The sequence below is a fragment of the Murinocardiopsis flavida genome (assembly GCF_003014485.1).
Taxonomy (GTDB): domain Bacteria; phylum Actinomycetota; class Actinomycetes; order Streptosporangiales; family Streptosporangiaceae; genus Murinocardiopsis; species Murinocardiopsis flavida.
Map to the genome: position 1 here is coordinate 339,735 of NZ_PYGA01000001.1, position 57,160 is coordinate 396,894.

Consider the following 57,160-nt stretch of genomic DNA (forward strand, 5'->3'; position numbering starts at 1 on the left):
CTTCGAGGAGCGCGTCGTCGTTGTCGGCCAGGACGTCGGCCGCTGTGCCGGGGAACCCGGGATCGGCGGCGACGCGCGCGCCGGCGGTCCCCGCGTCCGTCGGCCGGTTCACGGGCACGATGTGCGCGGTGAGCCGGCGACGGATCTCGGCGAGCAGGGCGGTGTCGCGGGCCCCCGCCCGGTCGATCTTGTTCGCGAACAGCACGGTCGGCAGCCGCATGGCGCGCAGTGTGCGCATGAGCACGCGGGTCTGCGGCTGGACGCCCTCGACCGCCGACAGGACCAGGACGGCGCCGTCGAGGACGCCGAGGGCCCGCTCGACCTCGGCGATGAAGTCGGAGTGTCCGGGGGTGTCGACCAGGTTGACGCGCAGGCCGCCGACCGTGAAGGAGGCGACGGCGGAGCGGACGGTGATGCCGCGCTCCCGTTCGATCGCTCCGGTGTCGGTCCGGGTGGTCCCGGCGTCGACGCTGCCGAGCCGCTCGATGGCACCGGCGTCATAGAGAATGCGCTCGGTGAGGCTGGTCTTACCGGCGTCGACGTGGGCGAGAATCCCGATGTTCAGGGTGGGCATGGGTGCGGACTTCCTCGGTTGCACGCGTGTGGCTGGGTCGCATGGCGTATCCGAGGCTGTGCCGCATTAAGGTCTCCGTGGTCGGCGGTCTCCTGACGCGCCGCATCCTGCCATGGCCGGTCAGCAGTGTCGACGCCTTTTCCACGGCGCCGCCCTGGTCCTCTACCACGCCGCCCTGTCCGCGGCCCCTCGCCGCCTTTGGTGCCGCTGTTCCCCACCGCGCACCTGGATCGATACCGCCGAGGCCCGGAGCCCGCCCGCCGTTGTTGCTGCTTCTGACCCCAGACCACCTGCATGCCGCCCGGCGACAAGGCCGCCCAGCAGACCTGCGGACCAAGAAGAAACTCCGCCTTCTCCACCCGGAGACCGTGCGGGTCACCGCCCACCCTGCCCGCCCGGCGCCGTTGGCGCTGCTTCTGACCGCAGACCACCCGAACGCGGCCCGGCGACAAGGCCGCCCCGCAGACGGACCGCCCCCAAGAAACCGACAGCCCACCGCGGCGGAGGAACCCGTTTCATCAGGTCAGCGAGAGAACCGGGAGGAGACGGACTCCGCGGCGGGAGCGGGAGCGCAAACAGGAACGGGAGCGCAACCGGGAACGGGATCACGAGAGGGACCAGGAACAGGAACGAGAACAAGCGCAGGAGCGGGCCCGGATCCCCCGCCGCGGGGCCGGTAAACAGTGTTGACTAGCCTGGCCCGGTGATCGTGCGCAATCGGTGGTTCATCCTCGGGCTCGCCATGGTGGCGCAGATCGCGAGCCTGGCCTCGCTGTTCGGCGTGCCGTTCCTGCTGGCGGAACTGCGCTCGGGCTATGCGCTGAGCACCGCACAGGCCGGGACCCTCAGCGGGCTGCCGAACCTGGGGCTGCTGTGCACACTCCTCGGCTGGGGCCTGGTCATCGACCGCTACGGCGAGCGGTTCACGATGGTCGTCAGCCTGGTGCTCACGGCCTGCTCGCTGGCGCTGCTGGGCGTGGTCGGCGGCGCAGTGGGCGCCGGAGCCGTCCTGGTCCTGGTCGGCGCGGTCGCGGGGCCGGTCAACGCGGCCAGCGGACGGCTGGTGCTCGGCCTGTTCCACGCGCGCGAGCGCGGGCTGGCCATGGGTGTGCGGCAGACCGGGCAACCGCTCGGCATGGCGCTCGCCGCCGCCGTCCTGCCCACCGCAGGCCAGCAATGGGGCTTCGCGGGCGCGATGCTACTGCCCGCGGCCCTGGCCCTGGCGGTGGCCCCGCTGGTGGCGCTGTTCGCCACCGCACCGGAGCGCGCGGGCGGCGGCGCCGCGCCGCGTGCGGCCGGGTCGCCCTACCGGCACGGGGCCATCTGGCGGATCCACGGCGTGAGCATGCTGCTGGGGGTCCCGCAGGTCGCGATGCTGACCTACGCGCTGGTGTACCTGGTCGACGCGCACGGGTGGTCGGCCCCGCTGGCGGGGGCGGTCATCGCGCTCGGCCAGCTGCCCGGCGCGCTGGCGCGGCTGCTCGCCGGGGTGTGGTCGGACCGGCGGGGCGACCGTTTGGGGCCCGTGCGGATCATCGCCGCGGTGTCGGGGACGAGCCTGCTGCTGCTCGCCGCCGCGACCCTGGTGCTGCCGCCGCTCGCGGTCGTCCTGCTGCTGGCGTGCCTGGTGCTGTCGCTCAGCCACAACGGGCTGACGTTCACCGCGGCGGCCGAGACGGCGGGGATGGCGTGGGCCGGTCGTGCCATGGCGGCGCAGAACTCCTTGCAGGCCGTGAGTTCGCTGTTCGCCCCCGTGCTCATGGGGGCGGTGCTGACCTGGCAGGGGTACCCGGCGGTCTTCGCGGTGTCGGCGCTGTTCTGCGCGGCGGCCGTGGCCCTGGTGCCGCCGCGCCGTGGCGCTACTTGAGCGAGATGCGGATGGGTTCGTCGCCCTCGCCGGAGTCGCCGGAGTCGCCGGACGACTGCGCCGCGGGTGCAGCGGGCGCCGCGGATGTCGCAGGCCGCGCCGGCGGCCCGGCGTCCTCGGCGACATTGACCATGCTGTGCGCCGCGTAGACCATGTACTCCCAGATCTGGCGGTCGAACTCGGCGGGCAGGGCGACGTCGTCCATCGCGGCGCGCATGTGCGCGAGCCAGTGGTCGCGTTCGCGCGCGCCCACCCGGAACGGGGCGTGGCGCATGCGCAGCCGGGGGTGCCCGCGCTGGTCGCTGTAGGTGCGGGGGCCGCCCCAGTACTGGATCAGGAACAGCCGGAACCGCTCCTCGGCGGGACCGAGGTCCTCCTCGGGGTAGAGGGGGCGCAGCACGGGGTCGTGGGCGACGCCCTCGTAGAAGCGGGCGACGAGGCGGACGAAGGTGTCCTCGCCGCCGACAGCCTCGTAGACGGTCATGGGCTGATGGTCTTCGCGCGGGGTACTCATCATCGGTCTCCACTTTATGCGGTGGCCGCACGAGCGGGCCGGGCCGCACCCGGCACCGGCGCGTGCCCCGGCCGACGGCCGGGGCACGGACGGCCGGTGTCAGTCGCGGGTGAGCTTGCGGTGGGTCACCGCGTGCGGGCGCGCCGCCTCGGCGCCCAGGCGCTCGATCTTGTTCTTCTCGTAGGACTCGAAGTTGCCCTCGAACCAGTACCAGTCGGAGCCGCCCTCCCACGCCAGGATGTGGGTCGCGACGCGGTCGAGGAACCAGCGGTCGTGGGAGGTGATGACGGCGCAGCCCGGGAAGTCGAGCAGCGCGTTCTCCAGCGAGCCGAGGGTGTCGACGTCGAGGTCGTTGGTCGGTTCGTCGAGGAGCAGCAGGTTGCCGCCCTGCTTGAGGGTGAGCGCGAGGTTGACCCGGTTGCGCTCGCCGCCCGACAGCACCCCCGCCGACTTCTGCTGGTCGGAACCCTTGAAGCCGAAGGCCGCGACGTAGGCGCGGCTGGGGATCTCGACGTTGCCGACGCGGATGAAGCTCTCTCCGTCGGAGACGGCCTCCCAGACGTTCTTGTCGTCGGCGATGCGGGCGCGGTACTGGTCGACGTAGGAGGTCCGGACGGTGTCGCCGACGCGGATCGTGCCGGAGTCGGGCTGCTCCTCACCCATGATCATCTTGAACAGGGTGGTCTTGCCGACGCCGTTGGGGCCGATGACGCCGACGATGCCGTTTGGCGGCAGCGAGAACGAGAGGTCCTCGATGAGGACGCGGTCGTCGAAGCCCTTGGTGAGGCCCTTGACCTCGACAACGGTGGTGCCCAGCCGCGGCCCCGGGGGGATCTGGATCTCCTCGAAGTCGAGCTTGCGGGTGTTGGCGGCCTCGGCCGCCATCTCCTCGTAGCGCTGCAACCGGGCCTTGCTCTTGGTCTGGCGCGCCTTGGCGTTGGAGCGCACCCACTCCAGTTCGTCGGCCAGCCGCTTCTGCTTCTTGACGTCCTTCTGCCCTTCGACCTTGAGGCGGGTGGCCTTGGTCTCCAGGTAGGTCGTGTAGTTGCCCTCGTAGGGGTAGAGGCGGCCGCGGTCGAGTTCGAGGATCCACGTGGCGACGTTCTCGAGGAAGTACCGGTCGTGTGTGATCGCGATGATCGTGCCCGGGTAGTTCTCCAGGTGGGACTCCAACCACTGCACGCTCTCGGCGTCGAGGTGGTTGGTGGGCTCGTCGAGCAGCAGGAGGTCGGGCTGCTCCAGCAGCAGTTTGCACAGCGCCACGCGGCGCTTCTCGCCGCCGGAGAGCCGGTCGACATCGGAGTCGGGCGGCGGGCACCGCAGGGCGTCCATGGCCTGCGCGAGCTGGCTGTCGAGGTCCCAGGCGTTGCGGTGGTCGAGCTGCTCCTGGAGCTTGCCCATCTCTTCGAGGAGGGCGTCGGAGTAGTCGGTCGCCATCTTCTCGGCGATCTCGTTGAACCGGTCGAGCAGCCGCTTGGTCTCGGCCACGCCGTCCTCGACGTTTTGCAGCACGGTCTTGTCGGGGTCGAGCCGCGGTTCCTGTGCCAGCAGGCCGACGGTGAAGCCGGGCATCAGGCGGGCCTCGCCATTGGACGGCTGCTCCACGCCTGCCATGAGTTTGAGCAGCGTGGACTTGCCGGCGCCGTTGGGTCCGACGACGCCGATCTTGGCTCCGGGCAGGAAGGACCCGGACACGTCGTCGAGAACGACCTTGTCGCCGTGCGCCTTGCGCACGCTTCGCATGGTGTAGATGTACTCCGGCATGCTCCCCAGCCTAGGCCGTTGGCGGCGGTGCCCCGGACGTCGCCTCTGGCCCTGCCCGGCCGCCGGGGCCGCGCACCGGGGAGATCTCTTCGAGCCACTCGGGGCTGAAGTGCCGCCAGGTGTCGGGCCGGACGCCAAGGTGCAGCGCGCGGCGGATGAGCGCCGCCATGGAGTAGCCGCGGTGGGCGCGCTCGGCCCGCAGCGCCGCCGCGGCCGCCAGGGCGGTGTCGCCCTGCTGCCACGCCGCGAACGCGAGCAGCGCGGCCGGCGCAGCGGCGTAGGCCGGGCGCACGCGGCGCAGGACGTGGCTCCACAGGGCGATGTGCGCCTCGGCGTGCTCGGCGCTGATGTGCGCCCATGCCTCGTCGCGGACGCGCGTGGCGACCAGCACCACGCCGAGCCAGGCGAGGAGGTCGGGGTCCTCGGGCGGGCCGCTCGCGGGCAGCGCGGCCACGACCTGGCGGACCAGCCGGACGCCCTCGGCGCGCAGTTCCGGGCCGAAGCCGGACCCGTCCTCGGCGCGCGGCCCGCCCCACATGCGCGCGCACCGGGCCTCGGCCCGGTGGGTGGCCCCGGCCATGCGCTCGCGGAGCGCGCCGGTGACGGGGTCGAGGCGGACCTGGGTTGCGCGGGCGTGGGACCCGCGCGGGACGAGCCCGGCGGCGACGGCGGTCGCCGGGATGAGCGAGGACGCGGTGTCGAACACGACGCCGTCGGCCGGGCAGCAGCTCGGGTAGGGGCACAGGTAGGACCAGTAGCGGCCGTTCTCGACCCGCAGGGCCTCGCACAGCTCGACCGGCGCCTTCGAGAGGCCGGCGACCAGGGCGTCGACCAGCGGGGTGACCGCGCCCGGCGGGCCGTAGCCCACCGCGAGGGCGCGGTCGCAGCCGTGCTCGCGCAGGGTCCGCGCGAACCCGGCCGCGACATCAGCGGGAGGCGCCGTGCCGGGCGCGGGCCCGCCGTCGAGCGGGTGGCGTACCGCGAAGCGCACCCGCCGGGCGGCGCCGCTCAGCCCGAGCAGGGCCATGGAGTGGTCGGGCGGGCCGGGCAGCAGGTAGGGGACGACGGCGATGAGGTCGGTCGGCGAACCGAGGGAGAGGGTGGGGTGGCCGGGGGCTGCGGAGTACTCGGGGTTGACCATGTGATCACCGTGCGTCAGCGCGGCTGCGGCGGGCAACAGGAATCCGCGGGCTGTGGAGAACCGGCGCGCCCCTGCCCAGGCCCTGCTCAAACCCTGCCCAGGCCCTGCCCAGGCCCCGGTCAGAGGTCCGTAGCGGGGTCGGAGGCGTTGTCGGCCGCGACGCCACCGGCCGGGCCGCCGTCGGCGGGCAGCGTGCCGCGCGGCTGCTCCGGGACGCGCGCCGCGTCGGCGGAGGGCACCGGCAGGCAGACGCGGTTGCGGCCGGAGTCCTTGGCCCGGTAGAGGGCGAGGTCGGCCGCCGCCAGCAGCTCGATCAGGTCGTCGCCGTGCGACCCCAGCATGGCGATGCCGATGGAGACCGTGATGGTCGCGGTGGTGTCGCCGACGGGCAGCGCCATGCGTCCCACGCGCGACCGCAGTCGCTCCGCGATCCGGCACGCCTCGGCGAGGTCGGCGCCCGGCAGCAGCACCACGAACTCCTCGCCGCCGAACCGGCCGACCAGGTCGGTCTGGCGCAACTGGTGGGTGAGTGTCCCGGCGACGCCGAGCAGCACCTGGTCGCCGAACAGGTGGCCGTGGGTGTCGTTGACGCGTTTGAAGTGGTCGATGTCGATGATGAGGACGGCGGCCGGCCGGTTGGCCTGCACGCCGAGGGAGAGGCCTTCGGCGGCCTCGCGCTCCCAGGTGACGGCGTTCAGCAGCCCCGTCTTGGGGTCGGTGCGCGCGGCGGTCTGGAGCTGCTGGTACATCAGGCTCCGCTGGAGCAGCAGCACCGGCGGCAGCACGACGGCGAGCAGGACCACGGACAGGCCGCAGAGCACGGCCGCCATGAGCCCAACGCACACCTCGACGCCGTCGAGGAGCGCGGTCTCGCGGTCCCAGAGCATCCGCCGCCACGGGATCTCCGGGCTGCTCAACCGCACCGCTATGGCGAGGACGAAGGTGGTGACGACGGTGAACAGGACGCCGGCCCCCGCGGCGACGAAGATCCCCGGGGTCTGGACCAGTGCCTGCTCGGCCTCGTGCCCCGCGCTGCCGCCGCGCAGCCACGGGCCCGACAGGGTGGCGTGGTACAGGGACGAGGAGACGCAGCCCGAGAGCGCCACCACCCCGGCGTTGCACACGCGGCGGAACACGATGGTCCGGCGGATGCGGTATTGCAGCAGTGTGAAGACCGGGATGGGGATGAGCAGCGCGTAGATCGGCGGCAGCAGCAGCACGGTGGGGATCCACCAGGCGCCGAGGAGGTCGCGGGGGATCCCGCGGGGCATTCCCAGGCGGCGCATCGCCTCGACGCACACGGCCGCGCAGCCCACCAGGGCCGCGAACACCACGGCGTCGTCGAGCCGCAACTCGGTGGTCCACAGCCCGGTGCACAGGAGTGCGAGATCGCTGGTGAGCAGGACCGCGGCGAACAGGAGCAGGGAGCGCGGCTGGCCGAACACGGGCCACGCGTTCACCCGTTCGCCCCAATGCCGACGACGATCGGGAGCGGATCGCCGGGTCACGGGGCCATCCCTTCGCTACCCGCACCGGTACGCGGTGCTGCGCGGCTGTGTGGGCCCAATGGGAGTCTCCGCATCGAGATTACATTAAGTAATACTCTAGTCTCCCACTGTGCACACTCGGATTAAAACCGCTAGATTTGGCCACGACCGGACCGGACTCCACCGGGATCGGTCGCAGGGGGTCGATGGCGGGCTCCCGCAGGCGCCGCCAGGCGGAGGGAGTCGGGCGCGCACTGTCGTACCGCCGCGCACAGCGGATCACCCATAGGGGGCCGACCCGCCGTCGGCCGACTGACACTTCAAGGATCCGGATAGGGACTGACAGGTGGGAGGGGCCATGGTCTCTGGCGTTCAGTGGATCTGAGCAGATGTCGCCAACCATGGGCCGGGCGGGGAGATCCCCGCCCGGTCTGCTGCCGTGGAGGGGCCGCCGCACCGCGCCGCCGGGGCGGGATCAGCCCGGTTCGGACGCTCCCCGAGCGGCGCTCAACGACCCGCAGAAGTCGCGGTGGTTCCGCAGCTCCTCGTCGATCGGCGCCACCACCCACTCGGCGGCGATCGACCTGACCCGCCGCCCGGCCTCGTTCTCGACCTCTTCGCGCCGCCGCGCCGCAGCGACCGTCACCAGGTTGCGGCACCCCACCCCGATGAGCCAGCCCACCAGCAGCGCCGCGGCGACCACCGCCGCGGCGTACCCGATGAAGGCGGGGCGGTCGAGCGGCGGCACACCGGTCAGCCCGCCGCCCAGGACGCTCACCAGCACCGTGGCGAACCACACCGCGCTCAGCCCGGCGAGCGCCACGAGCGCGAACTGCACGGCGCGGACGGCCTGCCACCACGACGGCGTGGAATCGGCGGGCGGGACGGCGCCGGCGACCGCGCGGCCCAGCTCCGCCGGCAGGTCGGCCGCGTTGCTGCGCGCCGCTGCGCGCAGGCGGCGCGGCCACGGGTCGGCCAGCCCAGCGCCGACGTCCTCGGCCGCGGTGCCCACAGCGGATTCGACCTCGGGCTCCTGGACGCCGACCGGCCCCTCAGCCCCGCCCCGCATGTCGTCGCGGAGGAAGTCCAGCTGGACGGCGCGCAGCGGGTCGCCGCGCAGGCGGTCGGCCAGGCGCGCCACGGGCCAGCCCACCAGCGTGGCCCCGCGGTGCTCGAACGCGGTCTCGGTGGCGTCGGCGACGGCGGCGACACCGGCGGCGTCGGCCAGCCCGGCGCCGAGCGCGGTGCGCACCGGGTCGGGCACCGCGCTCGGCGCCGCCCCGGCCTTGCCGTACTCGGCGTAGTCGCCGGTGACCTGGTCGAGGTCGGCCACGATCCGGTCGATCGCCGCGCGGCGATCGCTGACGGTGTCGCGCAGGAGCCTGCGCAGGTCGCCGATTCCGTGGTCGGTGACCGCCGACGCGGTCAGGATGCGCGGGTGCACACCCGATTCGCTCTCCAGGAGCCGCCGCAGGTCGGTGAGCAGCTCCTCGAGCTCGTCGGGGTCGACCCGGTCGACCTGGTTCAGCACGGCGACCATCACCGCGCCGTGGCCCGCCATCTCGGCGAGGTAGCGGTGGTGGACGGCGGCGTCGGCGTACTTCTGCGGGTCGAGCACCCACACCAGGAGGTCGACGGAGCCGATGAGGCGGTCGGCCTCGACCGTGTGGTTCGACCGAACGGAGTCGTGGTCGGGCAGGTCGAGCAGGATCAGCCCGCCGAGTTCGGAGTCGTCGCTGTCGAGCTCGCTCACCCGCGAATGGCGGGAGCGGGGCGGCACCCCGAGCCAGTCGAGCAGCCCCTGGGCGCCGTTGTCGCCCCACATGCAGGCGTGCGCCGACCCCGTGGTGGGCCGGGTGACGCCGACCCGGGAGAGCTCCAAGCCGCACAGCGCGTTGAACAGGGACGACTTACCGCTGCCCGTGCCACCGGCGAGGGCCACAACGGTGTGCTCGCTGGACAGCCGCAGCCGCGCGCCGGCGTGGTCGAGGACGCGACGCGCCCGCACCACCAGCTCGGGCGCGAAGTCGGGCCCGCCGATCTCGACCACGCGGGCCAGCGCGTCGAGCCGCGCGATGAGCTCCGCGCGGGTGACCGCCGGTGCGGCCTCCCAGTCGTCGTGGGTGGTGGGCCGGTAGTCGTCATCGTCGGTGGGGGCGAACCCCGTGGTGTCCCAGTCGGCGAGGTCGGCGGGGTCGGTGACCGGCTCGGCCGCCCCGGGGTCGGCGGCCGCCGCCGGGCCCTGCTGATCGGGTTGCTCCGCCGCCTCGGGCGGGGCGACCTGCGGGACGGGCCCGGTACGGCGGCCGGCGATGGCGGTGGCCTCGTCGACCGCTTCGACCAGGCTGCCCACCCAGCCGGCCAGGCCCTCAGGGTCGTCGGGATCGCCCCGGCGGGTGCCCGGTGCGACCCGGCGCCGCGGCGCGGCGGCGTGGCGCCCCGTGCCCGGCGCGGGGCGGCGCGGCAGGGGGTCGGACTCCGGGTCGGCCCCGGGGCTCGCAGGGCTCGCGGGGCCGTCGTCGGCTGTGTCGTCGTGCGCGCGCTCCCCCGCCGCCGCGGCGGAGCGGGGCGCCGCCGCGCTCTCGTCCGCGGGTTCGGGGGCGTGCTCGCCGCCCACCGGGAGCCAGCCCGCTGCGGTCGCCCGCGCGGCGTCGCCGCCGGCGGGCGCGGCGGGGCGGCGCCAGCCCTCGTACCCGGGTTCGCCAAGGGCGGGCAGCGCGTCGCCGCCGCGGCCGGGGTCGTCCTCTGCCGCCTCTGCCGCGGCCTCGACCGGACCGTTCTCGTCGGCCCACCCGTTGCGCCGCGCCCACAGGTGGGCGTCGGGATCGGCCGTGTCGGGATCGGGCTCGTCGACCGCACGGCGCAGCTCGGGGAACGACACGGTGGCGCCGCGGTCGCCGGAGTCCGCGCGCTCGGCCGCCCGGCGGCCGCCCGAGGCGGCCCGCGCCCCGGCGGCGGCGCCGTTGTGCGGCGTCGCCTCGGTCTCCTCGTGGGAGTCGGCGGAGTTCCGGTGAGTCGTCATCGCGCAATCTCAAGGTTGTACGTGGCCTGGTAGAGCTGGACCGCATCGTCCTCGTCGGGCAGCCCCGCGGCGGCCAGCGCGTCGGTGAAGCGCCGCTTCTCCTCGTCCATGAGCGTGGTGACGCAGGTCCGCAGGTCCTGGCGCGCCATGGCTCCGATGTTACGCAGCGACTCCGACCCGAACAGCCCTTTCAGCAATCGCTGCGGCGGCGCGCTGGTCCCCTGCGACACCGAGAACTCCGACGTGCCGAAACCGAGCAACCCGATGATCAGGACGAGCGCGAACGCCTCTTTGTCGTAGATGACGAACCGGGCGACGGAGCGCTTGGCGACGCCGTCGGCGGCGATCATCTCCACGACGCGGCCCTGCCAGCCGCGCAGCGCCGCACGGGTGCGCTCGGGCAGGTCGTCGGACCGGTGCCGGAGGCCGTTGCGGTCGGCGAGGCCGTCGCCGCCGGCGACCGTCGACCACTGCTCCGCGACGTCCTCCGCCGCGCGCTCGGCCCCCGAGACCACAAGCGCCTCGATGGCGTCGTGGATGGCCTGTTCGAGCGCCTGGACGCGCTCGGCTGTGGAGTCCTCGCGGGTGGCCCTGCGCTTCTGCGCGCGCAGCCGCAGCGAGCGCGCCAGTGCGCCGCTCGCAGCGACGTCCTGCCAGCGCGCCAGGACGTTGCCGCGCAGCAGGGACCCGTTGCGGGTGGACTCGTCCAGCTCGGCGAGCGCCGAGGAGAACGCGGAATCGACGCCGGACCTCAGCACCCGGTGCGCCTCGACCTGGGTCTCGACCTGCTTCGCGAGTTCGGGTACCCGGGTGCGGAAGCTGTCGAGGACGCCGAGGAAGGTGCGCCGCGAAACGGTGTCGCGCTGGGCGAGGTCGCCGGCGACCTCTGCGAGATGGCCGCGGATCTGGTCGGCGGTGTTGGCGGTGAACCGCCCGCCGCCGATCTGGTCGGTCTCGGGGATCGTGAAACGGGTGGCGTGGCCCAGCCCGTTGGCCTCCAGCATCGCGCCGAAGTGCGAAACGAGCTGCTCGCGGCCGATGCGCGGCACCCGCGACATCACCACGGCCAGTGAGGTGTCGCGGTCGCGCGCGACCTGGAGGAACTCCCAGACCCGCGCGTCGGCGTAGCGGCGACTGGTGGTGACGAAGATCCAGAGGTCGGCGGCGTCGAGGAACTTCGCCGCGAACTCGTGGTGCGCGGCGACGGCGGAGTCGACATCGGGGGTGTCGAGCAGTGCGACGCCTTCGGGCATGCACTCGCTCGCGGCGAGGACGAGCATGCCGTCCTTGCCGGGCATGGCCAGGCCCTCTTGGCGCACCCGCGGCAGCGACGGCAGGAACGACGCCTCGCTGAACCAGCCGACATCCTTGGGGTTGCAGGCGAGGACCGGGCTGTTGGTCGTGGGGCGGCGGACGCCGGTGGTGGTGACCTGCTCCCCCACCAAGCTGTTGACCAGCGTGGACTTGCCCGCGCCCGTGGATCCGGCGACGGCGATGAGCAGCGGGGTGTCGGCGCTGCGCACGCGCGGTAGAACGTAGTGGTCGAGCTGGTCGAGGACATCGGCACGGGCGGTGGCGCCCTCTTCGGCGCCGGGCATCCCCTCGGCGAACTCGATGCCGCGGATGCGGGTGCGCAGGCCGTTGAGGACGGCTTCGAGCTGCTGGTCGCTTGCCACCGGGCCGCGGTGCTTGGGACCGCTGCGGGTCTCGGGTGCCGGCGGCGGGGACTCCCGTTCGTGCCGCCCCGACGGGGCCGCGAGCAGGTCGGCGGGACCTGCCGACTCGGGGTCGCGCGCACGCCCGCCGGCGTGGTCTCCGGTGTCGCCCGGCCCTGTCGCTTCCGGCACAGCAGGCGGCCGGGTCATGGCGGTTCCGCCCTTCTCATCGGTCTTCGCGGTCACAGAACCCGATTCCCTCCAGAAGGCCCATCACTCCCGGTCGCGGCGGGTGCGCCGGGATCGTCACCGAACCGAGCCCCCCGATCTGCGATGTGCTGCCCCATGTGCAGTATGTCAAGCTCTCGGGCCACATCGACCACATCGCCGATGACGACCACGGCCGGCGGGCGCGCCCCTGCGTCCTCTGCCGCGGCGGCGATCGTCGCCAGTGTCGCGACGACGGTCCGCTGCGCGGGGAGCGTGGCCTCCTGGACGACTGCGGCGGGGGTGTCCGCCGCACGGCCGTCGCGGATCAGCGCCGCGGCGATCGCGCCGAGGCGTTCGACGCCCATCAGCACCACGATCGTGCCGTGCGATCGGGCCAGTGCCGCCCAGTCGACGGTGGAGCGGTCGTCGTCGGGGGCGACGTGCGCGGACACGATGTGGAGGTCCTGGGCGACCCCGCGCTGGGTGACCGGGATCCCCGCACTCGCCGGCGCCGCCAACGCACTCGTGACGCCGGGTACCACGGTAACCGGAACGCCGGCGCGCGCGCACGCGGCCGCCTCCTCGGCGCCGCGCCCGAAGAGGAACGAGTCGCCGCCCTTGAGCCGGACCACGAATTTGCCCTCGGCGGCGCGCTCCACGAGGACCCGGTTGATGTCCTCCTGGGTCATCGCGCGGCCGTAGGGGATCTTGGCGGCGTCGACGACCTCGGTGTCGCCGGGGAGCCCGTCGAGCAGCGGGGTGGGGGCCAGCCGGTCGACCACGACGACGTCGGCCTGCGCGAGGAGCTGCCTGCCGCGGACCGTGATGAGCCCGGGGTCGCCCGGCCCGCCGCCGACCAGCGCGACCCCGCGCAGCCGGTCGCGGCCCCGGCGGGCGTCGAGCGTGCCGTCGGTAATCGCCTCGGTGATGGCGTCGCGGAGCCCGGCCGCGCGCCGCGGGTCGCCCCCCGCGACGACGCCGACCTCGATCCCGCCCGCGGCGCCCTTGGCAGGGGTCCAGGCGGCGGAGGCGTGGCGGTCGTCGGCGCGCACGCACCACACGCGGGCCGCCTCGGCCTCGGCTGCGACGGCGGCGTTGACCGCGGGGTCGTCGGTCGCGGCGTGCACCAGCCAGGTGTCGGTGCCGATGTCGCCGGCCTCGAAGCCGCGCCGGACCCAGGTGAGCCGGCCGGTGTCGGCGAGCCCTTCGAGGGTCGCCGTCGCCTCGGGCGAGACCACGGTGACGCGGGCGCCGTCGGCCATGAGCGCGGGAACGCGCCGCTGCGCGACCCGGCCGCCGCCCACGACGAGCACGCCGCGCCCTTCGAGGCGCAGTCCCAGAAGATAGGTCACCGGGGCCGTCCTCCAACTCGTGTCGGTGTCCACCCGCCCCGCTCCCGCGGTGCAGCCCGCAGCGTTCGCCACGCGAGGCGGTTCCGGAGCCGCGGCGCGGTGGGACCCTCCGGGAGCCCGGTGCGCCGACCGGGGCCCCGCCGGGACCGAGCGGCGGGGCGGTATCCGTCAATGCCCAAAAACTACCCTGCCGAAACGGGTGCCCGCCCGCGGGGCGGATGCGGCGCCCGGGGCCGCCGCGCCGGGAACCGGCCGCGCGGGTGCCCGCCGCACCGGGGACACGGCGGGGCGGCGCGCACCGGGGTGCGCGCCGCCCCGCAGCGGCAACGGCGCCGGTCAGCCGGCCTCGCCGGAGGAGGCAGGCGGGGTCGCCTCGTGCAGTGCCCGCACGGCGCCCTGGAGCAGCGGCAGCGCCAGCAACGCGCCGGAACCCTGGCCGAACCGCAGCTCCATGTCCATGAGGGGCCGCAGACCGAGGTGCTCGATGACCTCGGAGTGCCCCGGCTGGGTCGAGCGGAACCCGGCGACGCAGGCGTGGACGGCATCGGGGGCCAGGGCCGCCGCGACGAGCGCCGCGGCGCCCGCTCCGGCGTCGTCCAGGACGACGGGCACCCGCAGCGCCGCGGCGCCGAGGACGAACCCGGCGAGCGCGGCGTGCTCCAGCCCGCCCAGCGCGGCCAGCGCGCGCAGCGGGTCGCCGGCCGCGGTGCCCGACGCGATCCCGTTCGCGTCCAGGCTGCGGCGGACCAGCCCGACCGCGTGCTCACGCGCCGCGCGGTCGGCCCCCGGTTCGCCCTCGGTGACCTCGGCCGGGTCGCTGCCGGTGAACGCGGCGACCAGGGCCGCCGAGCCGATGGTGTTGGCGATCCCGATGTCGCCGGTGACCAGGCAGCGGTTCCCCGCGGCGACGAGGTCGCGCGCGACCTCGATGCCCGCCTCGACGGCGTAACCGACCTGGACCCCGCTCATGGCCGCACCCGCCGAACCGTCGGCGGTCCCCCGTGCGATCTTCCGGGGCAGAAGGCCGGGGGTGTCGGGGAGGTCTCCGACGAGTCCGACGTCGACGACGGTGACCTCGGCGCCCACCTGGTCGGCGAAGGCGTTGGCGACGGCGCCCCCGCTCAGGAGGTTGCGCACCAGCCGCTGCGTGGTGTCCTGCGGCCACGCCGACGCGCCCTGCGCGTGGACGCCGTGGTCGCCGGAGAACACCGCGACGGCGGCGGGCTCGGGGACCGGCGGAACGGCCTCGCCGGCCAGCCCGGCGAGCCGGACCTGGACCTCTTCCAGCGCCCCGAGGGAGGCGGTCCCGTCGTTGAACCGCCGCTGGTGCCCGCGTACCTCCTCCATCGCCCGTTGGGACTGCGGGCGGATGGCGGCGATGGTCTCGTCGAGCAGGCTCGTGGGCTCCTCGCCGGGCAGGCCGCGGCGCCCGTAGTGGTCGCGGTGCACCGCCCAGGACAGTGGGCGCTGCTGCGCCCAGCCGCCGAGCGCGAGCTCGGGTTCGGTCGGGAAGTCGTCCACGTACCCGACGCACAGGTAGGCGACCACCTCGAGGTGCGGGGGCAGGTCGAGCTCGCGGGCGAGGTCGCGTTCGGCGTAGCAGTTCACCCAGCCGACCCCGAGGCCCTCGGCCCGAGCGGCCAGCCACAGGTTCTCCACGGCGAGTGCCGCCGAATGGCCGGCCGACCGCGGATCGGCCTGCCTGCCGAGGGCGTGCCCGCCGCCGCGCGTGGGATCGACGGTCACCACGATGTTCACCGGGGCGTCGAGCACCGCCTCCGCCTTCAGGCCGGAGAAGGCGCGGGCGCGCGCGCCGGGCAGCGCCCGCGCATGGGCGTCGCGCTGCTCCTGCACGAAGCGGTGCACCTGGGCGCGCACCTCGGGGTCGTGGATGATCACGAAGTCCCACGGCTGGGCCGAGCCTGCCGACGGCGCCTGGTGCGCCGCCTCCAGTACGCGGGTGAGGACGGGGTCGGCCACCGGGTCGGGGCGGAACCCGACCCGGACGTCGCGCCGTTCGCGGATGGCGCGGTAGACGGCCTCGCGTTCGGCCGCGGAGTAGGCGTGGTCGCGCGGTTCCTCGTGCGTTAGGGGGGCCGGGGTCTGGAAGGCCGGGGTCTGGGGTGCCTGGGGTGCCGCGGGTTCGGCCGCCTCCGGCGGTGCGGCGGCAGCGGGTGGCACCGGGGCCGCGGCGGCAGCGGGTGGCGCCGGGGGTGCGGGCGCCTGGGGCGGCGCGGGGGCCTCCTCCGGGACCGGGGGCGCGGCGTCCAGTGGCGCCGCCGCGTCCTTTGCGGCGGGCGGGGCCGCGGTCTCGTCGGGGGCCGGAGCGGTGGCGCTCACCGCGGCCGCCGTGGGCGGGTCGGCGGGCGGCGCGGCGGGAGCCGGCGCGGCGTGCGCGGCGAACCGGTCGAGCGACGTGGAGCGGAACGGGATGACGTTGGGCGTGCCGAACGGCGCTCGCGGCGCGTCGATCCCCGGCGCGCGGGGCTCCGGACGCTGCTCCTCGGCGGGGGCCGCGGGTTCGGCGGCGGCCGCGGGCGGTTGCGCTCCGGTGGCGGCGGACTCCGGTGCCTCTGCGGCGGGCTCCTGCGCCGCGGGCTCGGGCGCCCGCCGCGCCCGCTGCCTGCCGTGCGGGCCGCCCGCCTGGAACGGGTTGGGCCTCGGCTGCGTGCCGCGCCGCGCGGAGTCGGCCCCCGCCGCCGCGCGGCCCGGCTCGGCGGCGGGCTGCTTCAGCGCTCCGGTCCCCCTGCCGGCCTCGGGGAGGTCGTCAAGGAGGCCGTCGCCCTGCGCCCACGTGCCGACACCGCCCTCGACGGCGGCCCACCGGCCGTTGTCGCCGCCGTTCCGCCGGTTCCGGCCGCTGCGTTGGTCGTCGCGGCTCATGGCAAACCTCCCTGGATGCGCAATGCGGCGGGCTGCGGTCCCCACCATGCGGAGTCCACCGCGTTCTCGATCGATGCAGGCACTTCTCCCCCTTGGTCGCTGCGGGCACGGACGCCGCCAGTTCCCCCCGGGTGCGTCCATGCCGATGTCGCGGATGCCGGCGCCCCGGACGCACTGCCGTCCCGGGCGGCCGGTCCCACCCGGCCCCAGGATCCCCAGCGTCCCCAGGCGCGAGTCACGGGGCAACTTTGCCAGAGTTCGCGGGATTCGGGAGGCCGACCGCCACGTTGGCAGCAAAACGCCCGGTCGGCGGCTTCCGGTCCCCCGGCGGCCCGGGCGCCGCACGGGCCCGGAGGTGCCCTCGGCGCACGGCCGGCCGCACCGGATGCGCGCCGCAGAACCCGCCACCCCCGAGTGGACCTTCGGTGGTCGGCAATGGAATTCTTGCTGGTCCGACAGCACTCGCCCCCGGCAGCGGGGAGCGGGACCAGTGAAAGCACACCGAATGACGCACACCCCGACGGCACCCCTGCTCCCCGCGGTCGTCCTCCAGACCGACCGCCTCACCCTGCGCGCCTTTACCGAGAACGACATCGACGACGTGCACCGGGGCGCGTCGCACCCCTCGGTCCAGGCGTGGATCCCGCTCCCCTCGCCGGGCGAGGCCTACACCCGCGCTGACGCCGTGGAGTGGTGCCTGTCCCGCGCCCCGTACCTGCGCGTGAGCGGCGACGGCCAGCAATGGTGCGCCATCCGCACGGACACCGGCGCGTTCGCCGGGTCGTTCGGCCTGACCCGCACCGACTGGCGCACCGGAACCACCGAGGTGGGCTACTGGGTGGACCCCCGGTGGCACGGCAACGGATTCGCCCCGGAGGCCGTCTACGCGCTCGTGCGCTGGGCCATCGAGGAGCTGCGGTTCGAACGTGTCGAACTCAAGGCCGCCGTCGGGAACACCGCGTCGCGCCGGGTCGCCGAGAAGACCGGCTTCAGTTACGAGGGCACCGAACGCAACGCGATGCCGCTGCACGCGGGCCGCACCGACCTCGCGGTGTACAGCGTCATCGCCGCGGATCTCGCGCGGCCCGCCGCGTACGGGCCGCCGCGCGCCGACGGGTGACCGCGCTCGCGCGCTCGCGCCCCGGGCGGCTCGGCGGCGCCCCGCGCTGCCGCTCCGCGCCGGTATCGGTCAGGCTGGTGGCGACGAGGACGACGACCGCCGAGGAGCGCCGCCGACGATGCACGACGAGATCACCACCCGACCCGCCCGCGAACTCGCCCGGCTCATGCGCACCGGCGAGCTCTCGGCGCGGGAGACCGTCCAGGCCCACCTCGACCGCATCGCGGCGGTGAACCCCCGCGTCAACGCCGTCGTCACCCTGTGCGCCGAGCGGGCCATGGCCGAGGCCGCCGCGGCGGACGAGCGCCAGGCGTCCGGCGCCCCCACACCCCCGCTGCACGGGCTGCCCGTCGCCCACAAGGACGTGCACGAGACCGCCCAGGTGCGCACCACGTTCGGCTCGCCGATCTTCGCCGAGAACGTGCCCGAGCGCGACGAGCTGATCGTCGAGCGGATGCGCGGCGCGGGCGCCATCACCATCGGCAAGACGAACGTCCCGGAGTTCGCCGCCGGTTCGCACACGTTCAACCCGGTGTTCGGGACCACGCTCAACCCCTACGACACCACCCGTTCCGCGGGGGGCAGCAGCGGAGGCGCGGCGGCGGCGCTGGCCGCCGGGCTGCACCCGATCGCCGACGGTTCGGACATGGGCGGCTCACTGCGCAACCCCGCGTCGTTCTGCAACGTGGTGGGGCTGCGCCCGTCGCCCGGCCGGGTACCGGCCCACCCCGCCGCGCTCGGGTTCTCGACCCTGTCCGTGCAGGGCCCCATGGCGCGCGACACGGCCGACGCCGCTCTGCTGATGTCCGTCATCGCCGGCCCCGACCCGCGCAGTCCCATCGCGCTCGGCGACCCCGGCGCGGTGTTCGCCGAACCGCTCGACGCCGAAGGCGGCCTGCGCGGGCTGCGCGTCGCCTGGACCCCCGACCTGGGCGGCGCGTTCAGGTCCGAGCGCGCGGTCCTCGACGCCCTCCGGCCAGACATCGAGGTGTTCACCGCGCTGGGGTGCGAGGTCGAGGAGGCGTCCCCCGACCTCAGCGGGGCCGACGACGCGTTCCGCACCCTGCGGGCCTGGCAGTTCGCCGCGGCCTACGGCGAGCTGTACGACGCCGGGAGCGACCGCCTCAAGCCGAGCGTGCGATGGAACATCGAGCAGGGCCGCCTCCTCAGCGGCGCCGACCTCGCCCGCGCCGAGCGCCTGCACACCGAACTGCACCACCGGATGCGGCTCTTCTTCGAGCGGTTCGACGTCCTGCTGCTGCCCACCGCCCAGGTCGCTCCGTTCGACGCCGCGCTGGAGTACCCGGACAGCATCGACGGGCAACCGCAGGAGACCTACCTGGACTGGATGCGCTCGGCGTACTCGATCTCGATCACCGGCTGCCCCGCGTTGTCGGTCCCCGGCGGGTTCACCCCCGGCGGCCTGCCCGTCGGCTTGCAGATCGTCGGCCCGCACCGCGCCGACCGCCGGGTCCTGCGGGTCGGCCACGCCTTCGAGCAGGCCACCCGGTTCGGCGCGCGGCGGCCGGACCTGGCGTGACGGCGGCGGTATCGATTCCGTCGCGGCCCTTCCGTTCCGCGGCCCTCCGCATGCACGCTTGGGCGGGTGTTCCGGGGGGCGCGCCGGGTAAGGCGCCGCCGGGCGCACGGGCGTCCGGGGCGCGCGGCACGGCCCCGGAGGCACCGGTCCGCGCGGTCGAGTGACGGGGAGACGCCATGGCAGGGCCTGCTGGGGAGCAGAACGGGAACTTCCTCCGCGTACTGGGCCGCGGCGACGTGCTCGCGCTCGCGTTCGGCGCGATGATCGGGTTCGGCTGGGTGGTCCTCAGCGGCGAGTTTCTCAACGGCGCGGGGAGCCTCGGCGCCGCCTTGGCGTTCGTCATCGGCGGCGGCATCGTGTGCCTCGTCGGCCTCACCTACGCCGAGCTGGTGTCGGCCATGCCCAAGGCCGGGGGCGAGCACAACTACGCGCTGCGCGGCCTCGGCGCGCACGGCGGCTTCGTCGCCTCGTGGGGCATCGTCCTCGGCTACCTCACGGTGGTGGCGTTCGAGGCGGTCGCGCTGCCCGAAACAGTCCTCTACCTGGTGCCCGACCTGAAGGCCGGGTACCTGTGGACGATCGCCGGCTACGACGTGTACGCCACCTGGGCGGCGGTCGGGTCGGTCTCGGCGGTCCTCATCACGGCGCTGAACTACATCGGGATCCGGCCGGCGTCGGTGTTCCAGATGGTCGCGGTGCTGTTCCTGGTCGCCGTGGGCGCGGCCCTGCTCCTCGGCAGCTTCGTCGGCGGGTCGGCGGCGAACATGAGCCCGCTGTTCAGCGGCGGCGTGGGCGGGCTCGTGGGGGTCCTGGTGGCGACACCGTTCCTGTTCGTCGGGTTCGACGTGATCCCGCAGTCGGCCGAGGAGATCAAGCTCCCGTACCGGCAGGTGGGCCGGATCCTGGTGATCTCGGTGGCCTGCGCGACGGCCTGGTACATCCTGATCATGCTCACGGTCTCCTCGGCGCTGTCGCGCGAAGGGCTGAAGGGGGCGCAGCTGGCGTCCGCCGACGGCATGGCGGCCCTGTGGGGCAGCCAGGCCATGGGCAACGTGCTGATCATCGGCGGGATCGCCGGGATCCTGACGAGCTGGAACGCGTTCCTCATCGGGGCGAGCCGGCTCCTCTACGCGATGGCGGTCTCGGGCATGGTCCCCGCGTGGTTCGGCCGGCTCCACCCCAAGTACCGGACCCCCTCGAACGCGCTGCTGTTCCTCGGCGGACTGTCGGTCCTGGCCCCGCTGTTCGGCGACCAGATGCTGAGCTGGCTGGTCAACGCCGGCGGCATCAACATCGTCGTGGCCTACGCCGTGGTCGCGATGTCGTTCCTCGCCCTGCGCAGGCGCGAACCCGGCATGGAGCGCCCGTTCCGCATCCCCGCCGGCGCGGTGGTCGGCGGGCTGGCCCTCGTGCTCAGCCTCGGCCTCGGGTCGCTCTACCTGCCCGGCATGCCCGCGGCGCTGTCGTGGCCCGAGTGGCTGATCGTGGGCGTGTGGTGGCTGCTCGGCGCGGTGTTCATGGTGCGGCTGCCGGTGACCTCGGCGGGCCCGGACTCCGAGGAGCGGCTGCTCGCCCGGCTCGCCCAGCGCAAGCGGTGACCTGGCCGGGGTCAGACCTTGACCAGGGTCCACTGCCCGGACGGGAGGTCGTGGGTGAGTTCGTACACCCCGCGGTCGCCCTCGGCACCGGCCTCCACCCGCCAGAACCACCGCTTGGGCACCGTGCCGCCGCGGACCGGCGCGTGGTCGGAGCGCACCGACGCCCACTGGTCGAAGATCCTGTGCACGGTGTAGGCGCGGCCCTCCCAGACGAATCGCTCCGGACGCCCCTCGTGCGCGCGCACCGTGACAGGTGCCCCGTACATCTGCCCCACCACTACCGCCTTTCGCCGGCGGCGCCCCGATGCGCGGGTGCCGCCGGAGTCGGGGGCCCGCGGGGAAGTGCAGGCCGGAATTCGAACACGTGTTCCCATTGTAGCGAAGCGCGAACGGCCGCCGGAAGCACTCCGGACACCCGAATCGGCAGCACAACCCCCGTATCGTCCTGCCGGTCGCGGTACGCACCTCCACAACCGCGACGTACGCATGGTTCACTTAATGCACGGATCGGGTACCGGATCCCCCTTCGGCTGACCCCCGAACCCGGGCCAAGCGAGAGCGGGCCCACGCCTCGGTACGCTATGAGGCGCGAATGACGCGATCCATAAAGGGACTCAACACTGTGACGTCGAACGGGCACGAGCGCGCCAAACCCCTCCGCACTGGCGACCCGCACGAGCTGGGCGCCTACCGCCTGCTGGGGCGCCTGGGCCGAGGCGGCATGGGAACGGTCTACCTCGCGAAGGACACCGCCGACCGCAATGTCGCCGTCAAGCTGATCCACCCCGACATCAGCGACGACACCGACTTCCGCCGCCGGTTCGCCCGCGAGGTCGAGGCCGCGCGCAAGGTCGCCCGCTTCTCCACGGCCGGGGTCATCGACGCCCAGCTCGACGGCGACCCCCTGTTCATCGTGTCGGAGTACGTGCCGGGCCCGAACCTCGCCGAGGCCATCGACGCCGACGGCCCCATGGACGGCGGCACCCTCGAAAGCCTCGCCATGGGGGTCGCCGCCGCGCTCACCGCCATCCACCGGGCCGGGGTCATCCACCGCGACCTCAAACCGGCGAACGTCCTGCTGTCGGCCGTGGGGCCCAAGGTCATCGACTTCGGCATCGCGCGGGCGATGGACGACGACGCCGCCGTCACCCGCTCCAGCCAGCTCATGGGCACCCCCGCCTACCTCGCGCCGGAGCTCATCGTCGGCCAGGGCATCACGCCGGCCTCCGACATCTTCTCCTGGGGCTGCCTGGTGGCCTTCGCGGGCACCGGGACCGCCCCGTTCTCCGCGCCCACCGTGCCCGCCGTGCTGCACCAGATCAGCTCCGCCCCGCCCAACCTCGAAGGGCTCGACCCGCGGCTGGCGGAACTGGTCGTGCAGGCCCTCGACAAGGACCCCGTCAACCGGCCGACGGCCCAGGGCCTGCTGAACCAGCTCGTCGGCCAGGAGGACCCCAGCGCGTCCGTCGTCGACCGCACCCTGGTGAAGTCGTGGACGCCGCCCTCCACCGCGCGCCCCGCCGGCGACGACACCGCCGCCGCTGCCGCCGGGGGCGTCCTCGGCGCCGCGGCGGGGGCCGCCGCTGGTGCGGCCATGGCCGGCGGCGACGCCGAGACCGCGCACACGACCCGGCCGACCGCCGACCTCTCCGAGCAGCAGACCGCCGCGCTGCCGCCCGAGGACGCCCCCGAGCCGCCGACCCATTCCTTCGGCCAGGACGCCCCGCCGCCCGTCGGGCAGTCCCCCTACGCGCACACACCGCCCTCGGTCACCCCGCCCTCAGGCCCGCAGCAGGGGTTCCCGCCGACCGCGCCGCAAGGCCCGCCCACGGGTCCCGGCCAGGGCCCCTACGGCGCGCCCGGCGGCCCGGTCGGCCACCCCTCGGGGCCGCAGCAGCCGGGGTACGGCCCCCAGGGCGGCTACGCAGCGCCGCATTCCGGCCCGCAGCCCGCCACGCAGTACGGTTACGGCCCGCCGTCCGGGCCGCAGCAGCCCGGCACGCCGCACGCGGGGCCCTACGGCTACGGCCCGCCGCCGGGCCCGCAGCAGGGCGCCCCCTTCACCCCCCAGCCGGGGACCCACTCGCCGCCGTTCGGGCAGCCGGGCCACGCGGGTCCCGGCGGACCCGGCGGGCCTGGCAACGGCGGTCCCGGCGGGCCCGACCCCGTCCCCGGTGCGGCGCCGGGCGGCCCCGGCAACGGAAAGCCCGGTGCCCCCCGCAGCAGGCTCAAGCTCTACGGCGCCGCGGCGGGTGCGCTGGTCATCGTCGCAGCGCTGGCGTTCGGCGGGTACACCCTGTTCGGCGGGCCGTCGTTCCCGCAGGGCACCGAGGTGTACGTCGAGAACTTCGCCAAGGGCGAGCAGAGCGGCTGGAGCGATGGCGACTTCCCCGGCGAGTTCGAGGAGGACTCGTCCTCCGGGCACATCGACGACGGGTTCTCGGTCCGCGCCACCGAGGACGATCCGGCCGTCCAGGCGTACGCCCAGATCGAGAAGACCCCGGAGAAGGCGAGCGTCAGCGCTGACATGGCCTTCCAGAGCGGGCCCAGCTACGCGACCGCCGGCCTCTTCTGCCTCAGCACCACCGAAGAGGTCGACCTGGAGACGGTCTACCACCAGTACGAGGTCACGGTGCGCAAGGACGGCACGGAGGCGAAGATCGTCCGCTCCGACGGCACCGCCGGCGACGACCTCGCGACGACCGAGGGCGGCGAGGTCGCCGGCTACGAGGTCGACCCGAAGGGCAAGAAGGCGAACGAGCTCGCGATCTCCTGTGTCCCCGACTCCGAGACCGAGACCACCACGATCCGGCTCTGGGTGAACGGCACCTTCGCCCTCGAAGCGGAGGACACCAGCAGCAAGCGGATCAAGAAGGGCCACACCGGGGTCATGGCGCTGCGCGAGAACAGCGGCAGCGGCGGCGACGCCATCGCGCACTTCGACAACTACCGCATCGGCGACATCAGCGGCAGCGAGTAACGGGGGGATCGCACCTATGCGTGCCATTGTCATCAAAGAGCAGGGCGGGCCCGAGGTCCTGACCATGAGCGAGGTCGCCGACCCCGTTCCCGGGCCCGGCGAGGTGGTCGTCGGCATCGAGGCCCGCGGCGTCAACTTCATCGACGTGTACCAGCGCAGCGGCGCCTACACCGTCGACACCCCGTTCGTGCCCGGGGTCGAGGCGGCCGGGACCGTCCTCTCCGTGGGCGACGGCGTCACCGGCCTCGCGGTGGGGCAGCGGGTCGGCTGGGCCATGCGGCCCGGCGCCTACGCCGAACAGGCCGCCGTACCGGCCGACCGCACCGTCCCGCTCCCCGACGGAGTCGGCTTCGAGCAGGCCGCGGCCGTCCTGTTGCAGGGGCTCACCGCCCACTACCTCACCCACTCCACCCACGCCGTGCGCGCGGGCGACACCGTCCTCGTGCACGCCGCCGCGGGTGGAACGGGGCTGCTCATCACCCAGCTCGCGAAGCTGCGCGGCGCACGCGTCATCGGGACGGTGTCCACCGAGGAGAAGGAGCGCCTCGCGCGCGAGGCGGGCGCCGACGACGTCATCCGCTACGACGGCTTCGCGGGCGACTCCGCGGGCCTCGCCGCCGCCGTCAGGGACCGCGCCGGCGGAACGGGCGTCGCCGCCGTCTACGACGGTGTCGGGGCCGCCACCTTCGACGCCAGCCTGGCGAGCCTGCGCCCGCGCGGCGTCCTCGCGCTGTTCGGCCAGTCCAGCGGCGCGGTGCCGCCGGTCGACCCGCAGCGGCTCAACACCGCGGGGTCGGTGTTCCTGACCCGGCCGACCCTCGCCCACTACGTCGCCGAGCGCACCGAACTGCTGGAGCGCTCCGCCGCGCTGCTCGGGCTGGTGCAGGACGGGCGGCTGGAGGTCAGGGTCGGGGGGCGCTACCCGCTCGCCGACGCGGGGCGCGCCCACGAGGACCTCACCGCGCGGCGCACTACCGGCAAGCTGCTGCTCACCTGAGGCACCGACGAACCGGGGGGCGCCGTCTGCGACGGCGCCCCCCGGTCTTGTGTGCGAGCGCGGCTCAGCCGCCGGAGCCCGCCGAGGCACCGCCGCCCTTGCCCGGTGTGCCCGCCGCCGCTTCGGCCTCGGCCTTGGCGTCGGCGACCGCGGCGGCGGCGTTCTCCGCGGCCTTGGTGGCCGCGTTCACGGCGTCGTCCCTGACCGGGTCGCCGGAGGTGAGCTCGGGCGTGGGCGACTCCCCGGTGTCCTCGGACGCCGCCGGCTCCTCCTGGGGCGCCGCGGCCGCTGCGCCGTCGGACGCTGCCGGGCCGCCGAACGCCTTGGACACGCTCTGGACGGCCTGGGTCAGCTCGCCGGGGATCACCCAGAAGGTGTTGCCCTCGCCGTTGGCGAGCGACGGCAGGGTCTCCAGGTACTTGTAGGCGAGCAGCTTGGAGTCGGCGTTGTTGCGGTGCACCGCCTGGAACACGCGCTCGATGGCCTTGGCTTCGCCGTCGGCGCGCAGGATGGCCGCCTGCTGCTGGCCCTGGGCCTCCAGGATGGCCTGCTGCCGGGCGCCCTCGGCGGTGAGGATCCGCGACTGCCGCTCGCCTTCGGCGTGCAGCACGACCGCGCGCTTGTCGCGCTCGGCGCGCATCTGCTTCTCCATGGCCTCCTTGATGGAGGGCGGCGGGTCGATGGCCTTGATCTCGACCCGGTTCGCACGGATGCCCCACTTGCCGGTGGCGTCGTCGAGGACGCCCCGGAGCCGGGTGTTGATCTCCTCGCGGGAGGTCAGCGTGCGCTCCAGGTCCATCCCGCCGATGACGTTGCGCAGCGTGGTGACGGTCAGCTGGTCTATTGCCTGGAGGTAGTTCGCCACCTCGTACGCCGCGGCCTTGGGCTCGGTGATCTGGTAGTAGAGCACCGTGTCGATGTTGACGACGAGGTTGTCCTCGGTGATGACCGGCTGCGGCCGCGAGGAGAACACCTGCTCGCGCAGGTCGAACTTCGTGTTGACCCGGTCGACGCCCGGAATGATGAAGTTCAGCCCCGGTTGCAGGGTGCGGAGGAAGCGGCCGAACCGCTCGATGTTGTAGGCGCGCGCCTGGGGGACGATGCGGACCGTGGACATGACCGCGAGGACCGCCAGAATCGCGATAACGATGAGGAACACTTCAAAACCGAACATCTGCTGCCTGCCAAGTCACTGTCGGATTCGTTGGGCGGGGTGGCGCGGGTGCGCGGAGTCGCACCGGTCAGGGCAGGGCCTCACGCGGGTAGACCACGGCGGTGGCCCCCTCGATCTCCATGACGTCGACCTTCGCACCTTCGGGAATGACCTGGGTCTCGTCGAGGCACCGCGCCGACCATTCCTCGCCGGAGAGCTTGATGCGGCCGTGCTCGCCGCTGATCTCCTTGACGACCAGCCCGGTGCGGCCGACGAGCGCGGCGGTCCCGGACCGTAACAGGGGCGGTGTGCGCAGGTGCCTGCGCGCGATCGGGCGTACGACGAGCAGCCCTGCCGCCGAGGTGGCCGCGAACGTCAGCAACTGGGCCGCGAGACCCAGGTCCAACGCTCCGACAACCCCTGCCGCAAGCGCTGCGATGGCCAGCAGCCCCAAGGAGAGCGTCAGCGTGAAGATCTCCGCGACGCCCAGGGCGACGGCCACCACCATCCAGATGATCCACAACGGCATGGATACCGGCCTCCCGTCCGTTGGCGGGTACCCCTAAACTACCCGCGTGTAGCGGACTGGCACGCTCTGCCCGGCAACGGTTTGCGATCGGTGCCACGCCCGGCGCCGCCGCGGGCGTCCCGCGCGATCGGCCCGCCCCCGCGCCGAGCTGGCCGGATCCGGACAGTTGACCGCCGCGTGGGCGCGGCTCGGTGCGCGGCGCCGCGGCCCCGCGCGGCGAAATGGCGTGCGGGCATACCCCATGACCCGCCGGGTTTGCAAGAATCGGCCCATGAGCCACTACCCCGAACCGCAGCCCGGACCTGGCGACTTCGGCCAGCAGCCCGGCGGCACCCCCTACCCACCGCAGGGCGCCCCCGACTGGGGCAATCCGTCGGGCGGCTACCCGCAGTCGGGCGGTTACCCGCAGCCGGGCGGATACCCGCAATCGGGCGGCTACCCCTCCGGGGAGATGGCGCCCTACAACCCCGCCCAGGCGCCCCAGACCGGCGGCTGGCAGGCGATGCCCGACCACGCGCCCGTCCCCCAGGGCGGCCCCCCGGTGGCGACCATCGGCGATATCACGGTGACCCAGACCGAGATCATCACGCCGGCGGGGAGCTGCCCGCTGCGCGGCGCCACCTGGTCCATCAACGACATGACGCACGTCGAGGAGAAGATCGCGCCGTGGGCCCTCATCGTGGCCATCCTCGGATTCTTCTTCATCTGCGTCTTCAGCCTGTTCTTCCTGCTGGTGAAGGAGACGAGCGCCTCGGGCAGCGTGCAGGTGACCGTGCGCAACGGCAACTTCTTCCACTCGACCCAGATCCCGGCGCACAGCCGTCCCCAGGTGCAGCACCTGCACCAGCAGTTCAACTACATCCGCTCGCTGTCGATGATGTGATCGCCCTGCGGCCGGTCCACCGGGGTGGACCGGCCGGGCGCGGGATCAGTCGGGCGGCGAACCGGGCGACGCCGCATCGGACGCGGCCCCCGGGGCGGCGGTGAGGTGCTCGATGAGCACCTCGCGCGCGTAGTCGGCAAGGGGGCGGCAGCGGGCCGCGGCCCCCAGTGCGGCGAACTCCTCGGGGTCGAACCCGAGCGTGAGGGTCGCGGGAGCGGACGACGCGCGGCGGGCCAGGCCGAGCATCTGGCGGTGCATGCGCTCCAGCGCCTCGGGCGGCAGCGGGCCGTACGCGGTCTCCAACTGGACCAGCCAGTCGCGGAGCTCGCACCAGCGCGCGTAGCGGCCCGCCAGCGAGCGCAGGTGGGCGGCGAGGTCGGCACCATCGGCCGCGCGGAGGAGTTCGGCGTGGGTATCGGGATCGAGGACGAGCGTGACCTCGCGCCGCGGCAGCGGTTGGGCCGGATCGGCAATGGCAGTGGACATGCTGGCTCCAGAACTGGAGGGGGCGAACACGGGCGCCGCCCCGGACGGGCGGGAGCGGTGGTCGTCGCTGCGGGGGCGCTCGGCATCTTCGGAACGGCGCCGCACCGATGGGGGCGCGCCGTGGAACCCGCGTTCACATGACCGCTTGATCAGCACCTACGGTACCCGGCCGACCACGCCGGCACCATCGCGATACGGGTTGTCCACAGGCTCCCGCGCCGCGGCACACAGCCCGGGACGACCGCCACAGGCCGCCCGGAAACGACGCACGGGCCGCATCAGTGCCACAATCGGGCGAGTGCGTAGCCACGCACACCGCGATCCCGTACGCCACGGCGAGCGCGGCCCCCAGGACGCCGTCCCTCCCGGCGCTCCGACAACGCGCCCCCCAACAGGACTGGCGGATCGACTATGAGTCAGCAGCCCTCCGGAGCAGACCGGCCCGTCGCCGGCCGCTACCGGCTGGTCGACGAGCTCGGCCGAGGCGGCATGGGACGCGTCTGGCGCGCCCACGACGAACGTCTGAACCGCGCGGTGGCGCTCAAGGAGCTGCTGCTCCCCGACGACCTCGGCGAAAGCGAGCACGGCCACCTCGCCGAACGGATGCGCCGCGAGGCCCAGGCCGCCGCCATGGGTGCGCACCCCTCGATCGTCACCGTCCACGACGTGGTCGAGGACGGCGGGCGGCCCTGGATCGTCATGGAGCTGGTGTCGGGCCGTTCGCTGAGCAGGCTGGTCCGCGCCGACGGCCCGCGCGACGCCGTCCGGACGGCCCGCTGGGGCCTCTCCGTCCTCGCCGCCCTCGACACCGCCCACCGGCTCGGCATCCTGCACCGCGACGTCAAACCCGCGAACATCATGGTCACCGACGACGACCGCGCGGTCCTGACCGACTTCGGGATCGCGCTGATCGAGGGCAGCGCGGCCTTGACCCGCACCTCGGGGCTCGTGGGCTCGCCCGCCTACCTCGCGCCCGAACGCCTCGACCTGCACCCCGCGAGCGCGAAGACCGACCTGTGGTCGCTGGGCGCCACACTGTGGTTCGCCGCGTCGGGCTCGTCCCCTTTCCAGCGCGGCGACATCGCCGAGACCGTCAGCGCCGTCCGCATGGAGCCGCTCCCCCGCCTCCCCGTCGAAGGCCCTCTGGCCATGGCGCTCGAAGGGCTGCTGCGCAAGTCCCCCGAGGACCGGATCGACTCCGAGGAGGCGCGGCGGCTGCTCACCCTCGCCTCGGAGGGGACCGCGACAGCGGGCTCGGCGTCCTTTTCGGGCCTCGGGACGGCGGCCGACCCTGGATCGGCGTCCGGACTCGGGGCGGCGGCCGCGCTCGGACCGGCGTCCGGTCGGCAGGACGGCACCCAGAACACCCCGACGCCCGCCCCGCAGGCCACCGCCCACACGCCGCAGCCGGCCCAGGTCTACTCGCCCCAGCTGCCGCCGTCCGAACCACCGGCCGACCGCCGCGGCAAGGGCTCGCTGGCGTGGCCGATCGCCGTCACCGTGCTGGGGGTGGCCCTGATCGCCGCGTCACTGGCGGCGTTCCTCGTCCTGGCGCCCGACAGGGCCGGGTCCGAAGGCGCCACCGGAGTCGGCACCTCGCAGCAGCCCGGCTCCGCCCCGTCGAAGGGCGGAGCGGTGACCAAGCAGGACGGCGCCGCCAGCGCGGAGCCCACATCAAAGGACGGCCAGGGGGCGCCGACCACGGTGCGGTCGGACCCGGCCGGGTTCGAGATCCGCGTCCCCGAAGGCTGGCAGCGCCGGGCCGAAGGCGACAGCGTGTACTACGACGACCCCGACGGCCCCGCCTACCTGCAAGTCGACCTGCGTCCGCACCCCACGGACGACCAGGTGGCGCACGTGACCGAGAGCGAACGCGGCACCAAGTCCACGGGCCGGCTGCCGGGGTACGAGCGGATCCGCATCGACGACGTATCCGGGCAGGCGCCCGGCGCCGAGTCCGCCGCCGACTGGGAGTTCACCTGGAACGACGACGGCGAGAAGCGGCACCTCCTCACCCGCAGCATGACCCTTAGCTCAGGCGGGCACGCGACCGTGGCCTGGGCCACCGCCGAGGACGAGTGGAACCGCCTCGCCGACCTCCGCGACACCTGCGTGGAGTCCTTCACCGCAGCCGGCTGACGGAGAGCCCGGACGGGCCGATCAGTGACCCGACAACGGGCGACCGGAGACGGCCGACCGGACGGAGCGATCGGTGACCGGACAACGGGTGACCGGGCGGGGCGACCCGTGACCGGGGACGGTCGACCGGGCGGGGCGATCGTGACCCGATGACGGGTAACGGGCAACCGAGCAACGGGTGACCGGGCAGGCGGATCTGGGTGTGAACGGGCGACCGACACGACCGGGTCAGGCTTGCACCGCCGCCCGACCAAATCCGCACCCACTCCGTTGCAACACGTTCCGACCTGCGATTACGTTCGACCCACGGGTGCGTTCCTCCCCGCCCCGCCACACGGCGCGAAGGGAGGTCGTCCAATGGACATCGCGACCATCACAGCGATCATCTCGGTCATCGGTGTTTTCGACGTGTTCGACGTGTTCGGCGGCTGGTGGACCTGGTGACGGGACACGCGGCCCCTCAGACGGACGACCGGGGTGGCCGGATCCGGCCCATCTATCGGGCCCGCCGTCCGATGGCGGCACCCGCCCACAGACCCGGTACGCGGGACACGCCGCCCTCTGCCATCCGGCCGGGTGCGGCCGCCACCCCGCCCTAAAGTGCTTGGATAGATGCCGACAGCGCAGCGGTCCGCGCCCGGGAACACCGCCGACGCTCCAGGACGCGGCCCCGCCGACACGATCGGCACCGCGTCCCCGGCTCGGCCCTGCCGCCCTTGAAACCGGGCGAATGGGGTTATTGTGTCTCCGTAGCGGTTGGTGGTCTCACACGGGCGCGCCTTCGCCCGGGTCGATGCGCCGCGATTCCATCGCGGCGGGTCCCTCGACCGCGGTAGCGGGCGCACCCTCCAGCACGGAGACTCCCCCAATCCCACGCCGGACGAACGGTGTGCTACTACGGCAAGACCGAGCAAAGTTGGTATATTGCCTGCTCACAGACGCTCAACCAGGCACCCGTAGCTCAGTGGATAGAGCATCGGACTTCTAATCCGACGGCCGCAGGTTCGAATCCTGCCGGGTGCGCAAGAAACCCAAGGTCAAAGACCTGCAAGCACCACCTGCATCCCAGGAACAGGCGCCCATGTGCGCCGCGCGTGTGCTCTTGAGTTCGCACCCGGTCGTCAACGCAGGCCACTGCGCCCACGCACCCGCCGCCGACCGTCGCTCCCGGCGACCGAGGCAGCGGTGCCGTTCCCCTGGCCCGGGAAGCGGTTCCGCGGGTGTCCCTTCGGGGACCGGCCTCAGGCCTTCTGCTTCGCGGCGGAGGTGAGCAGGGCGGCCGTGGCCTCGGCGGCGGCCTCGGCGACCTCGGGGAACACGCTCTGGTGAGCCCCACGCCTCGCCGCGGCGCAGCCCTTTGGTGGATCCGAACCAGTGCGGGGTTCGGGTGTCGAACTCCGCGGCCTCGCCCGCCTCCGATGCCGACGCTCATGGGTGTCCGGCTCCTGACGAAGCTGCCGCGAGCACGGCCTCCAGCCGCTGCTGAATCGACTCGGCCATCATCGTGATCTCCTGCTCGCGGACGCCGTTGGTGCGCGCCTGCTCCCTCCACGTCGCCAGCGCTCCTGCGACGCGGTGCATCCGTTCGCGTGCCTGCGACGCGGTGAGGCTGCACTCCTCCGCGAATGCCAGCAGAGCGTCGGCCTCGTCGGGCTGGGCGTCGGCTCCCATGATCGAGGTCGAGCGGGCCCGCCACGGATCCGAGGTCGGATTCACGTCGAACACCGGGCTCAGCGTCCATGCGCCGCGGCTGGTCAGGAAGCCGTGGTTGCGCAGGTGGTCGTCCGTGTTGCCGAGCGCGACGCTCGCGACGACGCGGTCGAAGAGCTCGTGGTGGTCCAGTCGGGGAGAGCGCGACAGGTCGCGCATCGCTTCGGCGATGTCGGCGTAGTCGCGGTGCTCGCCGTCGGTCGAGCCCAGCGCCGCCATGGCGCTGATGTAGCCGATCCTGCGCCCGGTGTCCGTGCGGTCGAACCGGCGCAGGATCAGCACGCTGCGCCCGCCCACGCGGGTGAGCCTCCTGCGGGGCGTGCGGATGTCCGCGTTCTCCATCAGGTCGAGCGCTGTGGCCTCCCAGGCCATGACGTCCCACTGGTCGCTGCCGTGCGGGAACTTCGCGATGGCGAGGGACCCGTCCTCAAGGCGCACGGAGGCCTTGGGGCGTGCGCCGCCGAGGCCCGTGGTGCCCGTGTCCAGGAGCTGCTTGACAGCCCGGCTCGGGTCCTCGTCGGAGGCGAGGTCGTCGGATGCCCGCAGCAGCTCCGGCAGCGAGACGAGCCGGGGCACGCTCGAGGGCTTGCCGAGGAACTCTTCGCGGCCGGGCAGGCGGAAGCGCAGAGCGCCCTGGCGCGTGTCGTCGCTGACGCCGAGGAGGAAGTCGAGGTCGTCGAGCCTGCGGGGTACTCGGCCTTCCTCGCGGGCGCGGGTCCGCTCCGCCTTCTCGATCAGATTCCGTCCCCACCGGTCCGGTGCACTGTCGGCGAAGGCCCGCACGAGTCCGGCCTGGTGCTGGGATCCGGACACGAGGGGGAGCGCGGGGTCGATGCTCATGCCGTCGCCAGCGAGGTAGCCGGGGTCGTACAGGAAGGTCGTGGAGATCTGTCCACGCGTCCGGGTGAAGTGCGCCTGGCCGACCAGCCTTGCACTTCCCTCCTCGTCCATGAAGACCTCGACGGCGGTCATCGGGCCCGCTTCTTCGTGAGGCTGCCGGCCCGCAGGCGCCCGATGTCGCTGTTCAAAGGATCGATCGTGTCGACGACTCGGTCGAGCACGCCGAGCGCGCGGAGCACCTGGGCGACGCTGCGGAAGTTCACGCCCGGGTCCCCAGTCTCGATCTTGCGCAGGGTGTCGCGCGTGATGTCGGCCCGCTCAGCGACCTGCTGGGCGGTGAGGCCCAGGACCATGCGCCAGCCCCGCACATGCTCGCCGAACGCGGTGAGCTGCCCGTCGATCCTGTACCCCGCCATGACGACCCCTCTCATCTATGACGAGAATATCAGGCAGTGCGGCGCTTAATGGCGATGATAGACGTCATACCTCCCCAGAGTTCGGGGATCCGCGGCCAGGCGGTGTCGAACAGGTGCGTGATCGCCGGATCCGGATCCAGCGGGCAGACGCGCGCCGCGGGACTCGAACCGCACTGCGGATCTATCCCCGGCGGCAGCAGCGCTGTCATCGCGAATCCCGCGATGGTGGTTGACGGTTGCTCTCAGTGGGTTTCAGCGGCTGGCCACGCCTGGTACACGCCGAAGTTCTCAGCTCCCGGGGGCGGGGGTCAGTCCGCTGCCAGCGCGGTGTTGATCGCGATGGCCATGGGGGTGCTGGAGGCCGGGTTCTGGCCGGTGACGAGGTTGGCGTCCTGAACGGTGAACGCCTGGTACGGGGCTCCCTGCTCGTGCCGGGCGCCCTTCTCGCGCAGTCGGCTCGCCAGCAGCCACGGAGCGTTGTCGGCGGTGCCGAACATGCGCTCCTCCTCGTCGGTGAACGCGGTCATCCGCCGCCCGGAGAAGATCCACGCGCCCTGCTCGTCGACTGCGGACAACAGCGCGGCCGGCCCGTGGCAGACCGCGCCGATGACCTTGCCGGCGCGGTCTGCCTCGATCAGCAGCCGGCCCAGGTTCGCGTCCTGGAAGAGGTCGACCACGGGGCCGTGCCCGCCAGGCAGCACCACGGCGTCGTAATCGGCCGCCGAGACCTCCGCCAGCTTCAGCAGCGGCCCGAAGTCGCCGAGCGCCTTCCGGGCGTGGGCCACGTGCCGGGCGCAGTCCGGCCCGGCGATCGCCGGGTCGGCGCTGTGCCGGTCCAGCGGCTGCAACACTCCTCCTGGGGAGGCGAATTCGACGGTGTGGCCGGCGCCGACGAACGCCTCGTGCGGCGCGGCCAGCTCCTCCGCCCAGTAGCCCGTGGGGTACTGCGAGCCGTCGGTGCGCTCCCATACGTCGGCTGCGGACATCACGATCAGAATGCGGCTCATGGGTTCTGCCTCTGCTTCTCGCCTTCAGCCGGTCACCTGTGGAGACCGGGACCGCCGGATCGGTTGATCCGGCACCGTCTCCACTGTCACCCGCCCCGGCCGCCCGGAGGCGGTGCTCATCGGCCCTGACCTGCCTCGGTCCGCCCTACCTAGGACTGACAGTCCCTGGTGAGGCAGGCGCGGCCGCAGCGAATCGGCGATACTGGAGCCATGGCCGCCCCGAACCGCGAACTCGCCGACTTCCTGCGCCGGGCTCGCGCCCAGTGCGATCCGGCACGCGCCGGGCTGCCGCCGGACACCCGCGTACGCCGCGTACCGGGCCTGCGACGCGAAGAGGTGGCGCGGCTGGCCGGTGTCTCCGCCGACTACTACGCCCGCCTCGAACAGGGACGCACCATCATCCCCTCAGCCGCGGTGGTCGAAGCGCTGGCCCAGGCGCTGGAGCTCGACGCCGCCGGACGTGCCCACCTCAACGACCTCATCGGCACCGCGGCTCCCCGCCACCGGCGCCCGCCGACCGTCCAGCGCCTGCGCTCCGGCCTCCACCAACTGCTGGATTCCATGGAAGGCACCCCCGCCCTGGTCCTGGGACGCCGTACGGACGTGCTGGGCATCAACCGGACGGCCAAAGCGCTCTTCACCGACTTCGACGCCCTGCCGCCGACTCGCCGCAACTACACACGCTGGCTCCTCCTCGCGCCCGAAGCCCACGCCCTCTTCGTCGACTGGGACGTCCAAGCCCGCGCGGCCGTGGAGACCCTCCGCCTCGAAGTGGGCCGCGACCCCGACGACCGGTCCACCCGGGAACTTGTCGCCGAGTTGCGGGAGAGCAGCGCGGACTTCGACCGCTGGTGGCAGCAGCACCGCGTCCACCAGCGCACCCACGGGTCCAAACGGCTGCTTCACCCGCTCGTCGGCGAGGTCACCGTGCAGTACGAAACCCTCACCCTCCCCGGAGACTCCGACGCGACCGTCTTCCTCTACAGCACGGAAGCCGGCTCCCCGTCCCGCCATGCACTCGACCTCCTCACCTCCTGGACACTCACCCCCACCGCCCCCCGCAGCGAGCCCTGAGCACCGGGAGCCCGACTCGCCCAGCGTTTCGCTGGAGAACTCCGCCCGGTCCATCGAGATGCACACGGAACGGATGCTACCCACCGCTTGAGGAGCCGGAAGTGCGCGCCGATCGACGTGCCGTTCTCGGTCTCGGCCGGATCCATGATCGCGCCAGGCCGGCACCAGGATTTCAGGCACTCAGCGACGTACTGCTACTCCCGCCACGTCGGAAGATGCGGCTGATCACCGCTCCCTTGGCGACCAGGCCACCAGCGGCGTCACGGACGTCGACATCGCTGAGTGTTCTGGTGTACGTCCGGTGGGTGACATTCGCGACGGCAGTGAGATCCGAGCCCTCGGCGGCTTGGAGGTACGTGACCGACAGATGCGATGTGGCACCGCCGGTGGCGTCGTCGCCCTCGACGCCGGATGCCGAGCCCGCGCTCCCCGCCACATCGACGAGGGTGGCGATGACGCCGCCGTGCGTGGTGTCGCCCAGCGTCACAAGGTCGCGGTTGAACGGGATCCGGATCTCGACTCGCTCCGGCTCCACAGAGACCAACTCGATGCCCAGTGCCTTGGCGGGACCCGACTTCGCCAGCACCTCCTCGATCCACCATTGCGCCGCCCTCTGCACCTTCGTCGTATTCGCCACCGCAACTGTCCTCTCGCGCGTCGACCGGTCCGGCGACAATGGCAGCCGGCCGGTCTCCGGTCGATTACCCGACGGGTAATGCAGGGGCTCCACGCGGCGGGGCTCTTGCACGTTCCGGGGGTGCGTCGACGCGGGGCGGTCACGGGGTGGGCGTGGGGCGGGTGGCGCGCGACCGGGAGAGCATGAACGGGCCGGCCGCGAGGATGATCAGGCCGCGCAGGACCAGCGTTCCCACGGCCGCGAGCACGAGCACCGTGATGTCGGGGGCCGAGTCGAACGCCGTCGCCACGGGCATCGGGCCGATGAAGTCCATGGTCATGCCCAGCCCGAAGAAGACCCCGGCGTACAGTGCGACGCCTCCCGCGAGCCACGCGAGTCCGGGCAGCAGCACCGCGCGCCAGGCGCCGTCCCGGGCGGAGCGTTCGCGCGCACGGCGCAGCCGCAGCGGGATCCGCGCCAGCGTCGCGGCGAGGATGACAACGGTGATCGCGCCGATCGTGTTGATGGTCAGGTAGGTGGAGAGGAACGCGTACTCGACGGGGGGCTCGGGCAGTCCCGCGAGGACGGCCATCCCGCCCTCGTAGGCTTCGGCCGGGTCGTACAGCTGCCCGTTGCGGGCGGTCAGGACGATGAGACCCGCCTTCTGCTCGGGAAGCATGCCCACGTCCGCGTGGTAGGCGAAGTGGTCGCCGTCGTGTGCGACGACGGGGTTGCCGTCGAGCGTGCCCGTTCCCCACCCCAGCGCATAGCGGTCGGTGATGGGGAAGACGCCGTCGCCGGTGCCCACGGCGGGCTCGTGCATCGCCTTCAGCGACGCGGCGGACACGACGGTCTTCCCCTCGTACGTGCCGTCCGACTGCACCTGGACGAGGTGGGCGAGGTCGTTGGCCGTTGTCACCAGGAAGCCGTCGGGCAGCGCGCCGGGGAACGCCGGCGCGGTCCGCGGGAGGCCGGCGCCGAACAGGACGGCCGCCCCCTCGACCATGCCGTTGTCCCTGGCCCGGTCCATGTCGGTGTAGGTGTCGGCCATCTCCAGTGGGTCGAGGACCTCGTCCTGGAGGTGGTCGGCGTAGTCGCGGCCGGTGACCTCCTCCACGATGAGCCCGAGGGTCGCGAAGTTCTTGTTGCAGTAGTGGAAGCGCGTGCCCGGTTCACTGACCGTCGCCACCTCGGACACCGCGCGGACGCGCTCCTCCAGCGACACCTCGGGGGTGTTCAGGTCTCCCAGGCCGGCCGAGGTGGGCAGGCCGCTCGTCTGCTCCAGCAGGTGCCGGACGCGGATGTCGGCGGAGTCGGCTGTGGTGAACCAGGGGAGGTACTCCCGCACCGGCGCGTCCAGGTCGATCGTGCCCGCGTCCACCAGCCGCATGACGGCCAGCGACGTGACCGGTTTGCTCAGCGAACCGACCAGCATGGGCGAATCCGGGGTGATCCCGCTGCCGGTGGCACCCGAGGCGGTGACCTCGCCGTCGCGCACGACGGCGAAGGCGGCATCGGGCGCGTTGGCGGCCTGGAGTTGGCGCTCGACGAACGAGACGGCCCGCTTGTCGACGTTCTCCGCCGCGGTGGGCGGCTCGACCTGCTGCACGGTCGCTGTCAGCAGGCCGGTCGTGGTGCCCGACACGAGCAGGACCGCGAGCACGACCCACCAGACCGACCGCGCCCGCCGGGGTGCGGCCGGAGGCGCCTCCCGCTGTTCGGGGGACGCTGCGAGGCGTGTCATGCCGTGCTCCTTACGGGGTGGCGGTGGTTCGTAGTGCGGACGCCGGGTCCGGGTCGCCCGCGCCCGCGGGTCGGGATCCCGTTCACCGGGCGTAGACGCGGGTCACCGGGACCCGTCTGAGGGGAGGTCGGCCGGACTCCGGACCGCGGGCGCAGCACCGGACTGCGGTGTCGGAACGCGGTGTCGGAACGCGGGCACTGCGCAGGTCCGCAGTGTCGGACACGAGCATTCCGCGTCGGCGGTCCGGCCGGTAGTGCCCCTGGTCAGCGCCTCCGCATGCAGAATGCACAAACCGGACATCCGTGCGGCCGGTACTCGCGGCCGACGCGTGCCGCGCTCCGGCACCGCGGGCTCCGGGTCGGGGCGCCGTGCCCGCTAGGATCGGTGCCCGGCGCCCGCGGGCGGCGTCGAGTCCGGTACGCCGCGCTCCGGCCGGTGCGTTGCGGCGCGTGCACACCAGGAGGGGAGGCCGCCATGGCGTCCGATCCGATCAGGGTGCTGCTGGCCGAGGACATGCATCTCGTCCGCGGTGCGCTCGCCGCGCTGATCTCCCGGGAATCCGCCCTTTCCGTCGTGGCCGAGGTCGCCACCGGCGACGCCGTGCTCCCCGCTGCACGCGTCCACCGCCCCGATGTGGCAGTGCTCGACGTCGACATGCCCGGTGTCGACGGGATCACCGCGGCCGCCGGGCTGCGTGCGGAACTCCCCGATTGCCGGGTGCTCATCCTGACCGCGCTGAGCAGGCCGACCGTCGTCCGCAGGGCCATGGCGGCGAAGGCGGACGGGTTCCTCGCCAAGGACGCGCCGCCGGACGAGCTCGCCGACGCCATCCGCGCGGTGGCGGCCGGCCGGCGCGTCCTCGATCCGGCGCTCGCCGCCGCCGCGCTGGCGGTGCGCGACAACCCGCTCAGCGCGCGGGAGATCGAGGTGCTCCGCCAGGCCGCTGACGGCGCCGACCACGCCGAGATCGCGGCACGACTGCACCTGAGCAAGGGCACCGTGCGCAACTACCTGAGCACCATCGTCACGAAGCTGGACGCCCGCAACCGGCTCGACGCGGTGCGGATCGCCGCCGAAGCCGACTGGCTGTGACGACCGGCCGGTTCACCGGTCCGGTGCTCCCGCGGGGAGCCGGACCAGCAGCTCGAACCCGTCGTCGGCGGGTGCCGCGGTCACGGTTCCGCCCCAGGCCCCGATGCGTTCGGTGAGATTGGGGATGCCCTGCCCGCGCCCGCCGGTCGCGGGAAGCGCCTCGCCCCGGTCGTTGCCCCGATCGTTGGCGACCCGCAGCCATACGGTGCCCTCCCCGCGGCCCGTCTCCAGCGTGCAGGCGCGCGCACGGCTGTGCCGGAGCACGTTGTTCACCGCCTCCCGCACGACCCTGGCGAGGACCTCGTCCGTGCGTTGCGGCAGGGTTCCGTGGCCGAGGTCCAGCCGGGGCGTGGTGCCCGCCGCCGAGAGCACGTCACCGGCGGACCGCAACTCGCCGTCCAGTGAGATCTCGGTGCTGCCGCCGGGGATGGCCCGCAGGTCGCCCAGAGAGCGGCGCGCAATGCCTGCGATCTCCTCGAATCGGCGGTCGCCGGGCGCCCCTGTCCGCGCCGCCGGCTCCGCCGTGACCAGGATCGCCGACAGGCCGTAGCCGAGCAGGTCGTGCACGTCCTTCGCGATCCGGTTCCGTTCCCGGAGGACCGCGATCTCCGCCAGTTGCCGGCGTGTTTCGTGCACCTGGTGGACGAGCCGGGTGGTGATCGCGATGCCGTAGAAGATCACCGTCATGGCGACCACGTCCAACGTCAGGATCAGCACGTCCGCCGTCGCGACGCCGCGCGCCGCCAGGGTGGTCGGAACGGCCAGTACCGCGGCGGCCGCGATCAGCCATGACCACCAGCCGCGCGCGAGCGTCAGTACGGCACCGGCGGCGAGCCCGACGAGCTGCGAGTACGGCATGCCCGGGGTGAACAGCGGCACGCACGCCAACGCGACCTCCGCCGTCAGGGTCCACGCGGCGAAGCGGGGCCGCGACACGGGCGGGCGCGGTGTCGAGTGGTGCAGGTGCAGGCCGACAACGACGGCCAGCAAGGGCAGGTGGACGGCCAGGGCCGGGCCGCCCGGTTCCTGCCCGATCACGAAGAGCGCGGCGACGACCAGGTAGACGGCGTGGACCGCGACCATGATCGGCAGCACCAGGCGCGGCGTCAGGTCGGTCGGGGCGACCTCGGGAACCGCCGTCGGCGGCGGGCTCTCGCGCGCCGACCGCGCCGCCCGCCTGGCCAGTGCGATGACGCCGGCCATGTCGTGCCGCCCGGCGCACCGGATGATCCCGGTCAGCGCGTCGCCGATCGACGTCTCCAACTGGTCGCCGACGCGTTCGCGTTCGACGCGCACCGATTCCGCTGCCAGCAGGCCCCGGGTGGCGTGCAGTTCGGCCCGGACCTCGCCGAGCCGCGTCAACAGGAAGATCACCAGACCCTGGGAGATCGTGTTGCCGATCGCGTTCGCGCACGCGTAGACGCTCGTGGTGTCCGACAGCGCCGCCGCGGCGACGACGCAGGCGAAGAGCGCCCACCGCGACCGTCCCGGCACGACGAGCAGCACCGATCCCGCGAGGAAGCCGGGCAGCCCGGCCCAGGGGAACAGGGCGGCCTGCGCCATCAGCGTCCACGGGCCGCGCAGCCACCTGGTCCTCGGGTGGCAGAGGCCCACCTGGAGGATGAAGGCGGCCGTGGCCGCCCACCCCGGCACCGCCAATTCCGGGCCGAGGGCCAGCGCGGCGAGGACCACGGTGATCAACACATCGAGCCAGATTAGCCCTCGCCCCACGACGGGTGGAACACGGACCTCGCGATCCTCGGGTCCGCGGGTTCGAGCCCCGCCCGGCCGACTTCGCACAAGCGAGAAATCCCGGTTCGGGCGCTGTTTCGCAGTGTCGGTCCCGTGCGGCTCGGGAGGCGCCGGTAGCCTCTGCGGCATGGCCGAAATCAACTTCAGCTCTCGCGTCGGTGTCTGGTGGACCAGCGACCGGTGGTCGATCAACGACGTGATCTCCCGCGCCCACGAGATCGAGCAGCTCGGCTACGCCTCGCTGTTCTACGGCGAGGCCGGCGGCAAGGAGGCGTTCACGCAGGCCGCCGCGCTGCTGGGCGGCACCGGGCGGCTGGTGGTCGGCACCGGAATCGCCAATATCCACGCCCGCAGCGCTCCGGCCGCCGAGGCCGGCGCCCGCACGCTCGGCGCCCTTCACCCGGGCCGGTTCGTGCTCGGGCTGGGCGTCAGCCACGCCCCACTGGTGGAGCACAGCTACGCCGGCTCCTACTCCAAGCCCTTGAGCACCATGCGGGATTACCTGGCGACCATGGACGCCGTCCCGCCCGAGGCCGAACCGGGCGCCCGGCGCCCGGCCCGGCTGCTGGCAGCGCTGGGCCCGAAGATGATCGAATTGTCGGCCGACGCCGCAGACGGGGCGCACCCCTACCTGGTCACCCCGGAGCACACCGCGAGCACCCGCGAACTGCTGGGTCCCGACAGGTGGCTGGTCAGCGAGCAGGCCGTCGCTCTCACCAGCGACCGGCGGACCGGCCTGGAGCGCGCGCACCAGCACCTGCACGTCTACTCGCAACTGCCGAACTACCGCAACTCCTGGCTGCGCCAGGGATTCGCCGAGTCCGACCTGGTCGACGGCGGCTCGGACAAGCTGGCTGAGGGCATGGTCGCCATGGGCGACGCCGAGTCGATCGCCGCGCACCTCACGCGGCACCTGGACGCGGGCGCCGACCACGTGCTCGTCCAGGTCCTCGGCGACGACCCCTCCGCCGACCCGCTCCCGACCCTGCGCGAACTCGCCCCGGCCCTCGGCCTCGCCTGACCAGCCCCGTCCCTCCGGCCCCCGCATCTGTCCCGCCCAGTGGGCGGGCCGCGGCAGGACGGGGGGCGCGGCCCCGGGCCGATGGTGGACGAGGGCCGCCGGGCTGCCCTCGTCCACGGCGCCGCTGCGCCGACCAGCCTGATCGGCGGCCACCTGGCCACCGGTGTGCGCGGCCGCGGTCGTGTGCCGGGGCGCGGCGGGCGGGTGTGTTCAGGACGGCGTTCGGCGGTGGAGGCGGCGCAGTGTCAGCGGGAGCGCCACCGCGGTCAGGGCGAGGAGCCAGACCACCGCGGGCAGCAGTGTGCTCGCCCCGGCTCCGGCGTCGAAGCAGGCCCGGACCGCGTCGACCAGGGCGGTGATGGGGTTGTACGCGGCGAGCAGGCGCAGCGGGCCGGGCATGCTCTCCGCGGGGACGTAGGCGGAGCTCATGAACGTCAGCGGGAACAGCACGACGAACACGCCGTACTGGGCGCCCTCGGTGCCGCGGACGAGCAGCGCCGTCATCGCCCCGAGCCAGCAGAACACCCAGCACGCGAGGAGCAGCAGGCCGGTGCCGACGACCGCGCCGGACACACCGCCGGGGAACCGCAGCCCGAGCAGCACCCCGAGCCCGATCATGATCGCCACCGCCGCCCCGGCCCGGATCAGGTCCCCCGCCGTCCGGCCCAGGACGAGGGCGGCGACGCCGGCGGGCATGGTCGCGAACCGGTCCACCACGCCGCGCCGCAGCTCTTCGGACAGCGCCCCGCCGGACCGTGACCGCGACCGTCGCGTTCCCGCGCTCGACGACCGGTTCGGCGGCCGCGATGCGGCGCACGGTCCGGGCCACCGCGCCGAGCTGCTCCGGGTCGGCGACCGCCAGTTCGACCCGGTCGCCGGGCAGTCCGGCGATCAGCTCGGCCGGGCTGCCCGCCGCGACCAGGCGGCCGGAGTCGAGCAGGCAGACTTCGTCGCTCAGCTCCTCGGCCTCGTCCAACTGCTGGGTGGTCAGCAGCACGGTCGTCCCGGCCGCGACACGTTCGGTGATCACCCGCCAGATCCGCCGCCGGCCGACCGGGTCGAGGCCGACCGTCGGCTCGTCGGCGAAGACCACGGACGGCGCACCGACGAAGCTCGCGGCGAGGTCGAGCCGCCGCCGCATGCCGCCGGAGTAGGTGCGCACCCGCCGGTCGGCGGCCTCCGCCAGGTCCACCAGGTCGAGCATCTCGGCGGCGCGGTCGGCGGCGGACGCCCGGCGGTGGCCCCAGAGCCGCGCGATCAGCCGCAGGTTCTCCCGTCCGGTCAGGGCCCCTTCGACGGTGGTGGCCTGGCCGACACTGCTGATCAGCCGCCGCACCGCGCCCGCCGAACGCCGCACGTCGTGACCGAGTACGCGGGCCGTGCCCGAGGTCGGCCGTTCGAGCGTGGTCAGGACGCGGACGGCGGTCGTCTTCCCCGCGCCGTTGCGCCCCAGCAGGCTGGTCAGTGTCCCGGGCGGCACCCGCAGGTCGACGCGGTCCAGCGCGGTCGCGTCGCGGTACCGCATGACCACGTGATCCAGTTCCACGGCGGGCGCGCTCATGGTCGTCCGCCCTCTCCGTAGAGCGCGCCGAGCAGCTTCGCCATGGCGGACTTCGCCGTGGCGGAGCCGTACGGCCCGATGACCGTGAGCGAAGCGATCAACGCCGACGCCTCACCGGGGGTGAAGACCAGCGGCGGCAGCTCCCGGCGGGAGTCGATCGAGTACCCCCCGCCGCGGCCGCGGCGGGCGGTGATCGGCACCCCGGCCTCGACCAGCTCGGCGACGTCACGTTCGACGGTCCGGGCCGTGAACAGCAGCCGGGCGCTGAGCTGGTCGGCCGTCAGCGCCCGGGGAGCGCTGGTGCGCAGCTCCTCGATCAACCGGTGCTGCCGTTCGACTCGGGGGATGAGAGGGCGGGCATTGATGGTCATACTCGTCAAGATACGGCGGAATCCCGACATGCCTTTGGCGGCTTTTTCGGTAGAGGGAAGGACGGCTGCACCCTTACCGTCTCCGTACTACGTGTCGCAGCCGACTCCGTCGCCGTCGCGGTCGAGGTGCCGACCATAACCAGGCTGCCCGGCGCGCACAGGCGCGGCGCCGGCGGCGCGAGCGGCATCGCAATTCTCGAAGTGGACCTCCGGCGCCGGTTCGGGTTCGGGTTCTGGTTCTGGCTCCGGTTCGGGTCCCCGAGTGGTCGGCCGGGTCGGTTCCTCGGGTTCCTCGGGCTCCTCGGGGATTTCGCGCTCCAATTTCTCCTTCTCGGTCTCTTCCGCGGTGGGTTTCTCGGTCTTCGGGGCCCGGCTCGGCGTCGGCGACGAGGACGGGGACGGTTCCGGCGCGACGCGCGGCTCCTCGGGTGGGGACACGATCATGCCGATCACCACGAGTACGGCCATGAGGCTGAAGAACGCATTGAGGCCGATACCCCAACCGGCCAGTGCTGTGCCAGAGCGTTCGCCGCGTCGAATCTGGGCGAGCCCAAGGATGCCGAGAATGAGACCGACGAAGGGCGGAATGACCAGGGCGAACACACAGAGGATGTTGGCGGCGCCGATCGCGAAGCCTGCGATGGCGAGACCGCTGCGCTGCTGTGCGGTGCGGGCGAATGGCGGGGGTGGCGGCGGTGTGGGCGGGGGTGGGTAATAGGACACAACGGCTCCTTAAGGCGGGGGTGGGTGGAACCGTAGACCCGTTGTCACCGGCGCGTATGGGGATGGCCGAAACGGGGCAACGCGTAAACCACCGCGGCCCCATTCACGTCAGAGGCGTCGGGGATTGCATTCGGGCGGTCGCTTACGGTTACGCCAAGAAAATGTATTCCGGTAGAACGGAATGCATTTCCCACGTGATAATGGCGCCGAATACACGCCGGAGTCTCGCCGCGGGAGGGTTCTCGATTGTCGCGGCCGTGGCGCCGAGTTGTTGCCGAGAACGCGGCTTGACCATGCCGTTGCGGCATGGTTTTCAATGGCTTCCCGTGCGGCGCGCAAAGGCCGGGCGGCCTGCGGCGGGACGGGACATCTCATGGGCCGGGGCGTTCGGCGGGCGGGGTGGGCGCCGTGCGGGACAGGGAAGCCGGAATCGAGAGCGAGCGGAACCGCGGTGCCGTCCGGCGCCCGGGCCCGTGGAGGGAAACGCAGATGACTGCCATGGAAGAGATCCACAGCGCCGACTACCAGCGGATGATGTCCTACAGCCAGGGCATGTGGATCAGTCAGGTCGTCCGCACTGTGGCGGATCTGTCAGTGCCCGAGCACCTCCGGGAGGGGCCCCGGACCGCCGGGGAGATCGCCGAAGCCGCGTCGGCCGACCCGCACGCGGTGTTCCGGCTGATGCGGGCGTGTGTGGCCTTGGAGCTGGTGTCCTACGACGCCGAGACCGACCGGTTCGCGGCCACGCGCCTGCTCGGCGCCCTGCGTAGGAGCGCCGACGGCACCCTGGCGAACTGGGCCAGGGTCCAGGCTGCGCCCGGTCACTGGCAGAGCTGGGGTGCGGCCACCGAGGCGGTTCGGGCGGGGAGCAGCCGCACGGCCGAGGTCCTGGGCAGTCCGCTCTTCGACTACTTCTCGGGCAACGGCGCAGAGGGCGCGCTGTTCTCGGCCGCGATGACCGACCTCACCGCGGCGATCGGCACCGAGGCGGCCGCGGTGATCGATACGGCAGGGGTGGGGGTCGCCGTCGATGTCGGCGGCGCCAACGGCGCCTTCGTCCACGAGCTCATGCGGCGCGACCCCGGGGTCGCCGGTGTGGTCCTCGACCTGCCAGCCACCGTGGCCGGAGCGCAGGAGGAGGCCGAACGGGGCGGTCTCCAGGACCGGGTGACCGTTACCGGCGGCGACTTCTTCGAGTCCGTGCCGTCGGCCGACCTGTACCTCCTCAAGTTCATCCTGCACGACTGGGACGACGAGAGCGGCGTGCGGATCCTGCGGAACTGCCGCAGTGCGATGAACCCGGGCGGCCGCATCTGCGTCGTGGAGATGGTCGTCGGCGAGACCGGGGCGCCCGGTCTGGACGCGGCGCTCATGGACATGAACATGCTGATGGTGACCCAGGGGCGGGAACGCGACCACGCCGAGTTCGACACCCTGCTGGAGCGGGCGGGGCTCCGGCGCGTCAAGGACACGCCGATCCCGTCGCCCACCTACCCCTACTCGGTGATCGAGGCCGTCGCTCGGGATTGACACGGAACCGGGCGGGGCGCCGCCGCGACCCGGGCGCCTCCGACAGTGGCGCCCGCGGATCGGCGGCGCTCCCCCGTCGCTCCGCCAGAGCCCCTCCTGCTGCGCTCCCCCGGCACTCCCCGCCCCCTCCGGCGCCGCCCCGGTCCGTCGACCGGTGCGGGCCCCGCCCCTTCGCGTCAAGCCGGGGCAAAAACCCGTTCGGCATCGACCCATGCGGCGGTTCACCCGCCGCCGCCCGGGCAGCCGCACCGAGGCACGCCTGGCGGCACACGACACCGGCGGGCGCACACACGGGCCGTCCGCACCGGGCGGACCCGGCGGACGCAGGAGGGTGCCATGGGCTACGTGATCACGGCGATACTGCCCTACGCGATCGCCATCATCGTCTCACCGGTCCCCATCGTCGCGATGATCCAGCTGCTCACCGGCGCCGACGGCATGCGCAAGGGGCTCACGTTCCTGGCGGGGTGGTTCGCCGTCTGCCTGCTGGCCCCCGCGCTGCTGTCCCCGCTGCTGGGCGAGCCGTTCTGGGGCGGGCTCAGGCACGCCGTCACCGGGTGGCTGCTGCTGCTGATGGGCGCCGCTCTCGTCGTCCTCGGCGGGGCGGTGGCGGCGAAGGTGCTGCACCACCCCGAGGCGGGCGTCCGCGAACCGCCCCGGTGGCTCTCGGCGCTCGACTGGCTGGGACGCCCGGAGGCTGCACTGGCCCCCGCGCCGCTCAACGTCGCCAACCCCTTGAACATCATCGCGCTGCTCGCCGCCTCCGCGGTACTGGGCCGCTTCGCGCTCGGGGTCGGCGACACCCTGCTGGCGGCCGCCGTCTTCGCCCTCGTGTGCTGCGTGGGGATCGCCGTGCCGGTGATCACCGCCGCCCTGCCCACCGTCGACTCCGCGTCCGTGCTCCAGCGCGCCCGGCAGACGCTGGTCACCTACGGCGACCACATCCGCACCGCCGTCGCGCTGCTGTTCGGCGCGCTCCTGCTGTGGCAGGGCCTCACCATCCTGTTCCTCTGACCCGCCGCACACCCCGGCCGAACCGATGCCCGGCCGGGCACGATGCCCGGCCGAGACGCCGGCATGCGGGCGGGGTGCCAAGGCTCAGTCGGCGAGGTTGTCGATCAGCGCCGCGGTGACGTCCTTCGTGGTGGCGCCGCCGCCCACGTCCGCGGTCAGCACGCCCTGGGCGCACGTCGTCCGGATGGCCCGCTGCACCCGCTCGGCCTCCGCGGCCAACCCGAAGTGCTCCAGCATCAGGGCGGCGCTGCCGACGGCGCCGATCGGGTTGCACACCCCCTTCCCCGCGATGTCGGGGGCCGAGCCGTGGACCGGCTCGAACATGCTGGGGTAGCGGCGCTCGGGGTTGAGGTTGGCGCTGGCGGCCAGGCCCAGGCTCCCCGCCAGGGCGCTGCCGAGGTCGGAGAGGATGTCGGCGTTGAGGTTGGAGGCCACCACAACGGAGAGGTCCTCCGGGCGCAGGACGAACTTGGCCGCCATCGCGTCGACCAGCACGCTCTCGGTCGCCACGTCGGGGTAGTCCGCGGCGACACGGGTGAACACCTCGTCCCACAGCACCATGCCGTACTGCTGCGCGTTGCTCTTGGTGACGCTGGAGACCTTGCGGCGGGTCCGGGTGCGGGCCAGGTCGAAGGCGAAGCGGATGATGCGCTCGCACCCGACCTCGGTGAAGACCGCCGACTGCACGGCCACCTCGCCGCCCCTGCCCCGTGCGGCGAAGTTGCGGCCGCCGAACCCGCCGTACTCGCCCTCGGAGTTCTCGCGCACCACGACCCAGTCGAGTTCGGCGGTGTCGGCCCTGCGCAGCGGGCTGGTCACGCCGGGCGGGAAGCGCACGGGCCGGACATTGGCCCACTGGTCGAAGCCTTGGCACAGGCGCAGGCGCAGCCCCCACAGGCTGACGTGGTCGGGGACGGTCGGCCAGCCCACGGCGCCGAAGTAGAGGGCGTCGAAGTCGCGGACCTGGTCGAGGCCGTCCTCGTCGAGCATCCTGCCGGTGCGGGCGTAGTGGTCCGAGCCCCAAGGGAACTCCCGCCACGTGAAGGCGAGGGTGCCGTGCGAGGCCGCGGCCAGGGCGTCGAGCACGTGGCGGCCGGCTTCGACCACCTCGCCTCCGACGCCGTCACCGGGGATGGCCGCGATGTGGAAGTGGCGGGTCTGGGACATGGCTCCTCCGTCGGTCCGGCTCCGGGCAAGTCAAGCGCGCCGGTTCCGGCCGCGTCCAAGACCGGTCCCCGATGGGACCCATAGGCGCCGCCTATGCCTGGTGGCCCTGCCCGTCCCCGTGCCCGTCCCCCTGCCCGTGCTCCTGCGCGTGCTCCTGCGCGTAGCGTTCGGCGGCGCCGACGAAGGCCCGCGCGGCGGGCGTCAACCGCGAGGCGCGGCTGACGATGGCGACGCGCAGGTGGGAGACCGGTTCGATCAGGCGGACCCGGGCGCCCAAGCGGGTCGCCATGGTCGTCCAGGACGACGGCAGGACGGCGTGCCCCAGCCCTGACAGCACCAGGGGCAGGATCGAGGTGCGGTGGTCGACCTCGGCGGCGAGGTGCACGTCGCCCCCGCCGGCCAGGACGTCGTCCACGAGCTGGCGCATGAGGCTCCCGCGCTGGGAGGCGACCAGCCGCAGCCCGGCCAGGTCGGCACGGGCGATCCGGTCGGGGTCGGGGCCGTCCGTTCCGGGCGGGGACACCAGGACCAGGGGCTGGTCCTCCAGCGGCAGCACCCTCAGGTCCGCGGTGCGGGTGTGCCCGGCCGACCCCAGCAGCCCGATCTCCGCCGCCCCGGAACGCACCTGCCCGACCACCTCCTCGGGGGTGAACGCGCCCGCAGCGTTGACCGTCACCAGCGGGTACTCCCCGGCGAATGCGGCCATCAGCGTCGTGAGCGGTTCGATCCCCGGAGAGGGCATCGACACCAGGTCCACCCGCCCCCTGCGGAGCCCGTTGGCCGAGCGCGCGGTGTCGCGCACCACCTCCAGGTCGCGCACCACCTGGCGGGCCGGTTCGATCAGCCGGGCCCCGGTGTCGGTGAGCACCACGCCCCGGCCCACCCGGTGGAACAGGTCCACGCCCAGCTCCCGCTCCAGGCCGCCGATGCTCTGGGACAGCGAGGGCTGGGCGAGGTGCAGGTGCTCGGCAGCGCGGCCGAACCCGCCGTGGTCGACGACCGCCAGGAAATAGGACAGTTGCCGCGCGTCCACGTCAGCGTCCCCACCAATGCATAGGCGCAGTCTATGGATCGGGGCGGGGCGGCGCCCTCGCCCCGCGTCCGGACGCCGATCGCGCCAGCGGGGGCGGCGGGGCGGGGTGCGAGAGTCAGCCTTCGCGGATGGTCATCATGGCGATCCTGTCCCCCGCGATGTCGAACGTGAAGCGGCTGAGCCCGTTGGCATGCTCGCTGCGCCAGTCGCCGACCACGACGACCCTGTCGCCCTCGGTGGTGACGTCTTCCGGGGTGAGGGTGCCGCGGGCGCCGATGAACTCGTTGTCGCTCCATGCCTTGATCGCCTGGCGGCCGGTGAACGTGCGGCCCCAGTCGTCCACCGCACCGTCCGGCGTGAACGCGTCGAGGAACCCGCTCTCGTCATGGCTGTTGACGGTGTCGATGAACGACGCCACCGGTTCGGGGACTGCCGCGTCTGCCATGGTCGCGTCTCCTTGCTCGGCTGTCGGTCCGAGCATTCTGCCAGGGGGACGCTCTGACCAGTGCGAACCCGGCCGGTTCGCGGTCGGCGAGTCGCGGCCGGCCGGGCCGGGCTCAGGAGGGCACGCCCACGAGCAGCCGGAAGCCCGTGTCGGGCGTTGTCGCGGTCACCGAGTCCAGCGCGAACCCGGAGCGGCGCAGGAGGGCGGCGAAGTCCTCGCGGGTGCGCTCCATCCCGCCGAGGTTGACCAGCATGTTGAGGTCGCTGAGGTAGAGGGTGGGCCGGGCGGAGCCGTCGACGACGTCGGGCAGGACGGGCTCCACGACGAGCAGCCTCCCGTGGTCGGGGATCACCCGGCGGATGTTGCCGAGGATCGCGGCCGCCCGGTCGTCGTTCCAGTCGTGCAGGATGCTCTTGAGCAGGTAGAGGTCGCCGCCTTCGGGCACGGCGGCGAAGAAGTCCCCCGCGCTCGCCGTGGCCCGCCCCTCGACCCCCGCGTCCCTGAACCGCGGGGGCGCCTCGGCCGCGCCTTCGGCGGAGTCGAAGACGACCCCGTTCAGCCCGGGGTTGCCGGCCAGGACGGCGCAGAGCAGTGTGCCGTCGCCGCCGCCGACGTCGACCAGGGTGTCGAACGGCGAGAAGTCGAAACTGCCGGGCAGCGCCGCCGCGGCGGCCCGGGTCCCGGAGCTCATGGCCGCGTTGAACGTCGCCGACAGCTCGGGCAGGCCTTTGAGGTGATCGAAGAAGTCGGTACCGAACTCCGCGTCGAACGCGGGCTCGCCCGTGGTGACGCTGGTGTCCAGCCGCTCCCACGCCCGCACCATCGCCGGGTCGGTGAACATCTGGACCCGGGCGCGCACCGACCCGGGGACGTCGGCGCGCAGCAGCGTCCCCGCCTCGGTCAGCCGGAACTCGCCCCGCGGGCCCTCGGCGAGCAGGTCGTGCGCCGCCAGCGCCCGCAGCAGCCGGGTCAGCGCGGCGGGGTCGGTGCCGCACTCGGCGGCGAGTTCCGCGCCGGAGCGGGTGCGGTCGCCGAGGAGGTCGGGCAGTCCGAGGCGGACGGCCGCGCCCACGGCGTGCCCGGCCATGATTCCGAACACCAACTGAGTGAGCCGCGTGTTCGCGTCGACACCCTGCCGATCTGCACCGCTCATGTGACACCGCCTTTTCGACCGAGGGGGCGGGGCCGCCGAAGGCTTAGAATACCCCATACCCGTTCTACGTATTTGACGCGGGCAGCTTACCCAAGCCCGGCGCGGCGGCACACCCGGGCCCCCGCCGCACCGCTCGCGCCCGCCGCCCGCCCGGGGTCAGCCGAGGCGGTCGGCCCACGCCGCGAGGCGCGCGAGGAACGTCCGCCCCACACGTGGGACGTCCTCGACCAGCACCACGGCGTGGAACGCGTGCGGCATCCCCTCGTACACGTCGAGCGCGGCGTCGACGCCCGCTTCGGCCGCCGCCGCGGCGAACCGACCGGCGTCGTCGCGGAACACCTCGTCGCCGCCGGTGGGCAGGAGCAGCGGCGGCAGGCCGCGGAGGTCGCCGTACAGCGGCGACTGGGGCGCCCGGTCCGGGGCGGCGCCGGCCAGGTACTGCGACACGATGTGGCCGGCTGCCGCGCCGCCGATCAGGTCCTTGCCCTCGTTCTCGGTGAGGGAGGGGCCGGACATGGCGAGGTCGGTCAGCGCCGAGACCGGGACGGCCCCCGCGGGGAGTTCGGTCCCGGCGTCCTTGAGCACCAGCAGCGCCGACAGCAGCAGGGTGGCACCGGCCGACTCGCCCACCAGGAGGATCCGCGACGCGGGGACGCCCTGCTCGAGCAGGCTCCGGTAGACGGCCACCACGTCCTCGACGGCCGCGGGGAACGGGTGCCGCGGGGCGAGCCGGTAGTCGACGCGCAGCGCGGGGCGGCCCGTTGCACACGACAGCCGGTAGGCCATGACCCGCTCCGTCGCGGGGTCGGCGTACTCGAACCCGCCTCCGTGGACGTAGACCAGCACGCCCGGCCCGATGCCCGTGCGGCCGGAGTCGACCCATTCGCAGGGGACGCCGCCGGTGCCGGGAAGGAGGGCTTCGGTGCCGACGCCGTCGGGCAGCGCGGCCGGGGCGAACACGGCGCCCGATGTGAGCAGGTCCCGCACCGCCGTTCGTTCGGCGCCGGACACGGGGATGCGGGTGGTGGTGCTGCCGGTGGTCTCGATGGTGCGGCTCCTCTGCGCAGTGGTGTTCGTGGTGGTGTCCGTGGTGGTGTCGGCGCGTCCCGGCGCGGGCGCCGGGGCCGCGCGGCGCCGCCGTTCCGACGGGTCGGCGCCTTTCTCGGCGCATGCGGGAATTCGGGCGCGGGACGGCGCGGAAAACGGCATGGCGAGAACAGCGTGAATGGTCATTTGAATGACCGGGACAACGGTGTCCGAATGGTGCCCGAATTCGTTCGCGGGCACGGCGGAGCACCGCGATGGGAAAACCGCGGGAATGGCGGTGATAGTGGAACGGGCCGTGCGGGGCGCGCCGGATGACGTGGAACGGCGGAACTGAACACGCCTGAACACGCCTTGATACGTGGCGGCCGCGCGGGCACTGAGGCGCTAGATGAGTCCCATGGAATGCGTCATGGCGGCATCATCTCCTCGGAATCGGGTGCCACCCGTCCGCAACCGGTCGAGACCGGTGGGTCCGCATGGCACGGAAGAACTCAAACCGCAATACGCGAATTTGTCAAGCCGCGACTCCGCCGCCCTTTCCCGCGCCTTTCCCGGCAGCGAGGATTCGGCTGCGACGCGGCTGCGACCCGGTGCTCGCCCCGGAGCCTCCCGCGCGCTATGCCTCGGGGAGCAGTTCGGCGAGGCGCTGCCGGGCGCTGTCGAGGCGCCCGGTGAGCTGAGTGCAGGCGCCTTCGACATCGCCCGAGGCCAGCAGGTACTGAAACGCGCGATGCCCTTCGGCGTCGATCGCTCCGAACTTCGCCGAACGGGCGGCGGTGGACGCCAGCCGCGCTTCGGTCATCAGCCGCTCGTGTGCCGCAACGAGGCGGCGCGACCCGGTGAGCGCCACCACGGCCGTGTGGCACCGGGCATCGGCCTGGACCTGGGTGTAGCGGTCGGGTGAGGAGGCGGCGTCCTCCAGATGTGCCAGGGAGGTCGCCAGCGCATCGCGTGCCGCGCGTGGAGCAGAGGCGAAGCTGCGGGTTCCCGCGAGTTCGAGGTGCAGTCGCGCGGTGTAGATGTCGCGCAGTTCCTCACGCGTGATGCGGGTGACGGCCAGCGCCATGCCGCGCTCGGCACGCTGGACGAGGCCCTCGCCGTGCAGCCGGAGCAGGACTTCGCGCGTCGTCGGGCGTGCGATGCCGAGCTGCTCGCCGACGAGCGCTTCGGTCAGCGGAGTTCCGGGTTCGAGTTGCCCGTCGACGATTCGTGCGCGCAGGTCGGCTACTGCCTGGTCGACCAAGCTCACCCGTTTCAGGCGCATCGCTCCCCTTCGCTGTCCTGGCGAACAGTCTAGTCGCGATTCCGACCGAACCAAACTGTCTGACAACTAGACAGTCTGTTCGCCGGTCCCGTAGCGTGACCCGAAATTTGTCAGATGCCTCACTATCTGCGCTTCGCGGTCGCTGCTTGCCCTGGGCATCAGGTCTTTCGAGCGTGCGCGAATCCGGATCGGCCCCTCCTGGAGCGTTCATGCCCGTGCCCGACCGCCCGTCCGCACCCCTTTGGGGCAAGGTCACAGCCTTGGCATTGGACAACTCCCCGGCGACCGGTATGGGACTCCAGGACGTCCCTGCGCTTGTCTCCGCATTCGCCCAGGTCAAGATTGCCGCGGCACGCGCGAACCGCGGGCTCGCAACCGTGGACGAGCACCGCGCCGACGCGATCGTCGCCGCGGCAGCGGAGGTCGCCGCCGGGCGGCACATGCGGCACTTTCCGCTCCGCGTCATCGCGGCGGGTGGCGGCACCGCCACGAACATGAACGTCAATGAGGTCGTCGCCGCACGGGCCACGGAACTGGCTTCGGCCGAGCGGCGCGTCGACGTGCACCCCAACGACCACGTCAACCGTTCGCAATCGTCCAACGACGTGTACCCGACGGCGGTGAAACTGACGCTGATCCCGCTGGTTCGCGCCGTGGCGGCGGAGCTGCGGCGGCTGGCCGGCGGCTTCGACCGGCAGGCGCACGAGCACTCCGGGCTGCTGCGCCTCGGCCGCACCGGCTGGCAGGACGCGGTGGCGGTCCCCGTCGCGGCGACCCACCGCGGCCACGCCCACGCGATGCGCCGCCTCGCCGGGCAGCTCGACGACGCCGAACGGGAGCTGCACGCGATCCCGCTCGGCGGCACGGTACTGGGCACCGGGTCCGGCGCACCGGACGGGTTCGCGGAATCGGCCCTGAGCCATCTCCGGGAGCTCACCGGCCGGGACCTGCGCCGCTCAGAGGACCTCACCGACGCCTTCGCGCACAGCGACACCTACTCCCTCGTCGCCGACACCGCCGCCCGCACGGCCGCGGTGCTGTTCAAAATCTGCCAGGACCTGCGGATTCTGAGCTCAGGTCCCCATGGCGGACTCGCCGAGGTCGCGCTGCCCCAGTTGCAGCCGGGGTCCTCGATCATGCCGGGCAAGAACAACCCGGTCATCCCGAACATGGTCCTCCAGACCGGGTTCTCCGTCCGCGCCGCGGCCTACGCGGTGTCGATGGCCGTCTCGGCCGGTGAGCCGGACATCAACCTCAACGGCCCCGCTGTCGTGGCGAATCTCGTCCCCGCGCTCGACGAACTCCAGGCCACCATCGCCGTCCTGAACGACAAATGCGTCAGCGGACTGCGGTGGAACCCCGACCGCCTGGACACCCTGCGCCGCGGCGCCTACGACCGGCTGATCGCCGTCGCCGAGGAGAGCGGCTACGAGGCCGCCCTCCACGGGTCTCCGGGCGCCGCAGAGGAGGAGACCCGCACGGCCTGAACTCCCCACCCATCGGCCCTCGCGGCCGCTCCCACCGTCCCGACTCCCTGCGATCCGCCGCGGACACGCACCCCCCACGGGCCCCGACGACCGATCGCCCCACAGCAACCCCCGGCAGGAAGGACAGCATGGACTCGGCACAGCACGAAACCGTCATCATCGGGGCGGGGGTGATCGGGGCAGCACTCGCCTACCGCCTGAGCACATCAGGGACGCCCGTAACGGTCATCGACCGGGCCACTCCGGCAACCGGAGCCAGCGGCGCCGGATTCTCCTGGGTCAACGCGGCGCACAAGACGCCGTCCGACTACTTCCGGCTCAACGCGAAGGGCGTCGCCGCCCACCACGCCTGGCGCGCCGCACTGCCCGGCGCCTCCTGGTTCCACCCGGTCGGCAACATCGAGCTCACCCGCAGAGGCGAGACGACCGCGGCGCTGGAGGCGCGCAGCGAGGAGTTGGCAACGGCCGGCTACCCCGTCCGCCGAATGGCCGGCGCCGAGGCCCGCGATGCCGTACCCGGGCTGCAAATCCCCGACGGCGCCGGCGTGTTCCACTTCCAGGACGAGGGCTGGGTCGACGCCCCGGCCATGACCCATGACCTGCTGCACCGTGCGGTCCAGGCGGGTGCGGCGCTGCGCACGCACGACCCCGTGGTCGGCATCGAACGGTCTGCGAACGGCCGGGTGGCAGCGGTCCGCCTGCGGTCGGGCGGCACCGTGTCCGGCGCGGAGTTCGTCATCGCGGCGGGCAACGGCGCGTCGGCACTGCTCTCCGAACTGGGCGCCCCAGATCCGCTCACGTCCGGCGACGGGCACCCGGGTCCTCGCACCGGACCCGGCGCGCCGCACCCCACCGTCGGCATGGTCGTGGAGACCACCGCGGTGGCGGACGCTCCCCGGCCGGTCGTCCACGCCCCCGGGATCTCCTTCCGCCCGGCCCCCAACGGGGGCCTCACCCTCACCGACAACCCGACGGCGGCGCAGTGGTCGCGCGCCGACCCCCGGCTGTGGGACGTGCCCGCGCTGCTGATGGAACGGGCCGCGCGGCTGCTGCCGCAGCTGCACGGCGCGCACATTGCCCAGGTGCGCGTCGGCGAGCGCGTCCTCCCGGTCGACGGGCTGTCGGTCGCCGGCCGCCTGCCCGGCGCCCCCAACGCCTACCTCGTGGTCACGCACAGCGGTGTCACGCTGGCGCCGTTCCTGGCCGAACTGATCGCCGACGAGATCGGCGGGGCAGAGCGCGGCGAACTCGCCGGGTTCCGGCCCGACCGCTTCGAGCGGAGGTGAGCCGTGGACACCGCGCGCACGGCCTCCCATGAGGCGGACTGGTTCCAGCGGAGCCTGCAATGGATCGAGCGGATCGGCAACAAGCTCCCGCACCCCTTTGCATTGTTCCTCGGCCTGACCCTGTTCATCGCCCTCGCCAGTGCACTGCTCGGCGCGCTGGACGTCGGCACCACCGCGCCCGACGGCGAACGCGTCGAGGTCCGCAACATCCTGTCGACGGCAGGCGCGCGGATGATGCTGAGCACCGGTGTGGAGAACTTCATGGGCTTCGGCCCGTTCGGCACCGTCCTGGTCATCATGATGGGCGTCTCGGTCGCCACCCAGACGGGGCTGCTCCAGGAGCTCATCAAGGTCGCGGTGTCCCGCGTACCGAAGCGCCTCGTCACCTTTGCCGTCGCCTACATGGCCATGGTGGCCCACGTCGCGTCCGACGCCGCCTATGTGATCATGATTCCGCTCGGCGCGATCGCCTTCCACCTGGTCGGGCGCAGCCCGGTTCTCGGGATGGTGCTCGCCTACGTCTCCGCCGGCGCCGCCTACAACGCCAGCCCCTTGATCACGCCGGCCGATGCGCTGTTCTCCGGTGTCACCACTCAAGCCGCACAGACGGTGGACGAGGGCTACTTCGTCAGCCCGATGGCGACGTACTTCTTCACCGGGGCCTCGTCGATCGTGATGGCGCTGGCGCTGACCGTCATCGCCGAGACTCTCATCGCCCGGCGGGTCAGGGCGCTCGGCGAACCGCCGCAGCTGCCCGAGGAGCTCCTCGCCTCGGCGTCCCGGGGCGCGCGCCCCGGCCCGGCGCAGCGCAAGGGTCTGATCTGGGCCGGCGCCATCATGGTCGGCTACGTCGCGCTCCTTGCCCTCGCTCTGGCTCCGGGCGGATCGCCGCTGCGCGCTGCGGACGGAGGGCTCGACGGCGCCCCGCTGTTCCTCGGGATCGGCCTGCTGAGCTCGATCATGTTCATCGCAGCGGGCACCGTCTACGGCGTCGTCACCGGGACGATCACCAAGGTCCAGCACCAGCTGCCCGAACTCATGGCCCACGGTGTGCGCGAAATGGCACCGGTCATCGTCCTGTTCCTGGTGATCGCGCAGTTCGTCGCGTACTTCGAATGGACCAACCTCGCCCAGGTGATCTCGATCGAGGGCGCCACACTGCTGCGCAGCCTCGACATGCCGACCCTGCTGCTGATCGCGGTCATCATCGTGGCCGTCTCGGTGCTCGACCTGCTCACCCTGGGCGGGATCGCCATGTACTCCCTGGTCGCGCTGGTGCTCGTCCCGATGCTGTTCGCGGTCGGGATCTCCCCGGAGACGACGCAGACCGCCTACCGCATCGGGGACAGCATCACCAATCCGACCAACCCGATGAACCCGTACTTCCTGATGACCCTGGCGATGCTGCAAAAGTACTTCCCGAAGGCCGGAATCGGCACCCTGGCGTCGATGACCGTCCCGCTGGCGTTCTGCGCGGGTGCCGTCTGGATCGTGTTCTTCCTGATCTGGATCGGCATCGGCCTCCCCCTCGGCCCGTAGCCCGCCGTCCGATCGCACCGGGGGCGGGTCACCAGCTGCCGCCGCCTCCGCTGGAGCCGCCGAAGCCGCCGCCCGAGGATCCGCCGCCTGAACCGCCGCCGGAGAAGCCGATGAACCCGCCGACGGAGCCGGAGCCGCGCCGTTTCGGCGGGCCGGTGCGGATCATGTTCCGGGCCGCCGAGGTGAAGGCCGCGAGATCGGGGTTGAGGCCGTCGTCGACGCCGAACGCCACGCGCAGGCCGGGGTCGTGCACGCCGGTGTCGGAGTCGCCGTCCAGCCGCTTGAGGTGCGCGCGCAGGCGGGTCCGCAGCAGGACTCCCTGCGCGCTGAGGCGGGCGCGTTTCGCCACCGGGCGGGCCGCGAAGCTCGTCAGC

The 57,160-nt window shown here is 73.1% G+C and carries 46 protein-coding genes, 1 tRNA gene and 1 pseudogene (2 of these 48 only partly in view); 17 read left to right on the top strand and 31 right to left on the bottom strand.

Annotated elements, in window-relative coordinates:
- Positions 1 to 574, bottom strand: partial view of a GTP-binding protein gene (locus CLV63_RS01520; RefSeq protein WP_106581006.1) — the 5' portion only. Its footprint begins 1,400 nt before the window's first position; only the first 574 of its 1,974 coding nucleotides appear in the window; its start codon is at positions 572 to 574; its stop codon lies beyond the left edge, outside the window.
- A gap of 703 nt (positions 575 to 1,277) precedes the next feature.
- Here CLV63_RS01520 and CLV63_RS01530 point away from each other — a divergent pair.
- Positions 1,278 to 2,441: an MFS transporter gene (locus tag CLV63_RS01530; RefSeq protein ID WP_211301088.1), complete on the top strand. Its 1,164-nt coding sequence runs from the start codon at positions 1,278 to 1,280 to the stop codon at positions 2,439 to 2,441.
- Here the strand turns inward: CLV63_RS01530 and CLV63_RS01535 are convergent.
- The 8 genes from CLV63_RS01535 to bluB all read right to left on the bottom strand — a co-directional run bounded on the left by CLV63_RS01535 (position 2,434) and on the right by bluB (position 16,469).
- Entirely contained in the window at positions 2,434 to 2,925 is a 492-nt protein-coding gene (locus tag CLV63_RS01535; RefSeq protein WP_106581007.1) for a globin, read from the bottom strand. The two genes, CLV63_RS01530 and CLV63_RS01535, sit on opposite strands and share 8 nt — an antisense overlap.
- 129 nt (positions 2,926 to 3,054) lie before the next feature.
- Entirely contained in the window at positions 3,055 to 4,719 is a 1,665-nt protein-coding gene (gene ettA / locus CLV63_RS01540; RefSeq protein WP_106581008.1) for an energy-dependent translational throttle protein EttA, read from the bottom strand.
- Positions 4,720 to 4,729: 10 nt separating this feature from the next.
- Entirely contained in the window at positions 4,730 to 5,860 is a 1,131-nt protein-coding gene (locus CLV63_RS01545) for a DUF4192 domain-containing protein (RefSeq protein WP_106581009.1), read from the bottom strand.
- Positions 5,861 to 5,979: 119 nt separating this feature from the next.
- Complete coding sequence (locus tag CLV63_RS01550; RefSeq protein WP_211301089.1) at positions 5,980 to 7,368, bottom strand: sensor domain-containing diguanylate cyclase; 1,389 nt, start codon at positions 7,366 to 7,368, stop codon at positions 5,980 to 5,982.
- A gap of 454 nt (positions 7,369 to 7,822) precedes the next feature.
- Positions 7,823 to 10,369: a GTPase gene (locus CLV63_RS01555; RefSeq protein ID WP_106581010.1), complete on the bottom strand. Its 2,547-nt coding sequence runs from the start codon at positions 10,367 to 10,369 to the stop codon at positions 7,823 to 7,825.
- The gene (locus CLV63_RS01560) at positions 10,366 to 12,234 is read right to left on the bottom strand and encodes a GTPase (RefSeq protein ID WP_106581253.1); all 1,869 of its coding nucleotides are present in this window, start codon (positions 12,232 to 12,234) and stop codon (positions 10,366 to 10,368) included. Before CLV63_RS01560 ends, CLV63_RS01555 begins: the two co-directional genes overlap by 4 nt.
- Before the next feature lie 32 nt (positions 12,235 to 12,266).
- Complete coding sequence (gene cobA / locus CLV63_RS01565; RefSeq protein ID WP_106581011.1) at positions 12,267 to 13,586, bottom strand: uroporphyrinogen-III C-methyltransferase; 1,320 nt, start codon at positions 13,584 to 13,586, stop codon at positions 12,267 to 12,269.
- 336 nt (positions 13,587 to 13,922) lie between these two features.
- A complete protein-coding gene (gene bluB / locus CLV63_RS01570) occupies positions 13,923 to 16,469 on the bottom strand; it encodes a 5,6-dimethylbenzimidazole synthase (protein WP_106581012.1) in 2,547 nt (848 codons plus the stop codon).
- A gap of 505 nt (positions 16,470 to 16,974) precedes the next feature.
- Here bluB and CLV63_RS01575 point away from each other — a divergent pair.
- The 3 genes from CLV63_RS01575 to CLV63_RS01585 all read left to right on the top strand — a co-directional run bounded on the left by CLV63_RS01575 (position 16,975) and on the right by CLV63_RS01585 (position 20,727).
- Entirely contained in the window at positions 16,975 to 17,589 is a 615-nt protein-coding gene (locus CLV63_RS01575; protein ID WP_106581013.1) for a GNAT family N-acetyltransferase, read from the top strand.
- Positions 17,590 to 17,707: 118 nt separating this feature from the next.
- On the top strand, positions 17,708 to 19,129 hold the full coding sequence (locus CLV63_RS01580; protein ID WP_106581014.1) for an amidase: 1,422 nt from the start codon (positions 17,708 to 17,710) through the stop codon (positions 19,127 to 19,129).
- A gap of 176 nt (positions 19,130 to 19,305) precedes the next feature.
- Positions 19,306 to 20,727: an APC family permease gene (locus tag CLV63_RS01585; protein WP_106581015.1), complete on the top strand. Its 1,422-nt coding sequence runs from the start codon at positions 19,306 to 19,308 to the stop codon at positions 20,725 to 20,727.
- Between the two features lie 11 nt (positions 20,728 to 20,738).
- On the opposite strand, the gene CLV63_RS01590 is transcribed toward CLV63_RS01585, so the two are convergent.
- Positions 20,739 to 20,993, bottom strand: a complete 255-nt coding sequence (locus tag CLV63_RS01590) for a DUF6504 family protein (RefSeq protein WP_106581016.1) — start codon at positions 20,991 to 20,993, stop codon at positions 20,739 to 20,741.
- 326 nt (positions 20,994 to 21,319) lie between these two features.
- Here CLV63_RS01590 and CLV63_RS01595 point away from each other — a divergent pair, with 326 nt between their 5' ends.
- Both CLV63_RS01595 and CLV63_RS01600 read left to right on the top strand, forming a co-directional pair.
- The gene (locus CLV63_RS01595) at positions 21,320 to 23,707 is read left to right on the top strand and encodes a protein kinase domain-containing protein (RefSeq protein ID WP_245928516.1); all 2,388 of its coding nucleotides are present in this window, start codon (positions 21,320 to 21,322) and stop codon (positions 23,705 to 23,707) included.
- A gap of 16 nt (positions 23,708 to 23,723) precedes the next feature.
- Positions 23,724 to 24,704 carry a quinone oxidoreductase family protein gene (locus CLV63_RS01600; RefSeq protein ID WP_106581018.1) on the top strand — a complete coding sequence of 327 codons (981 nt, stop codon included), beginning with the start codon at positions 23,724 to 23,726 and terminating at the stop codon, positions 24,702 to 24,704.
- Positions 24,705 to 24,768: 64 nt separating this feature from the next.
- On the opposite strand, the gene CLV63_RS01605 is transcribed toward CLV63_RS01600, so the two are convergent.
- Both CLV63_RS01605 and CLV63_RS01610 read right to left on the bottom strand, forming a co-directional pair.
- Positions 24,769 to 25,878, bottom strand: a complete 1,110-nt coding sequence (locus tag CLV63_RS01605; RefSeq protein ID WP_106581019.1) for an SPFH domain-containing protein — start codon at positions 25,876 to 25,878, stop codon at positions 24,769 to 24,771.
- Between the two features lie 67 nt (positions 25,879 to 25,945).
- Positions 25,946 to 26,386, bottom strand: coding sequence for an NfeD family protein (locus CLV63_RS01610; protein WP_106581020.1), 441 nt, complete (start codon positions 26,384 to 26,386; stop codon positions 25,946 to 25,948).
- A gap of 271 nt (positions 26,387 to 26,657) precedes the next feature.
- On the opposite strand from CLV63_RS01610, the gene CLV63_RS01615 reads away from it, so the two are divergent.
- On the top strand, positions 26,658 to 27,269 hold the full coding sequence (locus CLV63_RS01615; protein WP_106581021.1) for a hypothetical protein: 612 nt from the start codon (positions 26,658 to 26,660) through the stop codon (positions 27,267 to 27,269).
- A 45-nt stretch (positions 27,270 to 27,314) separates the two neighbouring features.
- Here the strand turns inward: CLV63_RS01615 and CLV63_RS01620 are convergent, their stop codons facing one another.
- Positions 27,315 to 27,755, bottom strand: coding sequence for a hypothetical protein (locus tag CLV63_RS01620; RefSeq protein WP_106581022.1), 441 nt, complete (start codon positions 27,753 to 27,755; stop codon positions 27,315 to 27,317).
- A gap of 411 nt (positions 27,756 to 28,166) precedes the next feature.
- Between CLV63_RS01620 and CLV63_RS01625 the strand changes: the two genes are divergently transcribed.
- Positions 28,167 to 29,894 (top strand): serine/threonine-protein kinase, encoded by a 1,728-nt coding sequence (locus tag CLV63_RS01625; protein WP_106581023.1) that lies wholly within the window; start codon positions 28,167 to 28,169, stop codon positions 29,892 to 29,894.
- A 950-nt stretch (positions 29,895 to 30,844) separates the two neighbouring features.
- Positions 30,845 to 30,917: transfer RNA gene (locus tag CLV63_RS01630), tRNA-Arg, on the top strand.
- A 405-nt stretch (positions 30,918 to 31,322) separates the two neighbouring features.
- On the opposite strand, the gene CLV63_RS01635 is transcribed toward CLV63_RS01630, so the two are convergent.
- The 4 genes from CLV63_RS01635 to CLV63_RS01645 all read right to left on the bottom strand — a co-directional run bounded on the left by CLV63_RS01635 (position 31,323) and on the right by CLV63_RS01645 (position 33,867).
- Positions 31,323 to 32,576, bottom strand: coding sequence for a type II toxin-antitoxin system HipA family toxin (locus tag CLV63_RS01635; RefSeq protein WP_106581024.1), 1,254 nt, complete (start codon positions 32,574 to 32,576; stop codon positions 31,323 to 31,325).
- A complete protein-coding gene (locus CLV63_RS01640) occupies positions 32,573 to 32,875 on the bottom strand; it encodes a helix-turn-helix domain-containing protein (protein ID WP_211301090.1) in 303 nt (100 codons plus the stop codon). The genes CLV63_RS01635 and CLV63_RS01640 overlap by 4 nt, the downstream gene beginning before the upstream one ends.
- Positions 32,876 to 32,889: 14 nt before the next feature.
- Complete coding sequence (locus tag CLV63_RS33110; RefSeq protein ID WP_146165499.1) at positions 32,890 to 33,069, bottom strand: hypothetical protein; 180 nt, start codon at positions 33,067 to 33,069, stop codon at positions 32,890 to 32,892.
- Between the two features lie 99 nt (positions 33,070 to 33,168).
- The gene (locus tag CLV63_RS01645) at positions 33,169 to 33,867 is read right to left on the bottom strand and encodes a type 1 glutamine amidotransferase domain-containing protein (RefSeq protein WP_106581026.1); all 699 of its coding nucleotides are present in this window, start codon (positions 33,865 to 33,867) and stop codon (positions 33,169 to 33,171) included.
- Positions 33,868 to 34,077: 210 nt separating this feature from the next.
- On the opposite strand from CLV63_RS01645, the gene CLV63_RS01650 reads away from it, so the two are divergent.
- Entirely contained in the window at positions 34,078 to 34,941 is an 864-nt protein-coding gene (locus CLV63_RS01650; protein ID WP_106581027.1) for a helix-turn-helix transcriptional regulator, read from the top strand.
- Positions 34,942 to 35,113: 172 nt separating this feature from the next.
- Here the strand turns inward: CLV63_RS01650 and CLV63_RS01655 are convergent, their stop codons facing one another.
- Both CLV63_RS01655 and CLV63_RS01660 read right to left on the bottom strand, forming a co-directional pair.
- A complete protein-coding gene (locus CLV63_RS01655) occupies positions 35,114 to 35,578 on the bottom strand; it encodes a PaaI family thioesterase (protein ID WP_170134114.1) in 465 nt (154 codons plus the stop codon).
- Positions 35,579 to 35,717: 139 nt separating this feature from the next.
- A complete protein-coding gene (locus CLV63_RS01660) occupies positions 35,718 to 37,301 on the bottom strand; it encodes a serine hydrolase domain-containing protein (RefSeq protein ID WP_106581029.1) in 1,584 nt (527 codons plus the stop codon).
- Between the two features lie 474 nt (positions 37,302 to 37,775).
- Here CLV63_RS01660 and CLV63_RS01665 point away from each other — a divergent pair, with 474 nt between their 5' ends.
- Complete coding sequence (locus CLV63_RS01665) at positions 37,776 to 38,393, top strand: response regulator transcription factor (RefSeq protein WP_106581030.1); 618 nt, start codon at positions 37,776 to 37,778, stop codon at positions 38,391 to 38,393.
- Positions 38,394 to 38,405: 12 nt separating this feature from the next.
- On the opposite strand, the gene CLV63_RS01670 is transcribed toward CLV63_RS01665, so the two are convergent.
- The gene (locus CLV63_RS01670; RefSeq protein ID WP_146165500.1) at positions 38,406 to 40,097 is read right to left on the bottom strand and encodes a sensor histidine kinase; all 1,692 of its coding nucleotides are present in this window, start codon (positions 40,095 to 40,097) and stop codon (positions 38,406 to 38,408) included.
- 175 nt (positions 40,098 to 40,272) lie between these two features.
- Here CLV63_RS01670 and CLV63_RS01675 point away from each other — a divergent pair, with 175 nt between their 5' ends.
- Positions 40,273 to 41,166, top strand: coding sequence for an LLM class F420-dependent oxidoreductase (locus CLV63_RS01675; protein WP_106581032.1), 894 nt, complete (start codon positions 40,273 to 40,275; stop codon positions 41,164 to 41,166).
- A 210-nt stretch (positions 41,167 to 41,376) separates the two neighbouring features.
- On the opposite strand, the gene CLV63_RS01680 is transcribed toward CLV63_RS01675, so the two are convergent.
- The 4 genes and pseudogenes from CLV63_RS01680 to CLV63_RS34370 form a co-directional block, all read right to left on the bottom strand.
- Complete coding sequence (locus CLV63_RS01680) at positions 41,377 to 41,883, bottom strand: ABC transporter permease (protein WP_106581033.1); 507 nt, start codon at positions 41,881 to 41,883, stop codon at positions 41,377 to 41,379.
- A 412-nt stretch (positions 41,884 to 42,295) separates the two neighbouring features.
- Positions 42,296 to 42,727 (bottom strand): annotated as a pseudogene (locus CLV63_RS35200) (ATP-binding cassette domain-containing protein); the annotation flags it as partial.
- On the bottom strand, positions 42,724 to 43,098 hold the full coding sequence (locus CLV63_RS01695) for a helix-turn-helix transcriptional regulator (protein ID WP_211301091.1): 375 nt from the start codon (positions 43,096 to 43,098) through the stop codon (positions 42,724 to 42,726). The gene CLV63_RS01695 and the pseudogene CLV63_RS35200, both read right to left, overlap by 4 nt.
- 87 nt (positions 43,099 to 43,185) lie before the next feature.
- On the bottom strand, positions 43,186 to 43,821 hold the full coding sequence (locus CLV63_RS34370) for an excalibur calcium-binding domain-containing protein (RefSeq protein WP_245928518.1): 636 nt from the start codon (positions 43,819 to 43,821) through the stop codon (positions 43,186 to 43,188).
- Between the two features lie 489 nt (positions 43,822 to 44,310).
- Here CLV63_RS34370 and CLV63_RS01710 point away from each other — a divergent pair, with 489 nt between their 5' ends.
- Positions 44,311 to 45,351, top strand: a complete 1,041-nt coding sequence (locus CLV63_RS01710) for a methyltransferase (RefSeq protein WP_106581036.1) — start codon at positions 44,311 to 44,313, stop codon at positions 45,349 to 45,351.
- 336 nt (positions 45,352 to 45,687) lie between these two features.
- Entirely contained in the window at positions 45,688 to 46,365 is a 678-nt protein-coding gene (locus CLV63_RS01715) for a GAP family protein (RefSeq protein WP_106581037.1), read from the top strand.
- 84 nt (positions 46,366 to 46,449) lie between these two features.
- Here the strand turns inward: CLV63_RS01715 and CLV63_RS01720 are convergent, their stop codons facing one another.
- From CLV63_RS01720 to CLV63_RS01745, 6 genes are all read right to left on the bottom strand, one after another.
- Positions 46,450 to 47,532: a tartrate dehydrogenase gene (locus CLV63_RS01720; protein ID WP_106581038.1), complete on the bottom strand. Its 1,083-nt coding sequence runs from the start codon at positions 47,530 to 47,532 to the stop codon at positions 46,450 to 46,452.
- A 91-nt stretch (positions 47,533 to 47,623) separates the two neighbouring features.
- Complete coding sequence (locus CLV63_RS01725; protein ID WP_106581039.1) at positions 47,624 to 48,565, bottom strand: LysR family transcriptional regulator; 942 nt, start codon at positions 48,563 to 48,565, stop codon at positions 47,624 to 47,626.
- Between the two features lie 115 nt (positions 48,566 to 48,680).
- Positions 48,681 to 49,010, bottom strand: coding sequence for a nuclear transport factor 2 family protein (locus CLV63_RS01730; protein WP_106581040.1), 330 nt, complete (start codon positions 49,008 to 49,010; stop codon positions 48,681 to 48,683).
- Positions 49,011 to 49,122: 112 nt separating this feature from the next.
- Positions 49,123 to 50,163 (bottom strand): methyltransferase, encoded by a 1,041-nt coding sequence (locus CLV63_RS01735; protein ID WP_106581041.1) that lies wholly within the window; start codon positions 50,161 to 50,163, stop codon positions 49,123 to 49,125.
- A gap of 156 nt (positions 50,164 to 50,319) precedes the next feature.
- Complete coding sequence (locus tag CLV63_RS01740; protein ID WP_106581042.1) at positions 50,320 to 51,372, bottom strand: alpha/beta hydrolase fold domain-containing protein; 1,053 nt, start codon at positions 51,370 to 51,372, stop codon at positions 50,320 to 50,322.
- A 454-nt stretch (positions 51,373 to 51,826) separates the two neighbouring features.
- Entirely contained in the window at positions 51,827 to 52,474 is a 648-nt protein-coding gene (locus CLV63_RS01745) for a GntR family transcriptional regulator (RefSeq protein ID WP_106581043.1), read from the bottom strand.
- A gap of 209 nt (positions 52,475 to 52,683) precedes the next feature.
- Here CLV63_RS01745 and CLV63_RS01750 point away from each other — a divergent pair, with 209 nt between their 5' ends.
- The 3 genes from CLV63_RS01750 to CLV63_RS01760 all read left to right on the top strand — a co-directional run bounded on the left by CLV63_RS01750 (position 52,684) and on the right by CLV63_RS01760 (position 56,786).
- Positions 52,684 to 53,961, top strand: a complete 1,278-nt coding sequence (locus tag CLV63_RS01750; protein WP_106581044.1) for a lyase family protein — start codon at positions 52,684 to 52,686, stop codon at positions 53,959 to 53,961.
- 128 nt (positions 53,962 to 54,089) lie between these two features.
- Complete coding sequence (locus CLV63_RS01755; protein ID WP_170134115.1) at positions 54,090 to 55,247, top strand: NAD(P)/FAD-dependent oxidoreductase; 1,158 nt, start codon at positions 54,090 to 54,092, stop codon at positions 55,245 to 55,247.
- Between the two features lie 3 nt (positions 55,248 to 55,250).
- The gene (locus tag CLV63_RS01760; RefSeq protein WP_106581046.1) at positions 55,251 to 56,786 is read left to right on the top strand and encodes an AbgT family transporter; all 1,536 of its coding nucleotides are present in this window, start codon (positions 55,251 to 55,253) and stop codon (positions 56,784 to 56,786) included.
- A gap of 28 nt (positions 56,787 to 56,814) precedes the next feature.
- On the opposite strand, the gene CLV63_RS01765 is transcribed toward CLV63_RS01760, so the two are convergent.
- On the bottom strand, positions 56,815 to 57,160 hold the end of the coding sequence (locus CLV63_RS01765) for a DUF2207 domain-containing protein (protein ID WP_106581047.1). It continues 1,373 nt past the right edge of the window; only the last 346 of its 1,719 coding nucleotides appear in the window; its start codon lies off the right edge, out of view — the gene reads right to left on this strand; its stop codon occupies positions 56,815 to 56,817.

Coding starts and splice junctions, on each gene's coding strand:
- CLV63_RS01535 (WP_106581007.1), bottom strand. CDS start 2,925: ATGACCGTCTACGAGGCTGTCGGCGGCGAGGACACCTTCGTCCGCCTC.
- ettA (WP_106581008.1), bottom strand. CDS start 4,719: ATGCCGGAGTACATCTACACCATGCGAAGCGTGCGCAAGGCGCACGGC.
- CLV63_RS01545 (WP_106581009.1), bottom strand. CDS start 5,860: ATGGTCAACCCCGAGTACTCCGCAGCCCCCGGCCACCCCACCCTCTCC.
- CLV63_RS01555 (WP_106581010.1), bottom strand. CDS start 10,369: ATGACGACTCACCGGAACTCCGCCGACTCCCACGAGGAGACCGAGGCG.
- CLV63_RS01560 (WP_106581253.1), bottom strand. CDS start 12,234: ATGACCCGGCCGCCTGCTGTGCCGGAAGCGACAGGGCCGGGCGACACC.
- bluB (WP_106581012.1), bottom strand. CDS start 16,469: ATGAGCCGCGACGACCAACGCAGCGGCCGGAACCGGCGGAACGGCGGC.
- CLV63_RS01575 (WP_106581013.1), top strand. CDS start 16,975: ATGACGCACACCCCGACGGCACCCCTGCTCCCCGCGGTCGTCCTCCAG.
- CLV63_RS01580 (WP_106581014.1), top strand. CDS start 17,708: ATGCACGACGAGATCACCACCCGACCCGCCCGCGAACTCGCCCGGCTC.
- CLV63_RS01585 (WP_106581015.1), top strand. CDS start 19,306: ATGGCAGGGCCTGCTGGGGAGCAGAACGGGAACTTCCTCCGCGTACTG.
- CLV63_RS01590 (WP_106581016.1), bottom strand. CDS start 20,993: ATGTACGGGGCACCTGTCACGGTGCGCGCGCACGAGGGGCGTCCGGAG.
- CLV63_RS01595 (WP_245928516.1), top strand. CDS start 21,320: ATGACGCGATCCATAAAGGGACTCAACACTGTGACGTCGAACGGGCAC.
- CLV63_RS01600 (WP_106581018.1), top strand. CDS start 23,724: ATGCGTGCCATTGTCATCAAAGAGCAGGGCGGGCCCGAGGTCCTGACC.
- CLV63_RS01605 (WP_106581019.1), bottom strand. CDS start 25,878: ATGTTCGGTTTTGAAGTGTTCCTCATCGTTATCGCGATTCTGGCGGTC.
- CLV63_RS01610 (WP_106581020.1), bottom strand. CDS start 26,386: ATGCCGTTGTGGATCATCTGGATGGTGGTGGCCGTCGCCCTGGGCGTC.
- CLV63_RS01615 (WP_106581021.1), top strand. CDS start 26,658: ATGAGCCACTACCCCGAACCGCAGCCCGGACCTGGCGACTTCGGCCAG.
- CLV63_RS01620 (WP_106581022.1), bottom strand. CDS start 27,755: ATGTCCACTGCCATTGCCGATCCGGCCCAACCGCTGCCGCGGCGCGAG.
- CLV63_RS01625 (WP_106581023.1), top strand. CDS start 28,167: ATGAGTCAGCAGCCCTCCGGAGCAGACCGGCCCGTCGCCGGCCGCTAC.
- CLV63_RS01635 (WP_106581024.1), bottom strand. CDS start 32,576: ATGACCGCCGTCGAGGTCTTCATGGACGAGGAGGGAAGTGCAAGGCTG.
- CLV63_RS01640 (WP_211301090.1), bottom strand. CDS start 32,875: ATGAGAGGGGTCGTCATGGCGGGGTACAGGATCGACGGGCAGCTCACC.
- CLV63_RS33110 (WP_146165499.1), bottom strand. CDS start 33,069: ATGACAGCGCTGCTGCCGCCGGGGATAGATCCGCAGTGCGGTTCGAGT.
- CLV63_RS01645 (WP_106581026.1), bottom strand. CDS start 33,867: ATGAGCCGCATTCTGATCGTGATGTCCGCAGCCGACGTATGGGAGCGC.
- CLV63_RS01650 (WP_106581027.1), top strand. CDS start 34,078: ATGGCCGCCCCGAACCGCGAACTCGCCGACTTCCTGCGCCGGGCTCGC.
- CLV63_RS01660 (WP_106581029.1), bottom strand. CDS start 37,301: ATGACACGCCTCGCAGCGTCCCCCGAACAGCGGGAGGCGCCTCCGGCC.
- CLV63_RS01665 (WP_106581030.1), top strand. CDS start 37,776: ATGGCGTCCGATCCGATCAGGGTGCTGCTGGCCGAGGACATGCATCTC.
- CLV63_RS01675 (WP_106581032.1), top strand. CDS start 40,273: ATGGCCGAAATCAACTTCAGCTCTCGCGTCGGTGTCTGGTGGACCAGC.
- CLV63_RS01695 (WP_211301091.1), bottom strand. CDS start 43,098: ATGACCATCAATGCCCGCCCTCTCATCCCCCGAGTCGAACGGCAGCAC.
- CLV63_RS01710 (WP_106581036.1), top strand. CDS start 44,311: ATGACTGCCATGGAAGAGATCCACAGCGCCGACTACCAGCGGATGATG.
- CLV63_RS01715 (WP_106581037.1), top strand. CDS start 45,688: ATGGGCTACGTGATCACGGCGATACTGCCCTACGCGATCGCCATCATC.
- CLV63_RS01720 (WP_106581038.1), bottom strand. CDS start 47,532: ATGTCCCAGACCCGCCACTTCCACATCGCGGCCATCCCCGGTGACGGC.
- CLV63_RS01730 (WP_106581040.1), bottom strand. CDS start 49,010: ATGGCAGACGCGGCAGTCCCCGAACCGGTGGCGTCGTTCATCGACACC.
- CLV63_RS01735 (WP_106581041.1), bottom strand. CDS start 50,163: ATGAGCGGTGCAGATCGGCAGGGTGTCGACGCGAACACGCGGCTCACT.
- CLV63_RS01740 (WP_106581042.1), bottom strand. CDS start 51,372: ATGCCGTTTTCCGCGCCGTCCCGCGCCCGAATTCCCGCATGCGCCGAG.
- CLV63_RS01745 (WP_106581043.1), bottom strand. CDS start 52,474: ATGCGCCTGAAACGGGTGAGCTTGGTCGACCAGGCAGTAGCCGACCTG.
- CLV63_RS01750 (WP_106581044.1), top strand. CDS start 52,684: ATGCCCGTGCCCGACCGCCCGTCCGCACCCCTTTGGGGCAAGGTCACA.
- CLV63_RS01755 (WP_170134115.1), top strand. CDS start 54,090: ATGGACTCGGCACAGCACGAAACCGTCATCATCGGGGCGGGGGTGATC.